Source organism: Methylocystis sp. (genome assembly GCF_050246715.1).
Classification (GTDB): Bacteria; Pseudomonadota; Alphaproteobacteria; order Rhizobiales; family Beijerinckiaceae; genus Methylocystis.
Genome location: NZ_JBFWVN010000010.1, coordinates 1 through 55,400 on the forward strand (window position 1 = coordinate 1; position 55,400 = coordinate 55,400).

At 63.7% G+C, this 55,400-nt stretch carries 59 protein-coding genes (1 of these 59 running past the window's edge); 27 read left to right on the forward strand and 32 right to left on the reverse strand.

All coding sequences use genetic code 11. The features are described 5' to 3' along the window. Positions 1-181: 181 nt before the first annotated feature. A complete protein-coding gene (locus AB7I51_RS05650) occupies positions 182-517 on the reverse strand; it encodes a hypothetical protein (protein ID WP_428403362.1) in 336 nt (111 codons plus the stop codon). Between the two features lie 99 nt (positions 518-616). Between AB7I51_RS05650 and AB7I51_RS05655 the strand changes: the two genes are divergently transcribed. After that, positions 617-877, forward strand: a complete 261-nt coding sequence (locus AB7I51_RS05655; RefSeq protein WP_428403361.1) for a hypothetical protein — start codon at positions 617-619, stop codon at positions 875-877. A gap of 3 nt (positions 878-880) precedes the next feature. On the opposite strand, the gene nusG is transcribed toward AB7I51_RS05655, so the two are convergent. From nusG to AB7I51_RS05670, 3 genes are all read right to left on the reverse strand, one after another. After that, entirely contained in the window at positions 881-1,411 is a 531-nt protein-coding gene (nusG, locus tag AB7I51_RS05660; protein WP_428403360.1) for a transcription termination/antitermination protein NusG, read from the reverse strand. 24 nt (positions 1,412-1,435) lie between these two features. After that, a complete protein-coding gene (gene secE, locus AB7I51_RS05665; RefSeq protein WP_428403365.1) occupies positions 1,436-1,627 on the reverse strand; it encodes a preprotein translocase subunit SecE in 192 nt (63 codons plus the stop codon). 156 nt (positions 1,628-1,783) lie between these two features. Then, positions 1,784-3,007, reverse strand: coding sequence for a phospholipase effector Tle1 domain-containing protein (locus tag AB7I51_RS05670; protein WP_428403359.1), 1,224 nt, complete (start codon positions 3,005-3,007; stop codon positions 1,784-1,786). A gap of 160 nt (positions 3,008-3,167) precedes the next feature. Here AB7I51_RS05670 and AB7I51_RS05675 point away from each other — a divergent pair, with 160 nt between their 5' ends. From AB7I51_RS05675 to AB7I51_RS05685, 3 genes are all read left to right on the forward strand, one after another. After that, the gene (locus tag AB7I51_RS05675) at positions 3,168-3,503 is read left to right on the forward strand and encodes a hypothetical protein (protein ID WP_428403358.1); all 336 of its coding nucleotides are present in this window, start codon (positions 3,168-3,170) and stop codon (positions 3,501-3,503) included. A 110-nt stretch (positions 3,504-3,613) separates the two neighbouring features. Further along, entirely contained in the window at positions 3,614-3,955 is a 342-nt protein-coding gene (locus AB7I51_RS05680) for a cupredoxin domain-containing protein (protein ID WP_428403357.1), read from the forward strand. Positions 3,956-3,958: 3 nt separating this feature from the next. Continuing rightward, positions 3,959-4,792, forward strand: coding sequence for an FTR1 family iron permease (locus tag AB7I51_RS05685; protein ID WP_428403356.1), 834 nt, complete (start codon positions 3,959-3,961; stop codon positions 4,790-4,792). 36 nt (positions 4,793-4,828) lie between these two features. Here AB7I51_RS05685 and AB7I51_RS05690 read toward each other — a convergent pair whose 3' ends face one another. Beyond that, entirely contained in the window at positions 4,829-7,066 is a 2,238-nt protein-coding gene (locus tag AB7I51_RS05690) for a transglycosylase domain-containing protein (protein WP_428403355.1), read from the reverse strand. 96 nt (positions 7,067-7,162) lie between these two features. On the opposite strand from AB7I51_RS05690, the gene AB7I51_RS05695 reads away from it, so the two are divergent. The 8 genes from AB7I51_RS05695 (at position 7,163) to AB7I51_RS05730 (ending at position 14,071) form a co-directional block, all read left to right on the forward strand. Next, positions 7,163-7,495 carry a type II toxin-antitoxin system RelE/ParE family toxin gene (locus AB7I51_RS05695; protein ID WP_428403364.1) on the forward strand — a complete coding sequence of 111 codons (333 nt, stop codon included), beginning with the start codon at positions 7,163-7,165 and terminating at the stop codon, positions 7,493-7,495. 207 nt (positions 7,496-7,702) lie between these two features. Next, positions 7,703-8,821 carry a DNA polymerase III subunit beta gene (dnaN, locus tag AB7I51_RS05700; RefSeq protein ID WP_428403354.1) on the forward strand — a complete coding sequence of 373 codons (1,119 nt, stop codon included), beginning with the start codon at positions 7,703-7,705 and terminating at the stop codon, positions 8,819-8,821. Positions 8,822-8,858: 37 nt separating this feature from the next. Further along, positions 8,859-9,707, forward strand: coding sequence for an OmpA family protein (locus tag AB7I51_RS05705; RefSeq protein ID WP_428403353.1), 849 nt, complete (start codon positions 8,859-8,861; stop codon positions 9,705-9,707). Positions 9,708-9,800: 93 nt separating this feature from the next. Next, the gene (locus tag AB7I51_RS05710) at positions 9,801-11,147 is read left to right on the forward strand and encodes a murein hydrolase activator EnvC family protein (RefSeq protein ID WP_428403352.1); all 1,347 of its coding nucleotides are present in this window, start codon (positions 9,801-9,803) and stop codon (positions 11,145-11,147) included. Continuing rightward, on the forward strand, positions 11,144-12,508 hold the full coding sequence (locus AB7I51_RS05715; protein WP_428403351.1) for a S41 family peptidase: 1,365 nt from the start codon (positions 11,144-11,146) through the stop codon (positions 12,506-12,508). Before AB7I51_RS05710 ends, AB7I51_RS05715 begins: the two co-directional genes overlap by 4 nt. 49 nt (positions 12,509-12,557) lie before the next feature. Next, positions 12,558-13,322 carry a heme ABC transporter permease gene (locus AB7I51_RS05720; protein ID WP_428403350.1) on the forward strand — a complete coding sequence of 255 codons (765 nt, stop codon included), beginning with the start codon at positions 12,558-12,560 and terminating at the stop codon, positions 13,320-13,322. Beyond that, positions 13,319-13,474 carry a heme exporter protein CcmD gene (gene ccmD, locus AB7I51_RS05725; protein WP_428403349.1) on the forward strand — a complete coding sequence of 52 codons (156 nt, stop codon included), beginning with the start codon at positions 13,319-13,321 and terminating at the stop codon, positions 13,472-13,474. Before AB7I51_RS05720 ends, ccmD begins: the two co-directional genes overlap by 4 nt. Beyond that, positions 13,475-14,071 carry a DsbE family thiol:disulfide interchange protein gene (locus tag AB7I51_RS05730; protein WP_428403348.1) on the forward strand — a complete coding sequence of 199 codons (597 nt, stop codon included), beginning with the start codon at positions 13,475-13,477 and terminating at the stop codon, positions 14,069-14,071. Between the two features lie 9 nt (positions 14,072-14,080). Here the strand turns inward: AB7I51_RS05730 and AB7I51_RS05735 are convergent, their stop codons facing one another. Next, the gene (locus AB7I51_RS05735) at positions 14,081-14,821 is read right to left on the reverse strand and encodes a sulfite exporter TauE/SafE family protein (RefSeq protein WP_428403347.1); all 741 of its coding nucleotides are present in this window, start codon (positions 14,819-14,821) and stop codon (positions 14,081-14,083) included. A 25-nt stretch (positions 14,822-14,846) separates the two neighbouring features. Beyond that, positions 14,847-15,473: a TetR/AcrR family transcriptional regulator gene (locus AB7I51_RS05740; protein ID WP_428403346.1), complete on the reverse strand. Its 627-nt coding sequence runs from the start codon at positions 15,471-15,473 to the stop codon at positions 14,847-14,849. A 194-nt stretch (positions 15,474-15,667) separates the two neighbouring features. On the opposite strand from AB7I51_RS05740, the gene AB7I51_RS05745 reads away from it, so the two are divergent. Both AB7I51_RS05745 and AB7I51_RS05750 read left to right on the forward strand, forming a co-directional pair. Further along, entirely contained in the window at positions 15,668-19,126 is a 3,459-nt protein-coding gene (locus AB7I51_RS05745; RefSeq protein ID WP_428403345.1) for an acyl-[ACP]--phospholipid O-acyltransferase, read from the forward strand. A gap of 205 nt (positions 19,127-19,331) precedes the next feature. After that, positions 19,332-20,234: an EamA family transporter gene (locus AB7I51_RS05750; protein WP_428403344.1), complete on the forward strand. Its 903-nt coding sequence runs from the start codon at positions 19,332-19,334 to the stop codon at positions 20,232-20,234. Positions 20,235-20,238: 4 nt separating this feature from the next. Here the strand turns inward: AB7I51_RS05750 and AB7I51_RS05755 are convergent, their stop codons facing one another. From AB7I51_RS05755 to AB7I51_RS05775, 5 genes are all read right to left on the reverse strand, one after another. Next, positions 20,239-20,493, reverse strand: a complete 255-nt coding sequence (locus AB7I51_RS05755; protein ID WP_428403343.1) for a Txe/YoeB family addiction module toxin — start codon at positions 20,491-20,493, stop codon at positions 20,239-20,241. Then, positions 20,490-20,744: a type II toxin-antitoxin system Phd/YefM family antitoxin gene (locus AB7I51_RS05760; protein WP_428403342.1), complete on the reverse strand. Its 255-nt coding sequence runs from the start codon at positions 20,742-20,744 to the stop codon at positions 20,490-20,492. The genes AB7I51_RS05755 and AB7I51_RS05760 overlap by 4 nt, the downstream gene beginning before the upstream one ends. A 145-nt stretch (positions 20,745-20,889) precedes the next feature. After that, complete coding sequence (lepA, locus tag AB7I51_RS05765; RefSeq protein WP_428403341.1) at positions 20,890-22,695, reverse strand: translation elongation factor 4; 1,806 nt, start codon at positions 22,693-22,695, stop codon at positions 20,890-20,892. Between the two features lie 108 nt (positions 22,696-22,803). Continuing rightward, a complete protein-coding gene (locus AB7I51_RS05770) occupies positions 22,804-23,397 on the reverse strand; it encodes a hypothetical protein (protein WP_428403340.1) in 594 nt (197 codons plus the stop codon). A 198-nt stretch (positions 23,398-23,595) separates the two neighbouring features. Further along, complete coding sequence (locus tag AB7I51_RS05775; protein WP_428403339.1) at positions 23,596-23,868, reverse strand: hypothetical protein; 273 nt, start codon at positions 23,866-23,868, stop codon at positions 23,596-23,598. A 212-nt stretch (positions 23,869-24,080) separates the two neighbouring features. On the opposite strand from AB7I51_RS05775, the gene AB7I51_RS05780 reads away from it, so the two are divergent. From AB7I51_RS05780 to AB7I51_RS05790, 3 genes are all read left to right on the forward strand, one after another. After that, positions 24,081-25,928: a sensor histidine kinase gene (locus AB7I51_RS05780; RefSeq protein ID WP_428403338.1), complete on the forward strand. Its 1,848-nt coding sequence runs from the start codon at positions 24,081-24,083 to the stop codon at positions 25,926-25,928. A gap of 124 nt (positions 25,929-26,052) precedes the next feature. After that, the gene (locus tag AB7I51_RS05785) at positions 26,053-26,712 is read left to right on the forward strand and encodes a peptidoglycan-binding domain-containing protein (protein WP_428403337.1); all 660 of its coding nucleotides are present in this window, start codon (positions 26,053-26,055) and stop codon (positions 26,710-26,712) included. Positions 26,713-26,759: 47 nt separating this feature from the next. Then, the gene (locus tag AB7I51_RS05790) at positions 26,760-27,101 is read left to right on the forward strand and encodes a DUF1491 family protein (protein WP_428403336.1); all 342 of its coding nucleotides are present in this window, start codon (positions 26,760-26,762) and stop codon (positions 27,099-27,101) included. A gap of 28 nt (positions 27,102-27,129) precedes the next feature. On the opposite strand, the gene AB7I51_RS05795 is transcribed toward AB7I51_RS05790, so the two are convergent. Beyond that, positions 27,130-28,203, reverse strand: a complete 1,074-nt coding sequence (locus AB7I51_RS05795) for a DUF2336 domain-containing protein (protein ID WP_428403335.1) — start codon at positions 28,201-28,203, stop codon at positions 27,130-27,132. A gap of 139 nt (positions 28,204-28,342) precedes the next feature. Between AB7I51_RS05795 and AB7I51_RS05800 the strand changes: the two genes are divergently transcribed. After that, complete coding sequence (locus AB7I51_RS05800; protein ID WP_428403334.1) at positions 28,343-28,552, forward strand: hypothetical protein; 210 nt, start codon at positions 28,343-28,345, stop codon at positions 28,550-28,552. A 1-nt stretch (position 28,553) separates the two neighbouring features. On the opposite strand, the gene AB7I51_RS05805 is transcribed toward AB7I51_RS05800, so the two are convergent. The 5 genes from AB7I51_RS05805 to AB7I51_RS05825 all read right to left on the reverse strand — a co-directional run bounded on the left by AB7I51_RS05805 (position 28,554) and on the right by AB7I51_RS05825 (position 35,088). Next, complete coding sequence (locus AB7I51_RS05805) at positions 28,554-29,078, reverse strand: CAP domain-containing protein (RefSeq protein WP_428403333.1); 525 nt, start codon at positions 29,076-29,078, stop codon at positions 28,554-28,556. Positions 29,079-29,119: 41 nt separating this feature from the next. Then, on the reverse strand, positions 29,120-31,792 hold the full coding sequence (locus AB7I51_RS05810; protein WP_428403332.1) for a DUF3772 domain-containing protein: 2,673 nt from the start codon (positions 31,790-31,792) through the stop codon (positions 29,120-29,122). Positions 31,793-31,848: 56 nt separating this feature from the next. Further along, entirely contained in the window at positions 31,849-32,937 is a 1,089-nt protein-coding gene (locus tag AB7I51_RS05815) for a lysine-2,3-aminomutase-like protein (protein WP_428403363.1), read from the reverse strand. Between the two features lie 7 nt (positions 32,938-32,944). Then, positions 32,945-33,664 carry a Fic family protein gene (locus tag AB7I51_RS05820; protein ID WP_428403331.1) on the reverse strand — a complete coding sequence of 240 codons (720 nt, stop codon included), beginning with the start codon at positions 33,662-33,664 and terminating at the stop codon, positions 32,945-32,947. Positions 33,665-33,849: 185 nt separating this feature from the next. Further along, positions 33,850-35,088 carry an argininosuccinate synthase gene (locus AB7I51_RS05825; RefSeq protein ID WP_428403330.1) on the reverse strand — a complete coding sequence of 413 codons (1,239 nt, stop codon included), beginning with the start codon at positions 35,086-35,088 and terminating at the stop codon, positions 33,850-33,852. 111 nt (positions 35,089-35,199) lie between these two features. On the opposite strand from AB7I51_RS05825, the gene AB7I51_RS05830 reads away from it, so the two are divergent. From AB7I51_RS05830 to AB7I51_RS05845, 4 genes are read left to right on the forward strand one after another with little or no spacing between them, the layout of a single operon-like run. Next, a complete protein-coding gene (locus tag AB7I51_RS05830) occupies positions 35,200-35,685 on the forward strand; it encodes a hypothetical protein (RefSeq protein ID WP_428403329.1) in 486 nt (161 codons plus the stop codon). A gap of 38 nt (positions 35,686-35,723) precedes the next feature. Beyond that, positions 35,724-36,155, forward strand: coding sequence for a transcriptional repressor (locus tag AB7I51_RS05835; protein WP_428403328.1), 432 nt, complete (start codon positions 35,724-35,726; stop codon positions 36,153-36,155). Positions 36,156-36,157: 2 nt separating this feature from the next. Further along, on the forward strand, positions 36,158-36,964 hold the full coding sequence (locus tag AB7I51_RS05840) for a TPM domain-containing protein (protein WP_428403327.1): 807 nt from the start codon (positions 36,158-36,160) through the stop codon (positions 36,962-36,964). Then, a complete protein-coding gene (locus AB7I51_RS05845; RefSeq protein ID WP_428403326.1) occupies positions 36,964-37,572 on the forward strand; it encodes a TPM domain-containing protein in 609 nt (202 codons plus the stop codon). The genes AB7I51_RS05840 and AB7I51_RS05845 overlap by 1 nt, the downstream gene beginning before the upstream one ends. Here the strand turns inward: AB7I51_RS05845 and purD are convergent. Further along, positions 37,560-38,846: a phosphoribosylamine--glycine ligase gene (gene purD, locus AB7I51_RS05850; protein WP_428403325.1), complete on the reverse strand. Its 1,287-nt coding sequence runs from the start codon at positions 38,844-38,846 to the stop codon at positions 37,560-37,562. The two genes, AB7I51_RS05845 and purD, sit on opposite strands and share 13 nt — an antisense overlap. 144 nt (positions 38,847-38,990) lie before the next feature. On the opposite strand from purD, the gene AB7I51_RS05855 reads away from it, so the two are divergent. Both AB7I51_RS05855 and ettA read left to right on the forward strand, forming a co-directional pair. Further along, entirely contained in the window at positions 38,991-39,674 is a 684-nt protein-coding gene (locus tag AB7I51_RS05855) for a hypothetical protein (protein WP_428403324.1), read from the forward strand. Positions 39,675-39,815: 141 nt separating this feature from the next. Then, a complete protein-coding gene (gene ettA / locus AB7I51_RS05860; protein ID WP_428403323.1) occupies positions 39,816-41,468 on the forward strand; it encodes an energy-dependent translational throttle protein EttA in 1,653 nt (550 codons plus the stop codon). Here ettA and AB7I51_RS05865 read toward each other — a convergent pair. From AB7I51_RS05865 to AB7I51_RS05890, 6 genes are all read right to left on the reverse strand, one after another. Beyond that, positions 41,458-42,075 (reverse strand): hypothetical protein, encoded by a 618-nt coding sequence (locus AB7I51_RS05865; protein WP_428403322.1) that lies wholly within the window; start codon positions 42,073-42,075, stop codon positions 41,458-41,460. The genes ettA and AB7I51_RS05865 overlap by 11 nt on opposite strands. A 56-nt stretch (positions 42,076-42,131) precedes the next feature. Next, positions 42,132-42,554, reverse strand: a complete 423-nt coding sequence (locus tag AB7I51_RS05870; protein WP_428403321.1) for a type II toxin-antitoxin system VapC family toxin — start codon at positions 42,552-42,554, stop codon at positions 42,132-42,134. Further along, complete coding sequence (locus tag AB7I51_RS05875; RefSeq protein WP_428403320.1) at positions 42,551-42,802, reverse strand: type II toxin-antitoxin system Phd/YefM family antitoxin; 252 nt, start codon at positions 42,800-42,802, stop codon at positions 42,551-42,553. The genes AB7I51_RS05870 and AB7I51_RS05875 overlap by 4 nt, the downstream gene beginning before the upstream one ends. 60 nt (positions 42,803-42,862) lie before the next feature. After that, positions 42,863-43,261: a type II toxin-antitoxin system VapC family toxin gene (locus AB7I51_RS05880; protein WP_428403319.1), complete on the reverse strand. Its 399-nt coding sequence runs from the start codon at positions 43,259-43,261 to the stop codon at positions 42,863-42,865. Continuing rightward, a complete protein-coding gene (locus AB7I51_RS05885) occupies positions 43,258-43,530 on the reverse strand; it encodes an AbrB/MazE/SpoVT family DNA-binding domain-containing protein (protein ID WP_428403318.1) in 273 nt (90 codons plus the stop codon). The genes AB7I51_RS05880 and AB7I51_RS05885 overlap by 4 nt, the downstream gene beginning before the upstream one ends. Positions 43,531-43,596: 66 nt before the next feature. Then, positions 43,597-43,926: a DUF3175 domain-containing protein gene (locus AB7I51_RS05890; protein ID WP_428403317.1), complete on the reverse strand. Its 330-nt coding sequence runs from the start codon at positions 43,924-43,926 to the stop codon at positions 43,597-43,599. Positions 43,927-44,069: 143 nt separating this feature from the next. Here AB7I51_RS05890 and AB7I51_RS05895 point away from each other — a divergent pair, with 143 nt between their 5' ends. Next, positions 44,070-44,567 (forward strand): transglycosylase SLT domain-containing protein, encoded by a 498-nt coding sequence (locus AB7I51_RS05895; protein WP_428403316.1) that lies wholly within the window; start codon positions 44,070-44,072, stop codon positions 44,565-44,567. 11 nt (positions 44,568-44,578) lie between these two features. Here AB7I51_RS05895 and lptA read toward each other — a convergent pair whose 3' ends face one another. The 4 genes from lptA to pyrE all read right to left on the reverse strand — a co-directional run bounded on the left by lptA (position 44,579) and on the right by pyrE (position 47,202). Continuing rightward, entirely contained in the window at positions 44,579-45,109 is a 531-nt protein-coding gene (gene lptA, locus AB7I51_RS05900; RefSeq protein ID WP_428403315.1) for a lipopolysaccharide transport periplasmic protein LptA, read from the reverse strand. Continuing rightward, positions 45,110-45,814, reverse strand: coding sequence for an LPS export ABC transporter periplasmic protein LptC (lptC, locus tag AB7I51_RS05905; RefSeq protein WP_428403314.1), 705 nt, complete (start codon positions 45,812-45,814; stop codon positions 45,110-45,112). Positions 45,815-45,864: 50 nt separating this feature from the next. Continuing rightward, positions 45,865-46,479, reverse strand: coding sequence for a ribonuclease D (locus tag AB7I51_RS05910; RefSeq protein ID WP_428403313.1), 615 nt, complete (start codon positions 46,477-46,479; stop codon positions 45,865-45,867). A gap of 117 nt (positions 46,480-46,596) precedes the next feature. Then, positions 46,597-47,202 (reverse strand): orotate phosphoribosyltransferase, encoded by a 606-nt coding sequence (gene pyrE / locus AB7I51_RS05915; RefSeq protein ID WP_428403312.1) that lies wholly within the window; start codon positions 47,200-47,202, stop codon positions 46,597-46,599. A gap of 588 nt (positions 47,203-47,790) precedes the next feature. Here pyrE and AB7I51_RS05920 point away from each other — a divergent pair. Next, positions 47,791-48,936, forward strand: coding sequence for an AI-2E family transporter (locus AB7I51_RS05920; RefSeq protein ID WP_428403311.1), 1,146 nt, complete (start codon positions 47,791-47,793; stop codon positions 48,934-48,936). 99 nt (positions 48,937-49,035) lie between these two features. Here the strand turns inward: AB7I51_RS05920 and AB7I51_RS05925 are convergent, their stop codons facing one another. The 3 genes from AB7I51_RS05925 to AB7I51_RS05935 form a co-directional block, all read right to left on the reverse strand. Next, positions 49,036-50,211: a lytic murein transglycosylase gene (locus AB7I51_RS05925; protein WP_428403310.1), complete on the reverse strand. Its 1,176-nt coding sequence runs from the start codon at positions 50,209-50,211 to the stop codon at positions 49,036-49,038. A 63-nt stretch (positions 50,212-50,274) separates the two neighbouring features. After that, positions 50,275-50,571 (reverse strand): hypothetical protein, encoded by a 297-nt coding sequence (locus tag AB7I51_RS05930; RefSeq protein ID WP_428403309.1) that lies wholly within the window; start codon positions 50,569-50,571, stop codon positions 50,275-50,277. A gap of 91 nt (positions 50,572-50,662) precedes the next feature. Next, on the reverse strand, positions 50,663-54,076 hold the full coding sequence (locus AB7I51_RS05935; protein WP_428403308.1) for a peptidoglycan-binding protein: 3,414 nt from the start codon (positions 54,074-54,076) through the stop codon (positions 50,663-50,665). A gap of 292 nt (positions 54,077-54,368) precedes the next feature. Here AB7I51_RS05935 and AB7I51_RS05940 point away from each other — a divergent pair, with 292 nt between their 5' ends. After that, a protein-coding gene (locus AB7I51_RS05940) for an acyl-CoA dehydrogenase C-terminal domain-containing protein (protein ID WP_428403307.1) crosses the window boundary here: on the forward strand, positions 54,369-55,400 show its 5' portion. The gene runs 762 nt beyond the window's last position; the window shows 1,032 of its 1,794 coding nt (coding positions 1-1,032); its start codon is at positions 54,369-54,371; the stop codon falls past the right edge of the window.

The following is a 55,400-nucleotide window of genomic DNA, read 5'->3' on the forward strand; positions in this document are numbered from 1 at the left end:
CGACTTCGAACGCTACGCCACGACCGTCGCCGCCTTCGTCAAACTCGCTATGATCCGCATCATGCTTAAACGTCTGACCCGTGCAACGTCTTGTTCATGAATCCAAACTTTTCGGATCGGCTCTGAGAGGCGAAGTCCTGCTATTGACGCCAGGCGATTGCGTCGACCTCCGCTGTGAGCCTCAATGCCTCTCGGGCGGAAGGCCGACATGCTCTTCGAGGCGCCGCAGGCGTTCTTCGAATTCTGTGATCAAGACGCCATGACCGATAGCGGATGGGCGATATTCCATCGCCGACCGGCGTAGCCCGGAAATCTGGTCGCTCAGGCGCTTCTCCTGCTCCTTGATCTGCTTTTCCAGATTCATGATGTCCGAGGCGACATCCGCGCGCAGCGAATGGACCTCGGAGCGGACGTCAGCGACGTCGCTCTTCGTCGCCATCTCTTCGCGAAGGCCGTCGACCTTCCCGTCGATCTTGCGCAGCAGCGCCAGGGTGAAATTCTCGGGCTCGTCGCTCATCGCAGCTCCGGCCAACTGCAGAAATAGCTCGACGCAACATACCGCCGCATTGCGTCTTTGTCTCCGGCTTCCCACCTCCATCGAGGAAAGGAGGCCTTGATGTCCGATTATGCAAAAAGCCTCGCCTTCATGGCCGCCGGACTCGCGGCGATGGTCTTCTCCAATTTGTACATCGGAGAGACCCTGCTTGGCTGGGCTGGCCTGCTCGCGGGGATCGGCCTCTATTACTACGGATGGCGCGGCGTTTGCCCTGCGTGCCGTGCGCAGCGTTGCGCCGTGTCGGCCGCCAAGCCGGCAGCTGCGCCTTCGGACGGCGGCGTCACGGGAAAAAGCGGGCCAGACAGCGCGGCCGCGCATTAGTCTTTACATCTTCTCGACCTGGCCGAACTCCAGCTCCACCGGCGTCGGCCGGCCGAAGATCGAGACGGCGACCTTGAGTCGTGAGCGCGCCTCGTCGATCTCCTCGACGAGGCCGTTGAAGGAGGCGAAAGGCCCGTCGGCGACGCGCACCGTCTCGCCGACCTCGAACATGATCGTCGGCTTGGGCCTCTCGACGCCCTCGGCGACCTGGCCCTTGATACGCAGCGCCTCTTCCTCGCTGATCGGCATCGGCTTGTTGTCGGCGCCAAGAAAGCCCGTGACCTTGGGCGTGTTCTTGATCAGCGAGAACACCTGGTCGGTGAGGTCGCATTTCACCAGCACATAGCCGGGGAAGAATTTGCGCTCGGCCGAGACCTTGCGGCCGCGCCGCACTTCGACGACCTGTTCGGTCGGCACGAGGATTTCCTCGAAATTGTCGGCGAGTCCGCGCTGCGCAGCGCCCTCGCGAATCGCGTCGGCGACCTTCTTTTCGAAGTTCGAATAGGCGTGGACGATATACCAGCGCATGCTCATAGCGGCGCCACAAGCTCCAATTATCTAGCGCCCGACGCCGATCATCAGGCCGACGCCGAAACGCAGCGCGTAATCGACGATGACGAAAAACAGGCTCGCAAACAGCACCATCAGGATGACGAGGCCGGTCGTGATGAACGTCTCGCGGCGCGTCGGCCAGGTGACCTTGGCCGCCTCGGCGCGGACCTCCTGAAGGAATTGAAACGGATTGACCATTCGACTACCGGGCTGTGCGGGGACATGCGACGTCATAAGAAGCCGCAAAAGGAAACGCGCCGCAAAACGATCGCGGCGCGGGACCTGCCGGCCACGCGCCACGAATTCGAGCGGTTATAGCCGCTTGGCGCCGCGCCGCCAAGCGAAAAACGAGCGTCAAGACAAAGCCGCGGCGGAATGAAGGACGGCGTGCGCCTCCGCCAAAGCCACGAGATTGGGAGAAAGCAGTCGGGCCTCTTCCGGAGTAATGTAGGCGATCCGGGCCGCGATATCCGGCCCGAGCCGCGCCATCGCCGCCTTCAGGTTTGGGGGATCGTAACGCGTATTATCGACGCCATAGATCTCGCAGCTCCGCCCGAGCTTGGCGAGCACGCTCCAATGAACCTTTTCGTTGACATGTTCCTCGTCAGGACTCCCGCCCCAGAGGAGGCTGTTGGCCGGCGCGCCGGCCGCGAACATTTCGCGGCTGCGCGGAAAGCTCCGATCGATCGGATATTTTTCCGCCGAGTCGGGAATGTCGCCGTCGATGTTGGGCAAGAGCATGCGCCTAATCGCGTCATTGTCGAATGAGAGACCGGTGAGCGCCTGCGTGCGCGCGATCATCCAGATCAGCGCAATGTCGGAAAGGCCCGATTCCGGATAGCCGCCGCCGACATTGCTGTGAACGCCCGGAAACCAGTTCTGCTCGATGTTCCTGGGATGCGCCTCCCCTTTCTTCACCGTCCAGAAGGTCGGAATGAACGGACGTCGCCGTTCGTCGACGCCGATCGCATGCAAAGCGTGATCGACGTGCGCGCCGAGCTGCGTATCCTCGAAGCCGCCGAAAAACAGCAGCGTGAGATAACGGCCGAGCGGCGCAAGCCCGCTGAAGCCGGCTGGCACGCCGTAGGAGCCGACGGTGTCGAACACGCCGAGCAGCGCGATGCGATTATTCGCCTGAATGTCGGGACCGCTCGGCGGCCCGCCGCGGCGCGAAGCCTCTCGCGCGCGCCTGTTGGCGCGCGCGATTTTGAAAATGCTTCTGTCCTTGGTCTTTCTGATTCCGCAGTCGCCGATCAGGCCGGCCAGAGCGCGCGCCGCGTAGGCGCCGCGCGAAAATCCGTAAATATAGAGTTCCTGATCGTCGCGATAATTGTCGACGACCCAGTCGTAGGCGTTCTGCACGATCGTGCGCAGGCCGAAGCCTACCGTGCCACCAACGATCTTAAATCCCTGCGCGCCGACGCCTGAGAAATAGCGGACGTTCTGCTGAACGCCGTCCGCGCCGCATGGCGGAATGAGCCTTTCGGCGACTCTCTCTTCCCACGACTCTTTACAGATGTTGGTGAAGTCGCGGGGCGTATTCCATGTGCCGTCGAGCAGAACAATGTTGCGAATCATTTTGCCTCCAACAGCGCGCAAAACTTAAACAATTGCGACCGAGCGCATGTCGATGGTGACCCGCTTTAACCGCCTCCGCAAGCCAAGAGGAAAGATTTGCCCAGGACGGGCGCTCCCCGCTATGAGAAGCCAAACCTCAATCCGAACATTGGAGAACAGGATGCGCGCACGCTTATTTTTCTTGGCCGCATTCGCTGCTTCGATCGGCGCCGGCTGCAACGCCGCCCGACCGCCGCAAGTCGCGCCGTCTGGACCCGCGGCCCCGGCGCCGATGGCGCAAACGCTGCCGCCCGACGGCCCCGGCTGCGCCGGCGCTGTGGCGCGCTACCGCTCCGTCGTCGACAACGACCTCTCCATGGGCCACGTCAACCAGAGCGTTCACGCCCAGATTTCGAATGAGATCGCCGAGGCGGCCTCAGCCTGCTCCAGCGGCCAGGACGGACGCGCGCTGTCGCTGCTGCGCGCCTCGAAGTCGCGTCACGGCTATCCGGGCTGAACCTTAGCGCTGGCGCCAACCTTGCTACATCAGCTTGGAAGCGGTCCAGATTAGATTGATTGACCTCATGTTTTGGCGTTCCTACTTTGGTTAGGACGCGAACTCGGGAGATGCGGTTTTTGAAACGCCACCATGTGTATGCGGTCCTTACTGCTTCGGCTTTGGGACTTTCCAGCGCCTCTGCGGCCGAAAGCGCCTTCACGCTCACCATCAAGGACCACCGTTTCGAGCCTGCGGAACTTCGCTTGCCGGCCAATCAGCCCGCGACCCTGACCGTGAAGAATCTCGACGCGACCCCGGAAGAATTCGAAAGCAAGCCGCTGCGCATCGAGAAAGTGATCCCGGGCAATGGCGAAGCGACCTTCACGCTTCGGCCCCTCAAAGCCGGCCGCTACAAATTCGTTGGCGAATTCCACGAGGACAACGCCAAGGGCGAGATCGTCGCGGAATAGGCCATGCTCGGCGCGCTCATCATCGTCTTTCGTGAAGCCATCGAGGCGGGGCTAATCGTCGGCATCGTGCTTGCCGTGACTCGCGGCGTCGCCGGCTCGCGCAGCTTCGTCGCGGCAGGCGTCGGCGCAGGCGCGTTTGGCGCGATCATCGTCGCCGCCTTTGCTGACCGTCTTTCGGCGGCCTTCGCCGGCGCCGGCCAGGAACTGTTCAACGCCGCGGTCCTTGCGATCGCCGTGGTGATGCTCGTCTGGCACAACATCTGGATGGCGCAGCACGGGCGCGAATTGGCGCAGAATCTCTCCGACGTCGGCCGGGCTGTCGCGCGCGGCGACGAGACGCTGTTCGCGCTGACCGCCGTCGTCGGCCTCGCGGTGCTGCGCGAGGGCGCCGAAGTGGCGCTGTTTCTCTATGGCATTCTCGCCTCGGGCGAATCCGGCTGGGACGTCTTCGCCGGAGGGCTCGGCGGATTGGCGCTCGGCGCGGCGACAAGCGTCGCGACCTTCTATGGCCTCGTCGCGATTCCGGCGAAACGCCTCTTCGCCGTGACGACATGGCTCATCACGCTGCTCGCCGCCGGACTTGCGGCGCAATGCGTCGCCTTTCTTCAGCAGGCGGGCCTAGTGACGTCGCTGTCCGACACCGCCTGGGACTCGTCATGGCTCTTGTCGGATAAGAGCATCGTCGGCCGGGTGCTGCATACGCTGATCGGCTACGCCGATCAGCCGTCGAGCATGCAGGTAGCCGTCTATCTCGGAACGCTCGCCGCCATCGTCGCAGCGACAAAATTTTTCGCCGCACGGTCGCACCCGGCTGCGGTCCGCGCGCCGGCGGAGTAGCGCCCCGCGCCATCCGGCGCGTAGGATTTCAGCTTCTCATCCGCCGCCAAAAATCTGCTCGAAAACGCTTCTTTCCGATGCGCCGCGCCTTTGTCGCGGCCGCTCGATCGAGCCGACCGTGGGAATGTCTTCGGGCGGCAGAAAATCGTCGATCGCCTGCGGCGCCGACGCGCTCGACTGAGGCAGATCCGGCCGCGCTTCGGCGACGGGCGGCGGCTCGGGCGATCCGCCGGGGATCGCCGCCGGAGGACGCGGCGCGGGCGACATTCTCGAGGGCTGCGGACGCGGCGCCGGTTGGGGCTCTCCGGTAAAGAGGCCGATGAGATCGTCGATCGGCTTGGCGATCTCCTCTGGAATCGCCGCGTTCTCGGATCGCCACGCGCCTGACGGCAGTCCGGCGACCGGCTGGCCCTTCAGCGCGATGTTCATGAAGCGGCTCCAGATTTCGACCGGCAGATTGCCGCCCGAGGCTTTCTTCGTCGGCGAATTGTCGTCATTGCCGAGCCAAACGCCCGCGACCAGCCGGCCCGTATAGCCGACGAACCAGGCGTCGCGGAAATCCTGGCTGGTGCCGGTCTTGCCCGCCGCCTCCCAGCCAGGAAGCTGGGCCTTGCGCGCGGTGCCGGTGAGCAGCGTCTCGCGCATCATGTCGTTCATCATCGCCACATATTGCGGCGCAATCACCCGGCCGAGGGAGACGCTCTTGCGCTGATACAGCGTCTTGCCGCCGGCGGACTTCACCTTGACGATGACATGCGGCTGCACGCCGATTCCGCCATTGGCGAAGGGAGTGTATGCAGCGACGAGTTCGAGCGGCGTGACTTCGGACGTGCCGAGCGCGATCGAGGCGTTGGCCTGCAGGTCGGACTGGACGCCAAGCCGATGCGCGGTCTTCGCCACCGTCTTCGGGCCAACCTCCAGGCCGACCCGAACGGCGACCGTGTTGAGCGACAGCGACAACGCCTTGGTGAGCGTGACCGGTCCCATATAGCGCCGACTGTAATTTTCCGGCCGCCAGCCTTTGATGTCGAGCGGGCCGTCCTCGCGGACGGATTCGGGCGTGAGTCCCTGCTCAAGACCAGCAAGATAGACGAAGGGCTTGAAGGCGGAGCCGGGCTGGCGCTTCGCCGAGACCGCGCGGTTGAACTGGCTTTCCGAATAGTCGCGTCCGCCGACAAGCGCGCGAATTGCGCCCGTCGGGTCGAGCGCGACGAGCGCGCCCTGACCGACGCCGAGCTTCGCGCCCTTTTCGTCGAGCGCCTGTTTGAGCGCTCCTTCCGCCGCCATTTGCATGCGCGCGTCGATGGTGGTGGTGACGACGATGTCCTGATCGATGGCGCCGACGGTGTCGTCGAGCATGTCCATCACATAGTCTGCGGCGTAATTGATCGAGCCGGCGCCGATGTCCTGGCGCGCGCGCGCTGGATGCGCCAGCGCCGCCTTCGCCATCGCCTCGGTGATATGGCCTTCCTGCGCCATCGCGGCGATCACTTGCGCTGCGCGGTCGGCCGCCCCTTCCGGATTGCGGTCGGGCGCGAGCTTGCTCGGCGCCTTCATCAGACCGGCGAGAACGGCGGCCTCGGACAGGGTGATGGTCTTCGCGCCATGGCCGAAGTAGCGTTCGGCGGCGGCTTCGACGCCATAGGCGCCTGAGCCGAAATAGACGCGGTTGAGATAGAGTTCGAGAATCTGGTCCTTGGAATATTTGCGCTCGAGCCAGAGCGCCAGAATCGCTTCCTGAATCTTGCGCGAAATCGTGCGCTCCTGGGTCAGGAACAGATTTTTGGCGAGTTGCTGGGTCAGGGTCGAGCCGCCCTGCATGCCGCCATGGCCAGTGACGTTGCGCACCACGGCGCGGCCGATGCCGAGCGGATCGACGCCCCAATGCGAATAGAAGCGGCGGTCCTCGATGGCGATGAAGGCCTTCGGCACATAGGGCGGGAGATCCGCGAGCCGCACCGCCGCGCCGCCGGTGTCGCCGCGATTGGCGAGAAGCTCGCCATTGTCGTCGAGGATGGCGATGTTGGGCGGGCGCTTGGGGACCGCGAGCTGGTCGATCGGCGGCAGGCGCGAACCGTAATAAACGGCAAGCCCACCCCCTGCGATCGCCCCCCAGAGCGCGAGGGTGAAGCCCCAATAGATGAACGAGCCGAAAAGCGAGCGCGCGCGGCGGCGCGGCTTTTTGCGGGCGCGCGAGCGGGGCGGCGGCCGGCGTTCGGCGCGCAATTCGCCGTCGTCGAACCGCGGTTCGCGACGCTGGTACCTGCGCGCCATCGGATTGCTCGCCTGTCGCCGCCGCACGGCCTCGAATTGCTTGATGAAGCGTAACGACGGCCATTTAAGGGCCGGTTAAGGGCGGGTTGTGCGACGATTGCGGTCGATAACGCCGATGCGGCGGACAAGGTCTTACGCCGCTTTATGAAAAAGGCGCGCCTCGCCACGGAAAACCCTCACATGGGAGCGGCCCGTCCGGAACTCAGCTCCACGGCGCGCATTCTGATCGAAGGCCACTACCTGAGCATCTACGAGCCTCCGCCAAATAGCGTGAGACTCATTGCGATCGTTCACGCCATGCGCGACTCGGCAGGCCGTCTGTGCAGATCTCCGCACTTATGCACAATCATTCGCATAAAGCGCTTAGGACATCTGGCGAAGGGTTTCCTCGTCCTGACGAGGCCTCGAAGAGGCCGTCTCGAAGGGTGAGGAAACCCGCTTTCGCCTATTTTTCCTCACCCTCGTCTTTCGAGACGCTGCCTTCGGCGGCTCCTCAGGATGAGGGTAGGAAAACAATTCTTCGCCCGACAGAACCCTTGGAGCGCCGTCCTGGCCTTGCGATTCCGGTCCCGCCGCGCCAAAGTCTTTGCCCCGGCGCGGCGGCCTGCCGCGCCGCAATAATATTTTGGGCGGCTCATGAAGGTTACAATCGAGAGAGCGGCGCTGTTGCGGGCGCTCGGCCATGTTCACCGCGTGGTGGAGCGGCGCACGACCATCCCGATTCTGGCCAATGTGCTGCTCTCCGCCAAGGACGGCGCGCTGACGCTGAAAGCCACCGACCTCGATCTTGAAATCACCGAAAAGGCGGTCGCCGAGGTCCCGCAGCCCGGCGCGACCACTCTGCCGGCGCATACGCTCTACGACATCGTGCGCAAATTGCCGGAAGGCGCGCAGGTCTCTCTCGAGGCGACCGGCGACGCCGGACAGCTGACGCTGCGCTCGGGACGGTCGCGGTTCAATCTGTCGAGTCTTCCCGAGAGCGACTTCCCCGACGTCACTTCCGGCGATTTCAGCCACACGTTCACGCTCGCGCCGAGCGACCTCAAGCGGCTCATCGAAAAGACGCAATTCGCCATCTCCCAGGAAGAGACGCGCTATTATCTCAACGGCATCTATCTCCACACGCTCGACGTCGAAGGGCGGATGATGCTTCGCGCCGTCGCGACCGACGGCCATCGCCTGGCGCGACTGGAGCTGCCCGCGCCTGAAGGCAGCGCCGGCATGCCGGGGATCATTCTGCCGCGCAAGGCGGTCACCGAAGTGCAGCGTCTCATCGAGGACGCGCAGGGCGACGTTTCGATCGAGCTTTCCGTCAACAAGATGCGTTTCGCCTTCGGCGACGCGCTGCTGACGACGAAGCTGATCGACGGCACCTTTCCCGATTACGCCCGCGTCATTCCCGCCGGCAACGACAAGCGGCTCACCGTCGAGCGCCATGCCTTCGCCGACGCTGTCGACCGCGTCTCGACGATTTCCTCGGAGCGCGGCCGCGCCGTCAAACTCTCGCTTTCCGAGGGCAAGCTGGTGCTGTCCGTCACCAATCCGGACCAGGGCTCGGCGGTCGAGGAGGTCGAAGCCGACTATGACGGGCCGCCGCTCGATGTCGGCTTCAACGCCCGCTATCTCCTGGACATCACCCAGCAGCTCGACAGCGACACGGCGCTGTTCAAACTTGCCGATCCGGGCTCCCCGACGCTGGTGCAGGACCGCGATGGCGCTTCCGCCCTTTACGTCCTGATGCCGATGCGCGTTTAAGCTTGGAGCGACGCCTCCGGCCCGTTAGGCTTGGCGCGTGCTTGCTGAGATCCCTCGTCTGTGGCCCTGGCTTCTCGCCTGTTTCGCGATCGGCGCCGGGGCCGGCGCCGTCACACGGCGCGCCCCTGAAAACGGCGTCGTCGCGCGCTGGCTGATCTGGACCGCGCTCGCCTTCGGGGTGGCCGCGCTGGTCGTCCGCCTGGGGGCGGTCGCCGACGCGACGGCCTTCATCAAGGGCGCGCTCGCCGCCTACGCCGTATTCATCATCGGCGCGGCGCTCGGGGCGCTCGCCCGGCACCGGTCGATGGCGGCGCATGAGGGCTGGGCCGTCGGGCTGATCGCCGCCGCGCTCGTCTGGGTCGGCGCCATGGTGATCGACCGTTCGGGCCGTGACGAAGGGCTGCGCCGCCACTACGCCCAGCCGCTTGTACGACTGAGCCCGGGCGCGCAGCACCCGCCGCCCTCGTCGACGGGAGAAGCGCCGACCGTCGCACCCGCCGCATCGCCCCACGACGTTAAGACGCCTGCCGCGTCGGCTTCCGGCGGCATGACGCACGCCGACTGCCAGGCGGCGCTGGAAGAGGCGTCGGCGGCGAGCGAACTCGTCTTTCGCAGGGGCGAAGCGCGGATAACGCCATCGGCCGCGCTCGCGCTCGACAAGGCGGCCGCGATCATTCGCCGCTGTCCGGAAAGTGCGACGATCGGCGTTCTGGGCCATGTGCGCGGGTCGACCGTGAACGCGAACAATAACGCGCTCGCGCAGCGACGCGCGCAAGCGGCGATCTCCTATCTCGAACGTCGGGGCCTCGGCGGGCGCCGCCTCGCCGAGGCGCGCGGCGAAGCACGGCAATCGGAAGCCCGTGCGATAACTTTTGAGGTTCGCTAGGCGGATCGCCTCAAACGCAGGCGCTCTGCCCCAATATGGACGCTATTTCATTAGCAAATCAGCCTTCTGGCGAAATCGATGCCGCGGATGGACATGAGCGTTTCGGGCAGGGCGCGTAAAGAAGCCACGACGCTTGCGCCGGTGTCTGCCGTGCTCGTTGCGGTCTCCGTCGCATTCTCGGCGCAGGCCGAGTCGCAGCGCCCCGACGAGATTTCCTCGAAGCAGCAGGAATTGCGCGGCGTTGAAGACACGATGGGCGCCGCCCGGGAACGCGCCCGCCAGCTCGAAGAACAGCTGATCGATAACGCCGCCGCCCGCGAGCGGCTGAGCGGCGCGCTCATCGACGCGACGCTGCGACTGCAGGAGACGGAAACGCGCGCCGTCGAGATCGAGGAGCGGCTGGCGACGCTCACCGAGAACGAGCGCAAGATCGTGTCCTCGCTCGACGGCCGGCGGGCGCTGATCATCGAAATTTTGACCGTCCTGCAGCGAATGGGCCGCCGGCCGCCGCCGGCGCTGATGGCGCGCCCGCAGGAAATTCTCGAAGCCGTGCGGGCGTCGCTGGCGCTTGGCGCCGTGCTGCCGCAGATGCGCGCCGAGGCGCGGCAGCTGCAGCACGATTTGACCGAACTGCAGCAGACGCGCGACGGCGTCCGGCGCGAACAAAATCTTCTCAGCGAACAGCGCGCGAGTCTGAAGACGCAGCGCGAAAGGCTCGAGCCCATGATCGCCGAGCGTCAGGAGGCGATTTCGACGTCGCAAAGCGCCTTGCAGGCGGAGACGGAGCGCGCGCGGGCGCTGGCGCAGCGCGCGACGACCCTGAAGGACCTCATCGCGCGCATGGAGGCGGAAAGCGCGGCGGCGCAGCGCGCGGCCGAAGCGGCGCGCAAGGCCGACGAGGAACGAGCAAAGGCGCAGGCGAATCTCTCCGAGCGAGAGCGGCTTAAGGCGCTGTCCGCGCCGTTCAAGGACCCTGCCCGGCTGGCCCCGGCGGTCGCCTTCGTCGATCTCAAAGGTCGGCTGCCGGCGCCGGCCTCGGGACAGATCGTCCGCCGCTTCGGGGCGCCGGACGGGTTCGGCGGCAAGGAAAAAGGCTTGTCGATCGCCGCCCGGGAAAATGGCGTGGTGATCGCCCCCTGCGATGGATGGATAGCCTTTTCAGGGCCTTATCGAAGTTATGGGCAACTCTTGATCATTAACGCCGGCGGCGGCTATTATGTGGTTCTGGCCGGCATGAGTCGCACCAATGTGAACGTGGGACAATTTGTGCTCGCGGGTGAGCCGGTAGCCAGCATGGGAGACGGAGCCGCGCAAACCGCGGCGACCATCGCAATCGGCGCGAAACAACCCATTCTCTATGTTGAGTTCCGCAAAGACGGAGCGTCAATCGACTCGGGCCCATGGTGGGCGAAGTCTGACAGTCGGAAGGTCGGCGGATGATTCGCAAAACAGTCCTTATCGCAACGGGAATCGCTCTTGGAGCGGGATGCGCGACGCTCGGCCAGCAAGCGCGCGCCGTCATCGGCGGCCCGGCTCTGGCGGCTTCCGCCGACACTTACAAGAACCTGAGCCTTTTCGGCGACGTCTTCGACAAGGTGCGCGCCGACTATGTCGAGAAGCCCGACGAGCAGAAGCTCGTCGAAAACGCCATCAATGGCATGCTGACCTCGCTCGACCCCCATTCGAGCTACCTTGACGCCAAGGCGTTTAAGGACATGCGCACCCAGACCGAGGGCAAGTTTGGCGGTCTCGGCATCGAGGTCACGCAGGAAGACGGGCTGGTCAAGGTCGTCGCGCCGATCGACGATACGCCGGCCTCGCGCGCCGGCGTCCTGTCCGGCGACCTCATCGGCGCCATCGACGACGAGACCGTGCAGGGCATGACCCTCAATCAGGCCGTCGACAAAATGCGCGGCGCGATCAACACGCCGGTCAAGCTGACGATCTTCCGCGGCAAGAACAAGGACAAGATCGAAGTCAAACTGGTCCGCGCCGAGATCCACATCAAGTCGGTGCGCTCGCGCAAACAGGGCGACGACGTCGCCTATATCCGCATCTCGCAGTTCAACGAAGAGACTGCGGAAGGCTTGCGCAACGCAATGACCAAGGCGCAGCAGGACATTCCAGCGGACAAGTTCAAGGGCTATATTGTCGATCTGCGCAACAATCCGGGCGGGTTGCTCGATCAGTCGATCCAGGTCGTCAACTCCTTCATCGACAAGGGCGAAATCGTTTCGACCCGCGGCCGCAACGCCGACGAAACCCAACGCTACAACGCCCGCGGCTCCGGCGATCTTTCCAAGGGCAAGCCGGTCGTCGTGCTGATCAACGGCGGTTCGGCCTCGGCGTCGGAAATCGTCGCCGGCGCTCTGCAGGACCATAAGCGCGCGACGCTGATCGGCACGCGGTCCTTCGGCAAGGGCTCGGTGCAGACCATCATTCCGCTTGGCGGCAGCGCCGGCGCGCTGCGCTTGACGACGGCGCGCTATTACACGCCGTCGGGCCGTTCGATTCAGGCCAAGGGCATCGATCCGGACATGGTGATCCTGCAGGACGTGCCGGACGAACTCAAAGGCAAGGACGACACCAAGGGCGAAGCCTCGCTCAAAGGCCATCTCAAGAACGGCGAAGACGAGAAGACCGGCTCGCAGGCCTATGTCCCGCCGGACGAGGCGAAGGACAAGCAGCTCATCGCGGCGGTCCAACTTCTGCACGGCAAGTCGAGGGCGCAGATTCTCTCCGAGCAGACGAAGGAAGTCGCCAAGGATACGACCAAGCCGCCGGCCAAAGCCGCGAATTGACGCGGCGGGCCGCGGGGCTTAGGCAATCGGCGGGAGTCTTCGGCCGCCGATGAGCTTTCTTTCCACTTACGCTAATCCAGCGCGCTTTCTGCGGTTTGCGGAAGGCGCGCTGCCGTGGCTTTCGGGCGCCACGCTGCTTCTGCTCGCGATCGGGCTGTATGGCGCCTTCACCGCGCCGCCCGATTATCAGCAGGGCGAAACGGTCCGGATCATGTACATCCATGTGCCGTCCGCCTGGCTCGCGATCTTTGCTTATGTGGTGATGACCTCGGCGTCGCTCGGCGTTCTGGTCTGGCGCCATCCGCTCGCCGACGCGGCGCAGAAGACCGCGGCTAATCTCGGCGCCGCCTTCACCTTCATCTGTCTTGTCACCGGCTCGCTGTGGGGCAAGCCGATGTGGGGAACGTTCTGGGTATGGGACGCGCGCCTCACCTCCATGCTGGTTCTTTTTCTTCTCTACCTCGGCCTCATCGCCGTCAGACAGACGATGGACGACACGCCGCGCGGCGCGCGCATCGCCGCGATCATGACGATCGTCGGCGCGATCGACATTCCGATCATCAAATATTCGGTCGACTGGTGGAACACGCTGCATCAGCCGGCCTCGGTGTTTCGCATCGGCGGCCCGGCGATCTCGGGCTCGATGCTGTGGCCGCTGATCGTCATGGCGCTCGCCGCGACGTTCTTGTTTTTGACGCTGCATGTGATGGCGATCCGCAATGAAATCCTGCGGCGTCGCCTGGCGCGGCTGTCGATGCAGGCGGTGCGCGCCGGCGAGACCGCCGGCGATGAAAGCTGGGAGGCCGCTGAGTGAGCGATCACTGGTTTTATATCGGCGCCGCCTATGGGGTGACTTTCGTCACGCTCGGCGTCGTGACCTTGCGCATCGTCCTCGACTATCGACGCCTGCGCGCGGCGCTGGCGCGTTTCGGCGCAGCCGGCGCGCGCGATCAGGGAGAAGGCTAGGTGAGCGACGCCGTCGCGCCGCGTTCGGCGCTGCGCTTTCTGCCGCTGGCGCTGTTCGTGCTGCTGGCGCTCGTCTTTCTCGTGCGGCTCTTTGCCGGCGACGCGTCGCGCATTCCTTCTGCGCTGATCGGCAAGCCGGCGCCTGTCTTCGATCTGCCGGCGCTTGAAGGGCTCATTGGCGTTCCCGGTCTCTCGACCGAGGATTTGCACAAAGGCCATGTCAGCCTCGTCAATGTGCTCGCGAGCTGGTGCGGACCCTGCCGGCAGGAACATGCCGTGCTGATGGCGCTCGCCGGCGACGAAGCGCTCAAGGCGAAGGGCGTCGAACTCTATGGCCTGTCCTACAAGGACGAGACGGCGAAGGCGTTGGCCTTTCTGGAGGATGGCGGCAATCCTTTCGCGCGCGTTGGCGTCGATCCCGCCGGCCGCACGGCGATCGACTTCGGCGTCTATGGCGTGCCCGAGACTTTCGTGATCAAGGGCGACGGAACCATCGCCTATAAGTTCGTGGGGCCGCTGACGCCTTCCGCCGCCGCGACGACGCTCATCCCCGAGATCGAAAAGGCAATGGCGAGCGGCGGCGCGGCGGCGCGCTGAACGCATAAGTCAAGGCGCTCTGAGGAAAAGTCCCACAGTCAACGCCGCGCCAATCACGATGACGAAAATGCGCAGCAGCTTTTCGTCGATGTAATGGATGAGCAGCCCGCCGGCGATCCCGCCGATCGTCGCCCCGGCGCTCGCCACCAGCGCCTGCGGCCAGTGCAAATCCGGCGAGAATAGAAAGATGGCGACGGCCGAGGCGTTCATCACGCCGGCCAGAACATTTTTCGTCGCGCTGGCGATGCGCACGCCCTGCCCCCCCATGGTCAGCGCGGCGACCATCAGAAAGCCGATGCCGCCGCCGAAATAGCCGCCGTAGATCGAGATCAGAAATTGCGCGAGCGCCGCGCCCGGCGCGCCGAGATGAGATTGCGCCTCGCTCGGCTTTCGAAAGAAACTGCCCCAGGCGAAGACCACCGTCGCAAAGAGCACCAGCCATGGCACGAGCTGCGCGAAGAGCCCCCGCGGCGTCGCCAGCAACACCGCCGCGCCGACCGCGCCGCCAAGAATGCTGATGACGAACAGCGTGCGCAGCGACAGACCATTGGCGCCCGTCGCAAGTTTGCGGCCGGTCCAGCCGGTCGCGACCTGCGCCGGAAACAGCGCTACGCAGGACGTCACATTGGCGGCGAGCGCATCCATCCCCGTCAGCATCAATGTGGGAAGGGTAAGGAACGAGCCGCCGCCGGCAAGCGCATTCTGCGCGCCCGCCCAGATCGCAACGGCAAACAGCAGAATAAAAGCCATGCGCGCCTATGTCAGGTCGCACCGTTCAAATCAAGCGGGCCGACTCCATCATCAGCCCGTCCGCGATAATGCGCACCAGCATTTCCAGCTGGTCGTCGAGAAGCTTCGGCGGCGTGTCGGCGATCTTCTCTTCAAGTCCGAGCGCCACGACGCCATGCACCGCAGAGAACAATGTCCGCGCGAAAGCGGCGCGGGCGACGTGGCCTGCGCCGGGCAAGAGTCGCGAAAGCGGCGCGTCCAGCCGATTGAACAGGCGATTGCGCGCGTCGACATACCATTGCGGCGGCGCGACGCCCGGCGGCAGGCGATGTTGAAAAAGCGCGCGCCAACTCGGCTCTTCCGCTCTCGCGAAGTTCAAATAGGTCCGCGCCATGACCTGCAGCGCCTGTTCAGCCTCGGCGTCTCCCAAAGCGAGATCGAGCGCGGTCTCCAGCCGCGCCAATGTGCGCGCGTTGACGCTCAGAATCAGCTCGTCGAGGTCGTCGAAGGCGGTGTAGATGGCGCCGAGCGCGCAGCCGGCCGCCGTGGCGAGGTCGCGCGCCTTGAGCCCGGCAAGGCCCTGCGAGGCGATCGCCTCCTGCGCCGCTTCGATCAGCCGTTCGCGCAACTGGGTTCGGCGGTCGGCTCCCGCCTCGGTCGTTTTCTCGTTCAATTGGCCGTCTCCCAGCTCGATTATGAACGCAGTTCATTTTTTGATTGACGGCGGAGCATAACCGCTGCTATCTCCAGTATGAACGCAGTTCATGGCAAAAAACTGGCCTTCGACGCTCATTGCAACGCGCCGGATTTGACCGATCCTTAAGGATCATCGGAGAAAATCTCGGCGCCTTTCCCGGAAGTTCCGACATGACGCAATCGCTTCTCGCTTCGCGGCGTTTCGCGCCTTTGTTCTGGCGTCAGTTCTTTGCGGCCTTCAACGACAATTTCCTCAAGAACGCCCTGGTGCTCTTGATCCTGGCGCATATGGCGGACAGCGGCGCGTCGCTCGTCACGCTCGCCGGCGCGGCCTTCATCGCCCCTTATTTTCTTCTATCGGCGATCGGCGGCGAATTCGCCGACAAATATGACAAGGCGCGCATCGTGCGCTGGCTGAGCATCGCCGAGGTCGCCATCGCCGGCCTGTCGGCGGCCGGCTTCCTCTTCGCCAATCTTCCGACGCTGTTTGGCGCGCTCATTCTGTTTGGCGTCACCGGCGCGCTGTTTGGGCCGATCAAATACGGCATTCTGCCCGACCATTTGACGCGCGAGGAGCTTCCGGCCGGCAATGCGCTCGTCGAGAGCGCGACTTTCTTTGCAATTCTGAGCGGCACGATCGCCGGCGGCGCGGCGCTGCATGCAGGCGACGGCGTGATACTCGCCGCTGGCGTGATGGGCGTCGCGTTTCTGGCGCTCGGCGCGGCCTGGCTCATTCCGCCAACCGGACGCGCCGATCCGAATCTGGCGATCGACGTCAATGTCCTGCGCTCGACCTACAGGCTGCTGCTTCATCTGCGCGCCCAACCTGAATTGAGGCGCCTCGCGGTCGTCACGAGCCTGTTCTGGCTTTTCGGGTCGATCGCCATGTCGCTCGCGCCCTCGCTGATCACTCAGACCCTGCATGGCGCCGAAATCGTCGTCAGCGTCCATCTGGCGCTGTTCGCCGTCGGCATCGCCGTGGGGTCGGGACTCGCGGCCTTCCTGCTCAAGGGCAAGATCGTGCTGCTGCCTTCCGCCGTCGGCGCCGCGCTCGTCGCCTTGGGATCGGCTGATCTCGGCATAGCCTTGCTGCTCTCGCCGACGCCTGCGGCGGCGACGGCGCTGGCGCCGGAAGCCTATTTCGCTCAGCCGCTCGCCTGGCGCACGGCGATCGATTTTCTGATCCTCGCTGTCGCCGGCGGTCTGATGATCGTGCCGTCCTTCGCCGCCATTCAGGCGCGGAGCGCGCCGCAGGAGCGCGCCCGCACCATCGCCGCGGTCAATGTGCAGAACGCCGCCTTCATGGCGCTCGGCGGCGTCGGCGTGGCGGCGCTGCAGAGCCTCGGCGTTTCCTTCTCGGCGATTCTGATTGGCGTCGCGGTTGTCGCGCTCGCCGCTTCGATCTGGATGCTCAAGACGGTCGTCGTTTCGCCGTTCCAGGATCTGCTGTCGATCATCTTTCGCGCCTTCTATCGTCTCGAAGCAAAGGGGTTAGAGAATTTCGACAAGGCCGGACCCAATCCGATCGTCGCGCTCAATCATGTGAGCTTTCTCGACGCCGCGGCGATTCTCGCGGTCATGCCGAAGGCGCCGGTTTTCGCCATCGACCTCGAAATTTCGCAGAAATGGTGGGTGAAGCCGTTTCTGAGATTCGTACGCGCCATTCCGCTCGATCCTTCAAATCCGTTCGGGACGCGCGCGCTCATCAACTCGGTCAGGGACGGCCATCCGCTCGTCATTTTTCCCGAGGGCCGGCTGACGGTCACCGGCAGCCTGATGAAAGTCTACGACGGCGCCGGACTGATCGCGGAAAAATCCGGCGCGATGATCGTGCCTGTTCGCATCGACGGCGCCGAAGCGACGATGTTCTCCCGGCTGACGCGCGAACAGGCGCGCCGGCGCTGGTTTCCGAAATTCACGCTCACCGCGCTCGAACCGGTCCGTCTTGCCGTTGACGAAGGGCTGAAAGGCAAGGCGCGGCGTATGGCGGCAGGCGCCGCGCTCTATCAGATCATGTCGGACCTCGTCTTCCGCACCACCAATATCGATCGCACGCTTTTCGACGCCGTGGTCGAAGCGGCGCGCGAACACGGACTGTCGCGCGGCGCGCTTGAAGATCCGGTCGCCGGCAAGGTCAGCTATCGCAGACTCTTGATCGGAACGCGGGCGCTCGCCGGCAAGATTGCGATGATCGGCAATCCGGGCGACGCGATTGGACTGATGCTGCCGAACGCCAATGGCGCGGGCATCGCTTTCCTTGCGGTCATTTCGGCCGGCAGAACGCCGGCGATGATCAATTTCACCGCCGGCACCGCGAATATTCTTTCGGGCTGCGAGGCGGCACAGGCGCGGACGATTCTGACGTCGCGCGGCTTCATCGAGAAAGCCAAACTCGAAAAGCTCGTCGCCGCGCTCGAAGAGAAAGTCGCGATCGTCTATCTGGAAGATGTCCGCGCGCGCCTCTCGCTTGCCGACAAATACGACGCCTTTCGCCGATTCCGTCGCGCCGTCGTCGCCCGCAAGCCCGCCGACATGGCGGCGATACTCTTCACTTCCGGTTCGGAAGGCGCGCCGAAAGGCGTGGCGCTGTCGCATAGAAACATGCTCGCCAATGCGGCGCAGGCGACGGCGCGCATCGACTTCGGACGCAAGGACAAGGTCTTTAACGTGCTGCCGATGTTTCATTCCTTCGGACTGACGGTCGGCTTTACGCTGCCGCTCATCTCCGGCGTGCCGATCTATCTCTATCCGTCGCCCTTGCATTATCGCATCGTGCCGGAGCTGGTGTACGGCTCAAACGCCACGATCCTTTTCGGCGCCGACACGTTTCTCGTCGGCTACGCTCGCGCGGCGCACGCCTATGATTTTCGCTCGATCCGCTATGTCGTCGCCGGCGCGGAGCCGGTGAAGCAGTCCACCCGCGATACGTGGTTGGAAAAATTCGGCATCCGCATTCTCGAAGGTTACGGCGTGACTGAAGCCGCGCCGGTGCTCGCGCTCAACACGCCGATGTTCAACAAATTCGGCACGGTCGGACGGCTGATGCCGGGCGTCGAACATCGGCTCGAACCCGTGCCCGGAGTCGCTGATGGCGGACGTCTGCTGGTGCGCGGTCCCAACATCATGATGGGTTATCTCAAGATCGATGAGCCCGGCGTGGCGCAGCCGCCGGAGAACGGGTGGCACGACACCGGCGACATCGTCACGATCGACGCCGAGGGCTATGTGACGATCAAGGGACGAGCCAAGCGCTTCGCTAAGATCGGCGGCGAGATGGTGTCGCTCGCCGCGATCGAACAACTCGCGGCGGAACTCTGGCCCGACGCGCTGTCCGCGGCGGGGACCGAGATCGACTCGCGCAAGGGCGAGCGAATCATTCTCGTCACGCAGCAGAAGGACGCGACGCGCGCCGATTTTCAGACCTATGCCAGATCGAAAGGCGCATCCGATCTGATGGCGCCGGCGGAAATCATGGTTGTCGAGCAGGTGCCGCTGCTGGGCTCGGGCAAGATCGACTTCGCCGCCGTAACCAAGCTGGTGCGCGAGCGCGGGCGCTATATTTTGTCCAATCCGAGACTGCCGAACGGCCTGCACGGGCGCATCGACGGGAACGCCGCGATTTCGGCGTGAACGAACAATGTCTCGGTTGTGAACGTCAAGCACGGGGCGCTCTGCACCCAGGAAGATCGGGTGAAGGGCTTCCTCATCCTGAGGAGCGTGCGCAGCACGCGTCTCGAAGGACGAGGAAGCCCGCTTTCGAGTATTTTTCCTCACCCGATTCCTATGGCTCTCCGCCAACTCCCGTTTTTGCGCGCCATGCGCTATAGCGCGCGCCATGGACCTCGCGCTTCTTGCTCTTCTGGCCGCGCTCGTCACCGCCCTTTGCCAGTCCGTCACCGATCTCGGCACCAAGGCGGCGACGCGGACGGCGGATGATCGCGCCATTCTCGCGACGCAATGGTGCGCGGGCGCGCTGCTGCTGATCTTCGCTTGCTTCGTCTCCTATCCGGCGCTCCTAAATGCGCCGCGCGAGACGCTGGCGTCGCTGACGAAGCCCGACTTCTGGACGCTGCTCATCTGGTCGGGCGCGCTCAATGTCGTCGCCTATGTGTTTTACATTCGCGCCTTTCGACTGTCGGACGCTTCGCTGGTCGCGCCGCTGGTGCTGCTCACGCCGGTGCTGATGCTATTCACCTCGCCGATCATGACCGGCGAACATGCGCCGCCGATGGGCGTCTTCGGCGTGCTGTTCACCGTTCTCGGCGTTGGCCTGCTCGACGTTGACCAGGAAAGCGGACGCCGCTTCAACTTCCATGTTTTTGCGCGCGACAAGGGCGCGCGGATGATGATGGGCACCGCGGTGATCTGGAGCGTCACCGCCAATATCGACAAGCTTGGCGTCAGGGCGTCGACGCCGCTCGTGTGGATCACGGCGTTGACGATCGTCATTTCGCTGTGCGCGCTGCTCTACTGGTTCGCCGGGCGGCGCGCCGCGCCGCGCGTATTCGCCCTGCGCCACGCGATCGCCGCGGGCTCGGCGATGGCTTTCGGCAACACCTTGCAGATGTGGGCGCTGACCGTGCTGTTCACCCCTTACGTCATCGCCATCAAACGCCTCTCGGCGCTCTTCACCGTGCTCGCCAGCGGACATGTGCTGAAGGAGGAAACGGGCGGCCGGCTGCTCGGCTCGGCGGTGATGCTCGCCGGCGCGGTGATGATCGCGCTGGCGCGGGGGTGACAAGTCAATAATGGTAGCGACACTGAGCAATCTGTAGCACGCCGTCTTCGACGCGATAAGCGAGGCGATGCTCGCGATCGATGCGGCGCGACCACCAGCCGCGCAGGTCGCCACGCAATGGTTCAGGCTTGCCCAGACCCTCGAATGGCGTCCGAGAACATTCTTTGGTCAACGCGTTGATGCGTTCGAGAGTTTTTTTGTCCTGCGTCTGCCAATAGAGATAATCGGCCCAAGCCCGTTCAGAGAAGACAAGCTTCATTCAACGAGCTTGCGCTCTTTGCCGCGCCCCGCGTCGAGTTCCTCGACCGCTGCGCGAAGGCGCTCGGCATTGCGCGGACTCTGCAGGAGATAGCTGGTTTCTTCGTAAGAAGCGAAATCTTCGAGAGGGATCAGCACGGCCGGCGGCTTGCCCTTATCGCGGGAGATGACGACGGGCTCGTGGTCTTCCGTGACACGATCGAGCGTCGCGGCGAGGTTTTTGTATAGGTCGCTCTGGGAAATCTTGCGCATCGAGTCATTTTACCCGTCATGGCCGGGCTTGTCCCGGCCATCCACGCCGGGACGTTGCGCTCCCTTCGCAGGAGTGGCGGCGGCCCAGTCGCGTGGATGCCCGCGACAAGCGCGGGCATGACGCGCGAAAGGCTCGGAAAAGTCCCTACTCCTCCATCTTCAGCGCGGCGATAAAGGCTTCCTGCGGAATCTCGACGCGGCCGAATTGGCGCATCTTCTTCTTGCCTTCCTTCTGCTTCTCTAAAAGCTTGCGCTTGCGGGTCACGTCGCCGCCGTAGCATTTGGCGGTCACGTCCTTGCGGAAGGCGCGCACCGTCTCGCGCGCGATGATCTTGCCGCCGAGCGCGGCCTGGATCGGCACCTGAAACATATGCGGCGGGATCAGCTCCTTTAATTTCTCGCACATCTGCCGGCCGCGCCCTTCGGCGCGGGTGCGATGCACCAGCATGGAGAGCGCGTCGACCGGCTCGCTGTTGACCAGAATGCTCATCTTGACGAGATCGCCGGCGCGATAATCGGTGAGCTGATAGTCGAAGCTCGCATAGCCCTTCGAGATCGATTTCAGCCGGTCGTAGAAATCGAACACGACTTCGTTGAGCGGCAGATCATAGACCGCCATCGCGCGCTTGCCGACATAGTTCAAATCAACCTGCACGCCGCGCCGATCCTGACAGAGTTTTAGGACCGAGCCGAGATAATCATCCGGCGTCAAAATCGTCGCCCTGATCCAGGGCTCCTTGATTTCCTCGATCTTCACCACATCCGGCATGTCGGCCGGATTATGCAGCTCGATCTCGTCGCCATTGGTGAGCGTGATCTTGTAGATCACCGATGGCGCCGTCGCGATCAGATCGAGATCGAATTCGCGCTGCAGCCGCTCCTGAATGATTTCGAGATGCAGCAGGCCGAGAAAGCCGCAGCGGAAACCGAAGCCAAGCGCCGCGGAGGTCTCCATCTCATAGGAGAAGCTCGCGTCGTTCAAACGCAGTTTGGCGATGGCGGCGCGCAAATCCTCGAAATCCGCGGCGTCGACCGGAAAAAGCCCGCAGAACACGACGGGCTGCGCCGGCTTGAAGCCCGGCAACGGCTCGGCAGTCGGCTTCTTGTCATCGGTGATCGTGTCGCCGACGCGCGTATCGGCGACCTGCTTAATCTGTGCGGTGATGAAGCCAACCTCGCCCGGCCCGAGCGCGGCGACATCCTGCATTTTGGGACGAAAGACGCCGATCTTGTCGATCTCATAATGGGCGTCCGTCGCCATCATTTTTATCTTCTGCCCTTTTTTGAAGGTTCCATCGAAGATGCGCACCAGCACGACGACGCCAAGATAGGCGTCGTACCAGCTGTCGACGAGAAGCGCCTTTAGAGGCGCCTTTTCGTCGCCGGCAGGCGGCGGCAGGCGCGTGACGATCGCTTCGAGAACGTCGGGAACGCCGATGCCGGTCTTGGCGGAGATGAGCACGGCGTCCGAGGCGTCGAGCCCGATCACCTCCTCGATCTGCTCCTTGATGCGGTCAGGCTCGGCCGCCGGCAGGTCGATCTTGTTGAGCACCGGCACGATCTCATGGCCGGCGTCGATCGCCTGATAGACATTGGCGAGCGTCTGCGCCTCGACGCCCTGCGACGCGTCGACGACGAGGAGCGAACCCTCGCAGGCCTTGAGCGAACGGGACACTTCATAGGCGAAGTCGACATGGCCAGGCGTGTCCATCAGATTGAGGACATAATCCTTGCCGTCCTTGGCCCGGTAATTGAGGCGCACGGTCTGCGCCTTGATGGTGATGCCACGCTCGCGCTCGATATCCATCGAATCGAGCACCTGCTCGACCATCTCGCGCGCGGCGAGCGTTCCGGTCTCCTGAATGAGCCTGTCGGCGAGCGTCGACTTGCCGTGGTCGATATGCGCGACGATGGAGAAATTGCGGATGTTTTCGATTTTATGGGCGGTCATGGGCGCGGGATAGCAGCGCCCGCCCCGGAAGGAAAGGGCGCGCCAAGCCGGGTCAGCGCGATTGCCTGCCCCCGGCTGCTGGAGCCGGCGCCGGAACTCGAAAGAAGCCTATTTTTTCTCCATCCGCGCCTCGAGCTCCGCCTTGCCGCGGTTGAACAGTTCGATCGCCTTGGGGACGGCCCAGCGCATGAAGGCGTCCGCCGCCTTCACCGCGATGCAGCCGACCTGGGTCGCGACGTCGACCGTCTTGTCGTACCAGGGCAAAGCCGGGCTATCGGCGGGAATCTTGCTTCTCACCCAGGCGACGCCCTTCTTGGTCTGTTGCGAGACCAGATTCCACAGCACGATCGCGGGATCGGACGAGGGCGCGGTGGCGATCGCATGGCGCAGCCGGTCGATCTCGGCCTCGGCCTCGTCTGCGCGGCGATTGGCGGCTTCGAGCTGCTTTGACGCCTGCAGCGTCTGCGCCGAGGCCTCGGTCTTCTCCGCCGCGAGACGGTCGCGCTCGGCGGTCATCGCGGCAAGACTGTCACGAAGGTCGTCGCGCTCCTTGGCGTAGGCGTTGGCTTTCGCGACGATTTCAGATTTTTCGAAAATCTGTCGATCGCGCTCCATGCGCGTCGCCTTCAACTGTTCCTGCAGATTGTTCACTACGGTGCGGGAAACCGTATCTTCAGGTTGCGACGAAGGTTCTTCGGACATGGCCGCCTCCTTTGGAGAGACATGGCTCGCGACGGGCGACCGGGTCGCACGCGAGCACGACGAAAATGGCCTCGGTGGCGGTTCGGCCTCAAAATCGCGCGCCAAGCGCGACCATGTTTAGTGTCAAAAAGCCGATTCGGCAAAATCGGATGCGGCGTCGCCGATTATTGCACAGCGCGTCGGCGTGGATTGACCGGCTCACTGCGCGCGACCGGCGGCCGATTGCAGTTTCTGGACGGCCGAAAGGCAGTCGCGCGGCGCCGCCAGACATTTGTCGCGCGCGGCGCCGGCGAGCGCATCGCCGCCGGCATGGATGAGCGACGCGACGTCCTCGACAATTCCGCCTGCCTTCCGCTGCTTCTCATGGCGCGCGACCGCGCTCTTTTTCGCGACCGGCGCATCGTCGGCGCGCCACTGCAACGCGACGAACACAAGAAGGATGCAGATGGCGCATTTGATCAGAAAAACCAAAATCGTCCTCTTCTCCGATGACGGCTTTCCGAAAGGATGTCGCTGTAGGGTTGCGCCTTGGTAAACGCCTGTCCGATTTTTGCATCATCAGATCGGCAATAAAATGCAAACCATGTCGACGCGTCGCCGAATGACTCGTGAGGTTTTTGCGCCGGCTTAGCGGCTGCTTAAGGACGCTCCTTTATCTCTTCCGGCGATGAGGAGCCTGCGTCTTGAGTAGCTTTGCCGACGACAGCCGATATGAGTCTCGCTTGAGCGCCGCAGTGCATGAGCGGGTCGCCGGACGACCGGTCGAGGAAGCGCGTCATCGCGCGTTCATCGTCGCGCGACTTGTCCTCGCCGGCTGCATCCTGCTCGCGGCGACGTTGTTTGTAATCTTCCACGGCGCGCCGACGGCGCGCGAGTCCGCGATCTTCGTCTTCGCTCAAATCCCGCTGATCTCGGTTGTCGTTCTGTCGCAGACGAGAGATTTGCGCATCGCTCGGAGCCTCTCGATCGGCGGCTGGCTTGCGACGGCGATTGCCGTCCGCGCGCTCATGCCGGGCTATGACGCAATTTCGGTGGCGCTGCTGCTCGTCGCGCTCATCGAGTCCGCGCTCACGCCGGAAATCGGCGTGGTAATCGTCATCGAAGTCGTCGCCATCGCCGTTCTCGCGCTGATCGCCGGCCAGAATTTGCGGGCGTCTCACGCACTGCTGACGGAACATGCAGCGGCGGCCGGCTTCCTCGCGGCGACGCTGCTGCTCTATGTCGCCGCGCTCGTCTACGGCGCCGTCCGCGTGGAGACGATCCGCGCTCGGACCGAAGCGCGCAGCGACCGGGATCTCATGCTTCTGACCGGGGCGGTCGGCGATATTCTGCTGCATCTCGATCGGGCCGGCGTCGTCAACGCGGTCATGGGCGAGAGGCATCGCGCCTTTGATCTCAATCGCCGAGATCTGATCGGGCGCGAGTTCATTCAGCGCATTCATGTCGCGGATCGGCCGGCTTTTCTGCAGCTCGTCTCCGATGCGTTTGACGGCAGGCCGACGGCGATTTTAGCCGTTCGCGTTCAGCTTGGAGTCGCGTGCAATCCTAGCGGCGGATTCGTCGAGCCCGTGTTCGCCTATTTCGAGGCGCGCATGCGCCGCGCCCCATCCGAGGCAGGCAATGGCGGGCCGGACGCCGTCCTCTGCGCCCTGCGCGACGCGAACGCCGGAATAGAAGCCGACATCGCCCTTGCCGCGGCTCACGCCGCCGCCGAGCGCGCACGCCCGAGCAATGTGCGCCTCCTCGCCGACGTGAGCCACGAATTGCGCACGCCGCTCAACGCCATCATCGGCTTCTCCCAAATGCTGGCGACCAACGAGATTTCGCCGCCCGAGCCCGCCAAACAGCGCGAATATGCGTCGATCATCAGCGACTCGGGGCGCCATTTGCTCGAGATCGTCAATTCGATCATGGACATGTCCAAGATCGAATCCGGCGTCATGGAAATCGAGCCAGAGTCCTTCGCCCTGCAGACGCTCGCCGATCAGTGCTGCGACATGATGCAGCTGCAGGCCGACCACTCGGGCGTGAGACTCGCGCGCGACTATGACGAGGCCCTTGGCGAAATCGTCGCCGACAGGCGCGCCTGCAGGCAAATCCTGATCAATCTGCTCTCCAACGCGGTGAAATTCACGCCCCGCGGCGGCGCCGTGAAACTGCGGCTGCAGGCCGACGGAGATCAGGCGATCATCGCCGTCGCCGACGATGGCGTTGGCGTCGCCCCGTGCGATCTCGCCCGTCTTGGCGATCCCTTCTTCCAGGCGCGCGCATCATCCGACCGCCGCCACGAGGGGACAGGCCTCGGCCTTTCCATGGTGCGCGGACTCGTGGGTCTGCACGACGGTTCGATCACCGTCGAAAGCGGACCTCAAGCCGGCACGACGGTTTCCGTACGCCTACCGCTCGACTGTCGCCAGCGTCGCGGCACCGCCGGCAGTCCGGCGAGAATTGAAGCGATTGCGCGTCCTGGCGGCGCGCCTGCGGCGGGCGCCCTCGTCGCAGAACCAGCAACGGTGAAGAAAATTGCCTGACGCTTCGCTCTACGCCTCGCGCTTTCAGTCTTCGCCCAGCGATCGCGCCCCGCCGCGCGACGCAAGGCGCAAGGGCCGCCGCTCCCTCCTCGCGCGCATGTTCGGGGCGAAACGGATCGGCGTCATGCTTATCCTCAGCATCGCCGCTGTGGCGGCGATCGGCGTGCCAATGAACGCGCTGTTTCTCCAGGACGGAAGACATCCGGCGCCGCTCTTTTCCGATCATCCCTCGAAGGCCGTCATGGTCGCGCCGAGGCCGCCAACGCGGCCCGCCGCGATCGAAGCTGCGCGAACTGAACGAGAGACTGGCGCTCAGCCGCGGCCCGCGCCCAAAGATTTGATCGCCAGCAAGCTCGACAATCTCAGCGCCAAAACCCTCGAAACCGGCAGAACCGAGCCGGCGAAGGCCGACTTGACGCGTAAAGCGGCCAAGACGCGCGACGCCATCGGCCAGTTGATACTCAGCAAGGCGCTGCCGGCCGCAGGCGCCGACAAGGCTGGAAAGGCGCCAAGTCCCGAGAAAGCCGATAAGGCGCCGAGCCCCGAGAAGGTAGAGAGGCCGACAAGCCCGGAAAATACCGCGTCGGTCGACAGAAGCGTTCTTTATGCGCAGCGCGCGCTCTTGAGGCTCGGCTATGTGGTGCGCGCCGACGGCGTTCTCAACGCCGCGACGCGTCGCACTTTGGCAAAATTCGAACGCGACGCCGGCCTTCCGGCCAAAGGCAAAATTACGCCTCAGCTTCTCAAACAGCTTGCGACGCTTTCCGGTTTGCCGCGCCCCTAATCGCCCGGGTTCGACAATGGCGCCGCTCAAGCGCTAATTTGCACGCTATGCGCCTGAGGTCCGACATATTCGTCGCCGCGCTGATCCGTCGCGCGGAGACGCAAGGCGCCGTCGCCATGCTGCGCCGGCGCGGCGCCGCCGAAGCGGGCGCGATCTTCGTCAAGCTCGATCGGCTGGACGGACGCGCCGCGGTCTATGGCCCCGCCCCGCAAACGGAAGAACTGCCGATCGGAGTCGATCGGCTATTCGCGCGGGTCCATGCGGACGACTGGCTTGATCCGATGGCAGCCGAGGAGCGGCTCAAGCGCGAGATCATGTTCGACCCCGACCTCTGGATCGTCGAAATCGAGGATCGCGAAGGGCGCGTCTTCGTCGACCTCGCCGCATAGTGCGCTTTATACTCGTGAGATTGCGTATTTAAGCGGACTGATCGAGTTTGCGCGATGGCCGCGGCAAGGATGGAGTCGTCGTTGCGCGTCGCCACGTCGGCCCGCCGAATTCATCCCGCATCGGGCGGCGAGAACTCTCCCCTTCCGATCGCGCGGCGCCGGTCATTGCGCCGACGATCCGCGCCGCCGCACGCTGCGGCGTCGACCGAATCAAGCCGATCAAGGCGCGCACGACGTCGCTATTGCGCCCGCCGTCTGGAAAGACGGAAAAAAGGATGCGCGTCGCGGATTCAAGCGGAACGCCGATCGCATTGAGTGAGAGCGCGAACGCTTCGCCGAGATGGTCGGAGACGATCGCGCGGGCGCGATCCTTGCGACATTCGAGCGCTTCGGAAAGGAGAGCGGCAAGGGCGCCGCGATCATGGCGTTGCGCGGCCTCTTCCATTTTCGCGACGACGTCGGCGTCGGCGCGAAGCGGCGCCTCATTCGCGCCGCTCGCCAATATCTGGCGACAGGTGCCGAGCGTGATGGCGATGCGCTCGAGGCGACTCGCTGCGAGAAAAAGCGGCTCCGGATCAAGATCGAGATCATCGCGGTCGAGCAGCATGCGCGCGAGCGCCCAATCGTCTCGCGCCGCCACGACCAGCGCGCGCCTCGACGCCGAGTCAAAATGCGCGGACAGATTGCCAGCGAGCGCGCGTCGCACTTGACCCTCGCTGTGCGAGGCGAGCGCCAGCATCGTCTCGCGATCGAGATCGCGTCGGCGGGCGATAGCCGCCGCGAATGGCGCAGGCCCGCGCTCGGCGATCGTGATCATGTCACGACGCGGCAGGTCAGGCGCGAATTGAAAGGCGAGCGCGGCCGCGGCGCCGCCCTTGTCGAACAGACGGCTGAAAATCGAAGCGGGCGTTTCGCGATGGAAGCAGAGCGGCAGCGCCGCGCGCGCCGCCGTTTCAGAGTCGACAATGTCAATAAGGCCGAGCGCGAGCTTTTCGAACTGCTGGATGTCTGCGGCCGGATGCATCGATCGCTCGACAAACTGGTCCACGGTCGCGCGAAGCAGCGACGCATCAACGATCTGACGCTGTTTATCGGCGTCCATTACACCATCACCGCTTGAACCCGCACGCTACTTGCAGAAATTTAGCATCCGGTCGTTGACGGAACATTAACCCTCGCCAATTCCTAATCGTCTGGACGGTTGATTCATCGTCGGCGGAAGAAACTTTGGAGGGTTCGCCATGGGGAAGGTCATCGCCTTCCAGCCCGGCGCCAGAGCGGCGCCGACGCGCGAAGGCGCGTTGCGGCGCGACGCCGAGATCCTATTCTTTCTGGGCGTGCGTTACGAGCGAATGGACGACGCGTGCTACGACCAAAAGCGGGCGTCGGGACCAGACTCCTGCGGCGCGCCCCCGACCCGCGGCAAGCGCCGGCGCCGAGCCCGCGCCTGACTCAGTCGGCAAGAACCAGCGCCCAATAGACCTTATATTTCGCGCGGGGCGCGTAAGCCGTTGCGATGCCCATGCGTTTCACCCGCCTATCCAGCATGCGCGCATTATGCGGCGCGGAATCGCGCCAGCCGGAAAAGGCTTCCGCCAGCGTGCGATAGCCCGCGGAAACATTTTCCACCGCCGCCGGCGTTTGCACGCCCACGCCGGCAAGACGGTCGCCGAGTTCGCCGCGCGCCGCAAGATCGCCGCTTTGCGCCATGTCCCGCGCCTGCGCCTCGGCGACTCGCTGAAGATTCTCGTCGAGCGTCAGGACGCCAAGCCCGCTGTTGCGCCGATAGAGCGAGATCATGTCGCGCGCCACAACAGGGTCAACGCGCGCGCCGGCGGCCGCCAGTGAGCGATACATCGTCGGCTCCGGCCCTGCCGCCGGGCGCGCCGGCTCGGGCGCGGCGTTGCAGCCGGCGAACATGCCGAGCGCCAAAAGAATTGCGACGCGAGGAGGTGGCGGCAGAGACATCATGCGCATCTCGCTCCCCATTCTTTGAGAAACAATGAACGCTTAAAAAATTACTTCGCCGGCGCGTTTTCGGAGCCGCTGGCGGTCTCCTTATTGGCGACGGATTGTTCTGGCTGCTCGCCTTTGCTCATGGCGCTCGCCAGATCAGCTTCGACCGCAAGGCCGGTCGCTGCGGCCGCTGCGGCGAGCTCCTCGAATTGCGGCATATGGACGATCGTCTGCGCCGCCGCCGCAGCCAGGCCAATCGAAATTCCGGCCTCGTTGAGGCGCTGGTAAAGATCGAAGTGCAGATCGCTGCGCACGCGGGCGGACCGCTCGACATCCTCGACATAGCACCACAGTTCGAATTTAAAGGCGTTCGCCTCCATGCCTAGGAACATCACCTGCGGCGCGGGAATCCGCAAAACGCCTTCCTGCGCGCGCGCGGTCGCAAGCAGAATGTCGCGCAATTTTTCCGGATCGACGCCGGCATGGGGCGAGATGGCGATCTTGATGCGGCCGACCTTATCGCCGCGCAGCCAATTCTTCACGACGCCAGTGACGAGATTCGAATTTGGCACGATCATCGTCGCGCGATCGAAGGTCTCGATCTCGGTTGAACGGACATTGATGCGTTTGACATAGCCCTGCTCGTCGCCGATCACGACCCAGTCGCCGACCCGGATGGCGCGCTCCCAGAGCAAGATCAGCCCGGAGACGAAATTGTTGACGATCGACTGAAGGCCGAAGCCGATGCCGACCGAAAGTGCGCCGGCGACGATCGCGAGCTTTTCGAAACCGAGCCCGACATATGACAGGGCGAGCGCCGCCGCGAGAATGAATCCGGCGTAACCAAGCGTCGCGCTGATCGAATTGCGCAACCCGAGATCGAGTCGGGTCAGCGGCAAGAACCGCGTGTCGAGCCAGCGCCGAAACCCCTGAATTGCAGCGAGCGCTGCGGCGAAAAGCAGCATCGCCACGAGCGCGCCCGATGGCGAAATTGTGACGTCGCCGATCTTGAAGGAAAAGAACGCCGAACGAATATTTCCCAGGAAATCGCCTGACTCGAAGCCGAGCGGCGCGATCGCCGCCAGCGCCGCCGCCAGGAAACAGAGCAGCACGCCAACGCCGGACAGCAGCACGGCAAGCGGCGCGAGTTGCCCGCGGCGAACGCCAAGACTGCTCATTAGATTGCGGCCGAGGAAACTTGTCGGCGCGAGCGCGGCCTCGACGCCGCCGCGCAAGAGCGTGACGACGACATAGAGAATCGCCAGAACCGCCGCAGTCCATCCGATCTGCAGAATGACGAAATTGGCGAAGGTGACGTAGCCGGCGCCGCAGGCGCCGACGAGCACAAGCGCCAGAAGAGCCCCAAAGAAGCGCGCGGCGCTCATCCAGTCGCGGCCCTCGGCGGTCGTAACAACGGCGCCGTCTTTGACTTCGGCGCGGCGCGGCAGATCAAAAAGCGCGATGACGATGAGTCCCGCAACGATCATCACGCCGAGCCCGCGCGTCACGATGACGAGAGGAAGTCCGGCCTGCACGGATTCTTCCAATTGCTCCAGGAAGCGCGTTGCGGAAAGAGTCAGCGCGGCCAGCAAGGCGAGTTGCGTGAGATGTCTGGCAAGCCGATCGCCAGGATCAATGAGCCGCCATTTGGGATGCGATGGAGCAAGAACCGCCCGCGCGATGGCATAGGTGAAGGCGACGCGCGCAACGCCTTCGACAAAGCGCCGCCAGATCGGTTCGAGCGCGGCGTCGATAAGATCGAAGGCGTCGAAGGCGAGGCTCAGAGCGCCGACCGCCGCGATCGGCGCCGCCACGATGACGAGCGCGGCCCATGCGGCGGCGGCCGCCTTTCGCAAGGGAGTGGGATGAGGCTCGTCGTCCGACCGCCGGGCGACGCGACGCGATGCGAAAAGCGCCAGGGCGACGCCGGCCGCGATCAGAAAAAGAACGGCGAAAAACTGCGTGCGCTTGCCGTTGTTGATGCGATCCAGGACATTGGCCGCTCGGCCGGAAAGAAAGCTCGCCGAGTCGCTAATGATTTCCGGCGCGCCGTCCAGCGCGGCGCGCCACAGCGACGGAGAGAACAGGCCGCTCGTCTGCAGAAACAGATTCTTCGCGAAGAGATCTCGCTGGCGGGCGACAATCGTCGCAGCAACCTGCCGCGCCTCGAGCAACATCGCGCGCGCCCGTTTCAAAGTCGCATCGATCGCGTCATAGAGGCGACGCTGATCGTCGAGTTCCTCATTGGCGCTGACGCGCGCCGCGGCGTCAGGAGATTCGGGTTCGCTCGACGTTGTCCCCGGCGCCGTGGCCGGCGGACCTCGTCCTGGCTGCGGCTTCTCGGCGCCGTGCTTTGCGGCGGGCTTTGCCGGTCTCTTGGGCTCCACGGGCTTTTCAGGCGCTTTCGGAGCCTCCTTTGGCGGCTCCTGTGGCTTCGCGGCTGCGGGCGCAAGTTCCTTCAAACGCGCGTCGACCGCCGCCAGATGCGGCGTCAGCTTGTCGATCGTGTCTTCCAGCTCATGCGGCAATGGATCGATACGCGCACGCAGATTGCGTAGCGCGACGTCGGAAAGATTGGGCTGCTCTAACGCCTTCTGAACTTCGTCCAGCGTCTCGCGCGCATGATCGAGGCGCGCGTTGAAATGTTCAATCGAGGCCGGCGCTTCATCGGCGCGCGGTCCCGGCACGGCGAATGTCGCAAGCAGAATGGCGATCAGGAGCGTCAGTTTGCGCACATGTTCTCCTTAAGTGGCGAGCCGATCGAATCGGTTTCGTGCACGCGAGCGAAAAATCAGTCTTTGGGCGGCGCGAGTTCGTCGCGATAGGACCGTTTCTCGCCGTGTCTATCGACGATGGTCCATCCTCCCTGCCCGTTCGGCTCGGCGGCGCCGTCGGCGATCCGCGCCTTGCCGAAGCCGCCGGGGATATCGAGCACATAGGCCGGCAGCGCGACGCCGGTCACGCGGCGCGCCAATTCCGCGTAAATTCGCCGCCCGGCCGCAAGGCTGAGACGAAAATGCGCTGTTCCCGGCGCGAGATCGGGATGATGCAGATAATAGGGCCTGACCCCCAGGCTTGCCAAATCGCGCATCAGGCGCTCCAGCGCCTCGACATTGTCATTGACGCCTTTAAGCAGCACTGTCTGCGACAGAAGTATCGCTCCCGCCTGGCGTAGTTGAGCGATCGCCGCGCGAGCCGGCTCGGTCAGTTCGCGGGCGTGATTGACATGTAAGGCGACAAAAAGGGTCTTGCCGCTTTCTCGAAGCGCCGCGAGGCGATCGCGCGTGACAAGATCGGGCGCGGCCGTCGGCGCCCGCGTATGGACCCTCAGCAAAGCGACATGCGGGATATCGGCGAGACGGCGCGACACGGTTTCCAGCCGGCGCGCCGATAGGATTAAAGGATCGCCGCCCGTGAGGATCACTTCAAAAATCTGCGGCCGGCCCGCGATGTAATCGATCGCAGCCGCGACGTGGCGCTCGGGCAACAGATCGCCCTTGCCGCGTCCGACCGTCTCGCGGCGAAAACAGAAGCGGCAATAGACCGGGCAAACCGAAAGGAGCTTTAAAAGCACGCGATCGGGATAGCGATGCACGAGTCCGGGCAGCGGCGAATGGACGTCGTCGCCGATCGGATCGGCCATTTCGCCGGGCAGAGTCACGGCCTCGCGAATGTCGGGAAGGAACTGTCGGGCGATCGGATCATTCGGATCGTCGCGGTCGATCAGCGCCGCGATTTCCGGCGTGACCGCGATGCTGTAGCGCTGTGCGACATCGCCCAGGGCGCTCGCGCTCGTCGCGGCAAGAAGGCCGTGGCCAACGAGGTCGTCGAGCGTAGTGAGAGTCCGAGCGAAAACTCTCCTTCTCGACAATTCTTTCATCTGGAATTCAGTCAAGCGAACGCGCGCCTATCGCTTTATCGAATACGCCCGTCAATTGAACCGCAAGCAGCCGCTTCAGCAGCGCCTCCATCGCCGACACATCGATTAGCCCACGTTTGCACGTGGCGTCTGCCTGCTCTAGAGCCTCAAAATAAGGCTGACGATTAGCAACGATCTGGTCCGGTATCGTGGTCGACCCACGCAGAGCGAAACCTAATCCGACGCACAGAACGACATATGAGAAAATCCGCGAGGTTCTGCCGTTCCCATCAGAAAAGGGGTGAATCCAATTAAGTCGCCACATGGCGTAGGCGGCTCGGTGAATGGGCGTCGTATCGTCGTGATGCTCGTTGAGATAATCGCAGAGTTCCTCAATAAACTCTGGAACAAGATGCGCGCCGACCGGCTGATGCGCGCTGCCTTCAATGCCGACGCCTGCCGGTCGCCAATTGCCGGCAAACTCGCTAATCCCCATTAGCGCTTCCCGATGCAGCGCCTGAATCATCGAGGGGCGCCAGCGAAAGGCAGAGCCCTTCGCCAATGCGTCTTCGACGATTTCCAGGCCGAGATCGAATTGCTTTAGGCCGTTACGGGCCTCAGCTTCAGCCCGGTCTGTCGGATCGCTGACCAGACTCGGCTGGTCCGCAACGCTGTGCCGCCGAAGCTTATCGCTTTCCCGATTCGCCATTGGCGACGGCGGCAGCGAGTTTTTCGGCTTCCCGATCAATCATATCCCTGGTGATCATGGGATTTTCGAACGCAGTGTTCCCGTAAGCGAAGCTCCGGCGCTGCGCTTCTTTTTCATTCGCATCCATGGGCGGCCCGTTTCGCGCCGCCTCGATAAGCTTTGAAAGTTCTTCCTGCATCCGAGCAATATAGCGAACTTGTCGCCGTAAGGGAATTCCTGACCAGCTATGATTTCATCCCGCGCGCGGCGCGTTTCGCCAGGGTGCGCAGCCGCAGGGCGTTGAGCTTGATGAAGCCTTCGGCGTCGCGCTGATCATAGGCGCCGCCCTCCTCGAAGGTGACCAGGTCCTGATCGTAAAGCGACCAGGGACTCTCGCGGCCGACCAGCGTCGCCGAGCCCTTATAGAGCTTGAGTCGCACCCGGCCGGTCACATGCTCCTGGCTCTTGTCGATCGCCGCCTGCAGCATTTCGCGCTCCGGCGAAAACCAGAAGCCGTTATAGATCAACTCGGCGTAGCGCGGCATCAGCTCGTCCTTAAGATGCGCGGCGCCGCGATCGAGCGTCAGGCTCTCGATCCCGCGATGCGCGACGATGAGAATCGCGCCGCCCGGCGTCTCATACATGCCGCGCGACTTCAGGCCGACGAAGCGGTTTTCGACGAGATCAAGTCGCCCAATGCCGTGCAGGCGTCCGAGATCATTAAGCTTGGCAAGCAGCGCCGCCGGCGAGAGCCTGATGTCATCGACGGCGACCGCATCGCCCTTCTCGAAGTCGATCGAGACATATTGCGGCGCGTCCGGCGCATCTTCGGGATTGCCGGTCCGCGAATAGACGTAATCGGGCGTCTCCTGGCTCGGGTCTTCGAGCACCTTGCCTTCCGACGAGGTGTGCAGAAGATTGGCGTCGGTCGAAAACGGCGCTTCGCCGCGCTTGTCCTTGGCGATGGGTATCTGATTCTTTTCGGCGAAGGCGAGAAGATCGCCCCGCGACGCGAATTCCCATTCGCGCCAGGGCGCGATCACGTGGATGTCGGGTTCGAGCGCATAATAAGCGAGTTCGTAACGGACCTGGTCGTTGCCCTTGCCGGTCGAGCCATGGCTCACGGCGTCGGCGCCGACCTTGCGGGCGATCTCGATCTGCTTCTTAGCGATGAGGGGGCGCGCGATCGAGGTGCCGAGCAGATAGAGCCCCTCATATTGGGCGTTGGCGCGAAACATCGGAAAGACGTAGTCGCGCACAAATTCTTCGCGCAAATCTTCAATGAAAATGTTTTCAGGTTTCACGCCCAGGAGCAGCGCCTTCTCGCGCGCGGGCTCAAGCTCCTCGCCCTGGCCGAGATCGGCGGTGAAGGTAATGACTTCCGCGCCATAGGTCGTCTGCAGCCACTTTAGAATGATGGAAGTGTCGAGCCCTCCGGAATAGGCGAGGACGACGCGTTTGATTTCTTTTTTCGGGCGGGTCATTTTGGGGCTCGGGGGTAGCGACTGCGCGCGGGACTATAGGCGCCAGGCGCGCGAGCGCAAGGCGGCGTGAAGACGGCGCGACGGTCCGCGCGTTGGCGCAGGGAGGGACTCGTGCATCGAACATTCGCCCTGGCGGGCGTCCTTTCTATCCTCGCCCTGTCAGGTCTCGGCGCGCAAACCAGTCAGCGCGTCTGGACGCTCGGCGGTCTGGAGGAAAAGGACTCCGACAGCATCTATCTTGGCTATGGCGTCCCGGAGAGCGACGACAGCCTGGGAAGCTTCACCTGCGCGCCGGGGAGCGGCGTCGTCAAAATCTGGATCGCCGAAACGAGCGACAAGCTAAAGGCCGGCGACAAGGCGACGGCGATAATTTCGGTCGGGGACAAGAAGTCGAAGGTCGCCGGCAAGCTCATCCCCAATGAGGAGGCGGGCGTGCCGAGCTTCGAGGGCTCCCTTCCGGCCAAAGACCCGATCTTCGCGGCGATGAGCAACGGAGAAACGCTCAACATCGCCATCGGCGGGGCGCAAAGAACGGCGCCCCTCGCCGATGCGACAGAGAAATTCAAGAAATTCGCAGCAGCCTGCGCCAAACGCTAAAGCTCGTCTTTTGCGCCCGCGCCGCCTAAATTGACGCAATGATCAGCCGCACGACGAAAAATCCCGCACGGCCCAAGGTCGCCGGCCTGACGCCGGCGCGCCGCCGGGCGCTCGACATTCTCACCGAAGCGAACCGCCCCGTCGGCGCTTATGAAATGATTGATTTGATGGCGGACGAAGACGGCAAGCGCCCCGCGCCGGTGTCGGTCTATCGCGCGCTCGGCTATCTCATGGACAATGGTCTCGCGCACCGGCTGGCATCGAAAAACGCCTATATCGTCTGCGGTCATGCGCATGAGGCCGAGGAGCCGGTGGTGTTCATCATTTGCGAGCAATGCGGCGAGGTGAAAGAGGCGACGTCTCCGGGATTTGCCCGCGAACTCGCGGCGCTCGTCGGCGCGGCGAATTTCAGCGCCCGGACGCGCGTCGTCGAAATCGCCGGGCGCTGCGCCCGGTGCGAAGGCAAATAAGGATGCGCGGCGCCGCGCGCTGGTTCGCGCCGCTCTTCTTTTTTCTCATAGCCTCGCTCATCGCCTCGCTCGCTTTTGCGGCCGTGAACTATCCGCCGCTCACCGGTCGAATCGTCGACCAGGCCAATATCATTCCGCCGTCGACAAGAAGCGCGATCGAGACGAATCTGAAGGATCTTGAGGATAAGTCCGGCATTCAGCTCGTCGTCGCCTCGGTCAATACGCTTGACGGCCTCGATATCGAAAGCTACGCCAACGGCCTGTTTCGCGCCTGGAAGCTCGGAGAAGCAAAAAAGAACAATGGCGTTCTGTTTCTCGTTGCTCCGAACCAGCGCAAGATGCGCATCGAAGTCGGCTACGGCCTGGAGGGGACGCTCACCGACGCGCTGTCGAAGATCATTCTGGCGACCACAGTGGCGCCCAGATTCAAAGCGGGCGACTATGGCGTGGGGGTCGAGCGCGGCGTCGAGGGCATCATCGAGGTGCTCTCCGGCGATTCCGCCGAATGGACGAAACGGGCGCGAGGCCCACAACCCACGACCTTCGATGAGCTTGCGCCGCTCATTTTTTTCGCTCTGTTTCTGTTCATCGTCGTCTGGATGGCGCGCAGCGCGCGCGGTCGGCCGGGCGCATATCAGCGCTACCGACGCGGCGGTCCGATGATCATTTTGCCCCCGAGCGGCGGCAATTGGAGCGACGATTCCTGGGGCGGCGGGGGCTGGAGCGGCGGCGGCGGGTGGAGCGACGGCGGCGGATTTTCCGGCGGCGGCGGCTCGTCCGGGGGCGGCGGCGCGTCGGGGGATTGGTGATGCAGCTCACCGCGCAAGACGTCGAACGGATCGCGCAAACCATCCGCCGCGCCGAAGAGACAACGTCCGGCGAGATCATCTGCGTGCTGGCGCGCCGCTCGTCCGATTACGCTTACGTGCCGCCGCTCTGGGGCGCCTTCGCGGCGCTGGCGTCGCCTTGGCCCATGCTGTTGTTCACCGATCTCTCGACTCGCGAAATATTTTCGGCGCAGATCATCATCTTCGTCGTCGCCACGCTCTTCGTCACATGGGGACCGGTGCGGTTTTTCCTGACGCCGCGCGCGGTCAAGCGCGCCCGCGCCGCGCGCGAGGCGATCGAACAGTTCTTCTCGCGCGGCGTCGCCGCCACCAAGTCGCGCACCGGCGTGCTGATTTTCGTCTCCTGCGCCGAACGCTATGCGCGCATCGTCGCCGACGACGCCATCGCCGCAAAAATCGCCAATGACGAATGGCGGACCGCGCTGGATATGCTGCTGGAAGAAATACGAAACGAAAGAATTGCTGACGGCTTTGTCGCGGCGATCGAGGAATGTGCGCGGCTCCTCGCGAAACACGCGCCGCCCGGCGCGGGCGGCGACGAACTGCCCGACAAGATTTATCTCATGTAGCTGCGTTCGCGCGCGACCTCGCGCCAGCCGATGTCGCGGCGGCAAAAGCCGCCGGGCCAATCAATCAGATCGACGGCGGCATAGGCGCGCGCCTTTGCCTCAGCGACGCTCTCGCCGAGCGCCGTGACATTGAGCGCGCGCCCGCCCGCGGCAAGGAGCCGCCCGCCTTCCTCGCGCGTGCCGGCGTGGGTGATGGCGACGCCTTCAACGGCTTCCGCGCTTGTCACATTGTGGATTTCGGAACCGACGATCGGCGTTCCCGGATAGTTTTTGGCCGCGAGAACCACCGTCAAGGCCGCAAGCGGCGAGAACCGCGGCCGCGCTTGCGGCAATGCCCCACGCGCGGCGGCAAGCATCAGTTCGAGGAGATCGTCTTCGAGGCGGGGCAGAATGGCCTGAGTCTCGGGATCGCCGAAGCGGCAGTTATATTCGATGAGCTTCGGCCCATCCTTGGTGAGCATCAGTCCAGCATAGAGCACGCCCTTGAACGGCGCGCCTTTTTCGCGCATCGCGCGCATCGTCGGTTCGATGATGTCGCTCATCACGCGCGCCTCGATCTCCGCCGTCACGACCGACGCCGGCGAATAGGCGCCCATGCCGCCGGTGTTCGGCCCAGTATCGCCGTCGCCGACCCGCTTATGATCCTGCGCCGTCGCGAAGGGCAGCGCGCGCACGCCGTCGCAAAGGGCAAAGAATGACGCCTCTTCGCCCTCGAGAAATTCCTCGATGACCACTTCCGCGCCCGACCGGCCGAAGGCGCCGGCGAACATCGCCTGTACGGCGCGCTCCGCTTCATCGAGCGTCTGCGCGACGACGACGCCCTTGCCGGCGGCGAGCCCATCCGCCTTGACGACGATCGGCGCGCCATTCTCGCGCAAATAGCGTAGCGCCGGTTCAGGCGCGGCGAAGCGGGCGTAGCGCGCGGTCGGAATATGATAGTCGCGACACAAATCCTTGGTGAAGCCCTTCGAGCCTTCCAACTGAGCCGCCGCCCGCGTCGGGCCGAAGGCAAGAACGCCGTGCGTCTCCAACGCGTCGACGAGACCGCCGATCAGCGGCTGTTCGGGGCCGACGACGACAAGCGCGATTTCGGCCTCTCGACAAAAGTCGATCACGGCGGCGTTGTCGGCGACATTGAGATCGACATTGTCGCCGATGCGCGCCGTTCCCGGATTGCCGGGCGCGATATAGAGCCGCTCAAGCATCGGGCTTCTCTTGAGCGCGAGAGCAATCGCATGTTCCCGGCCGCCCGATCCGATCAAAAGAATATTCATAGCGCTACGCTCGTCCGATTGCCTCGTTTCTGCTTGTAGGGCGCGCCGGCGGCAAAAGGCAATTTGCCCCGAAAATGCTATGCTTGCCCACAGCATAAACGCCGCTAGCTAGCGCACGGGGGGCGAGCGGCTGGAGTGTCCCAAATGTCGATCACCCGAGACATCGCATCACATGATAATGCGGTCGCCTATGGCGGCCTCATCGACGCCATTGGCGGCGTCGCCACCATCGTCCTAGTCATTTGCGGCCTAGTTGGAATATTGCCGCCCATGATGGTCGCGATTGCGACAATCGTCTTCGGCGTCGCTCTCTTGATTCAGGGCGGAGCCATGCTGTCGGACTATGCGCAGGTCGTATTTCCCGGCGGCGCTCGAGGCGCGACCGCAGAGCAGATGGGCGGCAATAGTCTTGCGCTCGTCTTTCTGGTCGGCGCGGGCGGCATCGTCCTTGGCGTGTTGTCGCTTCTTGGAATCAGCGCCGCAATCCTGTCGCCGATCGCGGTGATCGGCTTTGGCACTGCTTTGCTTCTGAGCAGCAACGCGGTATGGCGTCTCTATGTGCTCCGCCGCGCCTCAGTCGCCATGGAGGCGACCGTCACGCAATCGCAGCACGTCGGCGCTGAAATGCTCGCGAGCGAAATGGCTTCTGGTTCAGCTGGCATTCAGGCGCTCGCCGGACTGGCGGCGATCGTGCTCGGCATTCTGGCGCTCGCCGGACATTCCGCCGATCTGACCCTGAATCTCGTCGCGCTGCTCGCGCTCGGCGCAACGCTTGTGCTGACCGGGAGCACCCTTAGCGCCACGGTCCTGAGCTTTATGCGAACTTAAAGTTCAGAGCGCTACGCGCCAAAAAATACCCCCGGCTCCCGCCGGGGGTATTTTTTTGGCGTCGCCGATCGCGCAAACGGCTTCCCTCGCGCAGTAAAAATGCTCTAAAGACAGCGCCAATCTTACCCATTGCGAGGCGATATGGCGCGCCAGTTCATCTATCACATGCAGGGCCTGACCAAGACCTACCCGGGCGGCAAGAAGGTCCTGGAGAATATCAATCTTTCCTTTTATCCCGACGCCAAAATCGGCGTGCTCGGCGTCAATGGCGCCGGCAAATCGACGCTGCTGCGGATCATGGCCGGCATCGACAAGGAATACACCGGCGACGGCTTCGTCGCCGAGGGCGCGCGGGTCGGCTATCTCCCCCAGGAGCCGCATCTCGACCCCGCGCTCGACGTGCGCGCCAATGTCATGCTCGGCGTCGAGGATAAAAAGGCGATCCTCGACCGCTACAATGATCTCGCGATGAATTATTCCGACGAGACCGCCGACGAAATGACCCGGCTGCAGGACGAGATTGAAGCCAAGGGTCTTTGGGATCTGGATAGCCAGGTCGATCAGGCGATGGACGCGCTCGGTTGTCCGCCCGATGACGCCGACGTCACCAAGCTTTCGGGCGGCGAGCGGCGCCGCATCGCGCTGTGCAAACTGCTGCTGGAACAGCCCGAACTACTGCTCCTTGACGAACCGACGAACCATCTCGACGCCGAGACGGTGAACTGGCTCGAAGGACATCTGCGCCAATATCCCGGCGCGATCCTGATCGTCACCCATGACCGCTACTTCCTTGACAATGTCACGGGCTGGATTCTCGAACTCGATCGCGGACGCGGCATTCCCTATGAGGGCAATTACACGAGCTGGCTGAAGCAGAAGCAGAAGCGGCTCGCTCAGGAATCATCCGAAGACAAGGCGCGCCAGCGCGCGCTCGAAGCGGAGAGCGAGTGGATCGCCGCTTCGCCGAAGGCGCGGCAGGCGAAGAGCAAGGCGCGCATTCAGCGTTACGAGGAGCTTGTCGCCAAGCAGGGCGAGAAGGCGCCGACCACCGCGCAGATCATCATTCCGGTGGCCGAGCGCCTCGGCGCCAATGTCATCGACTTCGACCATATTTCGAAAGGCTTCGGCGACACGCTGCTGATCGACGATCTTTCCTTCAAGCTTCCGCCCGGCGGCATCGTCGGCGTGATCGGGCCGAACGGCGCCGGTAAGACGACGTTGTTTCGCATGATCACCGGACAGGAGAAGCCGGACAATGGAAAGATCGAGATCGGCGACAGCGTGCAGCTCGGCTATGTCGACCAGTCGCGCGACGCGCTGCACGCCAACAAGACCGTCTGGGAGGAAATCTCGGAAGGCAATGACGTGATCTATCTCGGCAAGCGCGAAATCAACTCGCGCGCCTATTGCTCGGCGTTCAACTTCAAGGGCGCCGATCAGCAAAAAAAGGTGGGGCAGCTCTCAGGCGGCGAGCGCAATCGCGTGCATCTCGCCAAAATGCTCAAGAGCGGCGCCAATGTGCTGCTGCTCGACGAACCGACCAACGATCTCGATGTCGAGACGCTGCGCGCGCTCGAAGAGGCGCTCGTCGATTTCGCCGGCTGCGCGGTCATCATCTCGCACGACCGCTTCTTCCTCGACCGTATCGCCACCCATATTCTCGCCTATGAAGGCGACAGCCATGTCGAATGGTTTGAAGGAAACTTCGCCGATTACGAAGAGGACAAGAAGCGGCGGCTGGGGCTCGATTCCATTATTCCGCATCGGCTGAAGTATAAGAAGTTTACGAGGTGAGAGGACGCGAATGGGCCACGGCGACTAGCCGTGACCCATTCGCATCCATCTGGCGCGCGAGGTCGAGAATGCTGCACGTCTCAATCTGAATGGACCGAAACTCGAATTTCCGCCCCAATATTGCACAAATTCTACTTTCGGGATCGACCAATTTGAATATGTGTCCCTGGCAATCGTCGGCTAAATCATGCTTGCCCACTATAGGCATTGGCAAAAAATATCCTACTTCATCCTGGACAAGGTAGTCGTCCAACCTCTCATCAAAATGTTCGAGAGCGTTCCGCAACTCGCGATCTGCAAGAGCGGATTTGTCGTCGAGCGCAAACGCCTCACGCAATCGCTTTCCACGGGCAGCAGTAACTTTGTTCTTCGATTTCATTGGCCAGAAAAAGCGCGCAAGCGCTGCTGCGTGCGTCAACGCCTCTTGTAACGCTGCCATAGCTTGTGAAGAATTTTCGCAGTTTTGGTACGCCCGCCCGAACCGCTGAAATGCTGCGTCGGCACGTTCGGCAGCATAAATGATAGACAAAATGTAAAACGCTTCATGATAGGGGAGAATTCCACCGAAATCATTGGCTATTAGAACTTGCCTATCTTCATCTTGCATCTCACGTCTCCAGATTAAAAAATCAGCAATGTCGCGTTGGCGCACTGGCGACCAACTCACCCCAAACCCTCCACCCTCACGCCCCTCATCTCCGCCGCTTCCTTAAGCCGCGCATCGAATGTCAGGAGGCTCGCCTCCAGATTGATCGCCGATGCGAGATGTAGCGCGTCCGGCGTGGCCAATTTGGTGGAAAAATCGCGCACGAGCCGCAAAGCGAGTTCGAAATCGGCCCCGCTCAGCGCATACGACCCGCAGCTCGCGCAAATCAGATCGAAATCATCTAGAGCCGTTCGTGCGCCATCATTCGTCAGCGCCTTCGTCCGAACGCCGCGCGAGACGACGGCGCTGAATTCAATCGACGCCAAATTGCTGACGACGGCGCCTGTCGATATCGAGCCCCAGCGGCGTCTCGCATTTTCCGAATGCGCGTCATCGATAACGACGGCAAGGATGAACGACGTGTCGAGATAGAGCTTCACAACTCTTCGTCGCGCATCTCACGAAGGAGGTCCACGGCGCTCTTGCCAAGCCATGGCCGCAGCTTCGCCCGCGCCGCGATTTCGTCGATCAGGTGCGCCGACGACTGCTGTTTCGGCGCGACCTCGAAGGCGCGCAGTTCGACGACGGGCTTGCCGTGACGGGTGATGGTCACCGTCTCGCCCGCCAACGCCTCGTCGATCAGCCGGGACAATTGTTCTTTCGCCTTGGCGATGGGGTAGGACGACATGGCCGCCTCGAAAATGGTCTTTTGCGAAAAATAGGACACTATTATCAGCGGCGCAAAACGCTATGGCCCCACCAATTCGACCTCCGGAAAATAAGTCTGATACCGCCCCAAATCTCGCGTCAAAATCGGCGCGCCGAGCACGCTCGCATGCGCGCCAATGAAGAAATCGGCCAACACATTCGTCTTGGCGCCGCCACGCATCCGATAGTCGCGAAAGGCGCGCCCAGCGCGCCAGAGCGCTTGCCGCGACATCGCGGAATGTTCAACCTCGAGCGCGCCGAGAAAATCAGAGCAATCGGCCTCGCTCTCAAAACCGGCGGCAAGTTCGGCGAACACCGCATCGACGATCACAATCGCCCCGAGCGCCATTCTACGTTCGAACGCGAGGCGCGACGCTTCAAACCACTCGGGATTGCGGGTCAGCAAGTCGATGAAGATATTCGTGTCGACAAGCGTCAATCGTCGCCTCTCAAGAGGCGCATCCACTCGTCCGTCGTCATCTCGAATTTCACGCCTTTGCGATCCAGCGTCGCTAGCGCCCGTTCGATTTTGTCTCTTGCCGCCCGCACCGCAGCGGCGTCCGGCTGCTGCGCCTCGCTGCGCTCCACCAATACCCCGCCTTCCGGGCGCGCGCGCACGCTCACCCTGTCGCCCGGCCGAATGCCGGCCGCTTCACGCACGGCCTTTGGCAGGGTGACCTGGCCTTTAACGGTGACTTTCGTGCTCATGCTCTTCATTGGTAATACCCGACGCCAAAAAGTAATACCTGCTCGTGAAAGCGTCAATCTCATCGGTCAATCTGGCGTCCGTCCAAACGCCTTTCGCAATTCGACCTTCGCCTGCTCCAGAACCTTCCGGCGCTCGTTCGACAAATCCTTGCCCGCCCTGTTGATATAGAAGGTCAGCATCGACATTGCGGAGCGGAACGGCGACGATTTGCGCCGCTCGCTTTGCTCGGCCGACCGCTTGAGCGAGCGAGCGATCTTGGCCGGGTTATCCCAGGTGAAGACGCCGGCTTCGAGATCGAGCGCGTTGCTGTGGCGCGTGACGTCACCCGACCAGTATTCGGTTGGGGCCTTCGAGCCGTTTGCCGCTTCGCGGGCTTTGGATCGCCTTCGCGCCATGCCTGACTCGCGCCGAGAACAGGCGGGCAGCTAGTAGATCCCCCCAAGAAATCAATGCCGCCAAGCTCGGCCGCCACGATTTCGCCACATGCGCATGGCGCAGTTCTCGGCTGGGCCTGGGCGGTCAACGAGGGGATTTTGGGATGCGATTATTCCGCGAGGCCGCCGCCCTTGCCGCTTTAGGCGCGCTGTCGCTCGCGGGCTGCGCGCCGCAGGAATCTCCCGTCGCTTCGGCCCCCGCCGCCTATGAGGAGAACGCGGAAGCCAAGGAGCTCACCGGCCAGGATGCGCTCCACGCCCGGATCGCCCATTACGCCCGCATCTATGAAATTCCCGAATCGCTCATCCACCGCTCGATCCGTCGCGAGAGCAATTACAATCCCAAAGCCCGGCACGGACCCTATTGGGGGCTGATGCAGATCCGTCACGACACGGCCCGGCACATGGGTTACGATGGCCCGGCGAGCGGTCTCCTCGACGCCGACACCAATCTGGCTTTCGCGGTGCCTTATCTCGCCAACGCCTATAAGGTCAGCGGCGGCAATGAAGCGCGGGCGATCAAGCTTTACGCCGGCGGCTATTACTATGAGGCCAAGCGCAAGCACTTGCTCGACCAGCTGGTGACCTCAGTCTCCCAGTAACTTTCACAAAACTACTGGTTCTTGGGCATGAAGGTGCTGCGCACCCGGCCGCCCTGCGCCGCGCCGCCCTGAACGGTCGCCATGCTGGTCGCGACGTCATAGACGAGCTTGTCGCCCTTCACGATGTTCTCGCCCTGGGTGAGCGTGACATTGCCGTTGAGATAGACCTTGTTTTCGGCCTTGTCGTAGCTGCCGCGATCGCCGGTGCCGATCTGGTCTTTCGAAACGAGCGTCACCGGCCCTTCGACGTCGATATGTTTGACCCGATCATTGGTCGTCTCGGCGGGTTGGCCGGCGCCCTTTCCTTCGAGAAAAATGATGAGGCGCGAGGCCTTGAGCGTCGAAGGCCCCTGCGTTACGATCACGCTGCCGGAATAGATGAGCTTCTGCTCCTTCTCGAAATAATCGAGCTTGCCGGCGTCGATGTTGAGCGGATCCTTGGCGGAGGCGCCTGGCAGGATGCCGCCTGAGCGGCCGGCCGCGACGGCGGGCGCCGCGGCGGCGAGCGCTGCAAAGAGAAGAACGACGGAGCAGAGGCGCATTTAGTCCTTGATCGCACCGCCCGAAGACTGCGCGGGCGCGTCGCCCTCGCCGTATAGCACCGAATGGACGCCGCCGGCGAAGCTGGCGCGCCGCTCTTTTTGCGAAAATTCGACCGAATGCGCGGTCACCTCGCCGCCGTCGATCTTCAACAGCACCTTCTTGTCGGAAGTCATCATGCTGGCTTTCAAATCCATCACTGCCGATTCCAGCTGCATGTCGAAATTCTTGTTGTCACGGATATTGACGCCGCCGGACATGTCGGCGCGATCGGCCTTCCTGTTGTAGACCCCCTTCTCCGCGGACATGACGATCGAATTGTCCTTGGTGTTTTCGACCCGAACCTTAAGCTGTTCGAGTTCAAAGACGTCCGGCTTCGCAAGATCCTGAACGCCGACGACCGCGCGCACCTCATAGGGGCGCCCATCCTTGCGATAGCCGACGAGTTTGGGGCTTTCGATGACGATGCGGGAGCCCTTGAGCGCAACGCGCGCCAGGCTCAGATCGGCCGGCAGGAAGCGCAGCGAGCTGATCAGCAGGCCGAGGCCGACAATTCCGACGACGCCGCCGGCCCCCCAAAGGATCCAGCGCCGAAGGCGCGTGACCCGCGAGGTATGGCGCAGCGCCTCCGGAAAGGCGCTCTGGCGCGGCAAGACAAGCGCGCCAAGACGATCGCGGGCGCTGGGCGTCGGGAAAACGTCGGTCATTCTGAAATGATGAGGCACGCAGGTGGCGAATTCGAGGCGAAGCCAAAGCCTTATTCGTGAGAGAAAATATCAGTGTCGGGCCAGCCGGCGAGGTCGAGCCGGGCCCGCGCCGGCAGAAAGTCGAAACAGGCCTGCGCCAGCTCGGCGCGGCCCTCACGGGCGAGCATCGCGTCGAGCCTGTCCTTGAGCTGATGCAGATAGAGAACGTCGGAGGCCGCATAGGCCTGCTGCGCGTCGGAAAGAATCGGCGCGCCCCAGTCGGACGACTGCTGCTGCTTCGAAATCTCTACGCCCACAAGCTCGCGAACGAGGTCCTTGAGCCCGTGCCGGTCGGTATAGGTGCGGGTGAGCTTTGAGGCGATTTTCGTACAGTAGACCGGCGCGGGGATGAAGCCGAAAGTCTTGGCCAAGATGGCGATGTCGAATCGCGCGAAGTGGAAGAGCTTGAGAACGGCCGGATCGGCGAGCAGGCGCTCCAGATTGGGCGCGCGCGTCTGACCTTTCGCGAACTGGACAAGCTCGGCGTTGCCGTCGCCAAAGGAGAGCTGCGCCAGGCACAGCCGGTCGCGGTGCGGATTGAGGCCCAATGTCTCGGTGTCGATTGCGACGATGGGGCCAGCGCCGATCCCCTCCGGGAGATCGCCCTGGTGCAGGCGGATGGTCATGCGGCTCGAATCATTCGATGTGGACGAAAAAAGCCTATCGCAGAATGTGCAGGGCTTGTCGAAGCGAGTCGCGCGTTCGCACGTTTGGTCGGCGCGAGCCGCTTGGCCGAAGAGCGATCAAATATCGAAGTCTTCCTTCTTGAAAATTGAAACCAGCTCAATGCCTGCTTTCGCAAGATTCTCAGAAGCGCCCTCTTGCCGATCCACGATGACAAGCGCCTTAGATATGGGGCAATGTATGTTTTCTTCTTTCAAACCATCGATCGCTTTCAGGATCGAGCCGCCCGACGTCGCCACGTCATCGACGATCAGAGCTTCCGCGCCGGCTGGTACATACCCGTCTATACGCTCGCGCGCGCCATGTTCCTTGGCCGCCTTGCGGACGAAAAACGCATTTTTTGGCGCGCCTTTCACGAAGCTCATGACGGAAGCCGCGCACACCACGGGGACGGCGCCCATCTCCAATCCGCCGACGCAGTCAAGACCAACCCGGTTCATGTAATCGACGATGATGTCGCCGATGAGCGTCGCCCCCTCCGGCATCATGGTGGTTTGGCGGAGCTGGAAGAGATATTTGCTGCTTCGGCCGGAGGACAGAATAAAGTCGCCCCGCTTAAGCGACTGAGATTCAATGATCTCGTGCAGGCGCGCCCATCTCGGATCGGTCTTGTCGATGACCCTCTCGACGCGCGTTGGCGTCGGCGTTGCGGCGAGATTCGTCATTGCTTTCCCTCGGGCGTCAGCGACAGGTTAACATAACGACCGCCATCGCGAACGGCGGGCGCGCCCAACTGCAGCGAATTGCGGGAGCAATTCGCCTTCTGCGCTAGACGGGCGCATCCACCTACCGTCCATGGTTCATGCCATCAAGCAAAAAGCGGCGCCAAGTCTCGCGCTCGCCGCGCGCTTGTGGCGCATGAATGTAGCGCGCCGCGCCGGTCTCGCTTCGTTACTGATCCGAATTATGTAACTGTTGGTCGCCGCCTTGGCGCAAGCGCCTCTCGGGGAGTGATCACATGCGTTACTTGCTGGCTGTAATTCTTGCCTGCGCAATCGCTGCGCCCCCCGCATATGCTGCGTCGTCAAAGAGCAGCGCCAAAGCCGTTTCCGCCTCAAAGTCCGAACGGGGAGCCAAAACCAGCAAACGCGCTCGGCAGAGTTCCGATTCCAAGCGGCTTGGCGGCATCCATCCTTTAGTCGGCAGCGGCGATTATTAGCTCGCCCGGCGACGGCGCAAAGCGCTCTTGTCAGACGCCCGCCAAATCGTCACTCTATCGCAACGCAATGCCGCTGAATGACTAGAGAACGCCGGTGATCGATCTGCCTAACGGCGCTAACGGGTCCGACCGCCGATTCAACGCGCTGGTCATCGAGCTCGCGATCCGCCTGATGGCGATCGGCGTCCTGATCTACTGGACCTTCATCATAGTACTGCCCTTCGCGGCGATCATCCTCTGGAGCGTCGTGCTCGCGGTGGCGCTCTATCCGATCTTCCGGGTGCTGGCCGAACTATTGGGCGGCCGGCCGACGGCCGCCGCCGTGTTGATGACGATCGCCGGCCTGGTGCTGATCATCGGTCCAGTCACCTGGATGGCGGTCGGCGCGATCGATCCCATCAAGACGGTGATGGCGGGGATTGAGACCGGCAATATCGCCGTTCCACGGCCGCCGGCGTCGATCAAGGAATGGCCGTTCATCGGCGAGCAGCTCTATTCCTTCTGGCTGCTCGCTTCGACCAATCTGCGCAGCGCCTTTACGCAAATCCTTCCACAGTTGAAGCCGGCCGGGGAATTCCTTCTCGACATGGCGAAGAGCGCTGGCGCGGGCACGCTCAAATTCCTGGTCTCCGTTCTGCTGATGGGCTTCATTCTCGCCGCCGCGCCGCAAATGCTCGCAGGGGCGCGGGCGCTGTCGCGGCGGATCGATCCATCGAGCGGCGAGAAATTCGTCGATCTCGCCGGCGCCACGATCAACGCCGTGTCGCGCGGCGTGATGGGCCTGTCGCTGATGCAGGCGGTGGTCGGCGGCGCCGGCATGTATCTCGCTAACGTTCCCGGCGCGAGTCTGCTGACGATCGCTATCCTGGTGCTCGGCATCATCCAGATCGGACCGCTGCTCGTCGTCGCGCCGGTCATTTTCTGGGCCTGGACGACCCTTTCGTCGGGTCCCGCCCTGGCGCTGACGGTCTGCATGCTCAGCGTCAATTACATGGACAATGTGCTGAAGCCCTTCATCTTCGCGCATGGGCTGTCAACGCCGATTCCGGTGATTTTCGTCGGCGTGATTGGCGGCGTCCTCGCGCATGGAATCGCGGGCCTGTTCGCGGGGCCAGTCGTGCTTGCCGTCGTTTGGGAGCTGACCAAGGCCTGGATCGCCGACGATCTCAAGGAGATCAACGAAAAGGGCGGCGAGCCGGACTTCGTGGTCGAGGCGCCGACTAGATCACGCTGCGTTTAGGCGGTATCGCCTCAACGCAGATGACGTGATCGATTTCAAAACCTTGGAGCGCGCTTTGCGCGAAAAACCGGCATCCACTTTTTCGCAGCGCGCTCCAGCCTACCGTCCACGCAAGGCTTTAAGAACCTTTAGGCTGGCGCGGCCGTTGCGCTCGAGGCCGGCGCGCGACTGAAAGTCGGCGATCGCCTCTTTGGTTTTCGTACCGATCACCCCGTCGGCATCGCCGACGTCATAGCCACTGCGGGTCAAGAGCGCCTGCAATTCCCGGCGCTCGGCGCGCGACAGGCCGGGATCGTCGGTCGGCCACGGCGTCTGGATGCCCGGCCTGCCGCGCAGCATGTCGGACAGGACACAGATCGCCAGGGCGTAAGACTCGGCGGCGTTATAGGCGTAGACCGCGTCGAAATTCTTCGTCACGAGAAAGGCCGGTCCGTTGCGCCCGGCCGGCAGCAGCAGCGCCGCGGATCCTTCGCCCAACCCCGAGCCGTCGAGCCGCCGCACGCCATGGGCCTGCCAGAAGCTCATCGATTGGCGGCCCCTGCGTCCGGAAGGTCCCGAATAGCCCTCCGGCAGCCGCACCTCGAATCCCCAGGGCATGCCGGAACGCCAGCCGCTCTTGCGCAGATAATTGGCCGTCGAGCCAAGCGCGTCGGCCGCCGAACTGGCGATATTGCGCCTGCCGTCGCCGTCGAGATCGACGGCCTTGGCAAGAAAGGTCGTCGGCATGAATTGCGTATGGCCGAAGGCGCCGGCCCAGGAGCCGTAGAATTCCTCCGGCGCGATGTCGCCGTGGTCGAGAATTTTGAGCGCGGCGATGAATTCATTGCGCCAATAATCGTTGCGGCGCGGCGCTTCACAGGCGAGCGTGGCGAGACTCTGCACCACCGGGCGCTTGCCGAAGCTCCTGCCGAAGTCGGACTCGACGCCCCACACGGCGACGATCGTCGCCGCATCGACGCCATAGCGGCTTTCCGCGGCGTGCAGCGCGCGCGCATGCTGGCGCAGCATCACGCGCCCCTCGTCGACGCGGTCTTCGTCGACCAGACCGGCGATATAGTCCCAGATCGGCGTCGTGAATTCTGGCTGCTTGCCCATGAAGCTGACGGCGTCATTGGGCGTCAGCCCATCCGTCGCGGAGGCGATGGTCTGTTGCCTGACGCCGGCGCCGGCCGCCGCCGAGCGCAGGCTGGAGAGGCAGCCGGCCCATTCGGCCCGCGCCGGCGCTGCAGTGAGCAGGAGGGCGGCCAACGCCGCAAAAACGTGATTCGCCGTCATGCCGCAAAATCTAGCCGAAAGAGGCGGCTTTTTCATGGGCCGCATCTACCGTGCGGCGCCACGTCACTGGCAGATGCGGCGCGGCTGGGAGCCGACCACCACGCCGAATTCATCGAACACCGGCCGGCGCTCGACCCAGCAAGCGGGCGGCGGCGCGACATAGACGGGCGGCGGCGCATAGACGACAGGCGGCGCGGAATTGGCGAGCGCCCCGCCGGCGATCGCCCCAAGCGCGAAGCCGCCAATGCCCGCCGCGATGGCGGGGCCGGCGGAATCGGCGTGCGCCGGCGCGACCGGCGCCAACGCTGCGGCGCCAAGAGCCAAGGCTGCTGCAAGCGTCGCAATAGTTCTGCGCATCATAATCTCCCATGACGGACGAGCCGCAATCCGCGCGGTCGGCGCCAGCGAACTCGCTCGATCGGACAATAGGAGCGATCCCGTACACGAACCGTTAAAGACCCGAAGCCAAGCTTACAGATTGCGAGACCCGGGGCTTGCTGGAAGACGACTTGGGCGTGGCCTTGACGGGCGCCCGCTCAGGCGGCCGCTCTCTTGCGCCCTCCCCGCCGCCCGGCCTCAGCGCCGGCGCGTCATTGGCCTCCGGCGCCGGCGGTTTCGAGCGGAACGCCGAGGCGAGCGCCTTGGCGGCGGCGAGTTCTTTTGAATCGAGACGGGCGCCGATTTCGTCGCGCTTCCTGGCCGCATCCTCATCGCCCTGCTCTGCGGCGGCGGCGAACCAGGCGTAGGATTGCTGCAGATCGCGGCTGACGCCGAGACCGCGCGCATAGAGGATGGCGAGATTGAATTGGCTGTCGCGGACGCCATAGTCGGCCGCCCGCCGGAACCACTCCGCCGCTGCGGCGTAATCCGGCTTGCCGTCGCCGCCCTCGGCGAGCAGCACCGCGTAATTATGCATGGCGCGCGCGTTTCCGGCTTCAGCGGCGCGCTCGTACCAGCGTCGAGCGCGCGTATAATCGCGGTCGACGCCGACTCCCTTTTCATACAGGGAGCCAAGCCGATATTGCGCCGGCGCCAGCCCCGCCTCCGCGGCCTTCTCAAACCATTGCGCGGCGGCCTCGGCGTCGCGCGGAGCCCCGCGGCCTTCCGCGAGACGCGCGGCGAGATCATATTGAGCGGCCGGCTGGCCCTCTTCGGCGAGGCGCTTGATCGCCGCGAAGGCGTCGCCAGGCGAGGGCGACGGGCTCTCGATCGTTCCGGTCGGCGTCGGATCGATGTTGGGCTGGGTAGCGACGACAGCGGACCCGGGACCAAAAGCGGGCGCAGGCGCGGGCGTGCGGGCGGCGAGCGACGGCGGCCGAGCGCTGTTCTGGACGACCGCCTTTTCTGGCGACGCTGCGGGCCGAGCGGCCTTGGCGGGAGCCTTCGCCTCCTGCCGGCTCGGCGACGGCCCCAACGTCAGTCCGTCCTGCCCCCCCATGCGCGCGACTCGGTAGGCGCCGACCGCCAGCATCACCGCGGCTAGGCCCAAGAGTAGCGGCCGCTTGCGGTCCTGAAGGGCTGAGCTGAGCCTGACCACCGGATCGCCTGACGGCTTTTCTTGATCCTGAACCGAGCCGGCGTCGCGCGCCGGCTCGGCGTCTGTTGGGTTGTGTTGCGCAGCGCGGCGCGCGGCGGCGATGAATTCGGACTGAACCGAGGCGCGACGTCCGGCCTGATCCGACCCTGATCCCGGTGGGGCAAAGAAAGGCTCGCGCCGGGCGCCAGCGCTCGTCTCGGCCGGAAGCAGGAACTCCAACGGATCGATCGGCGCGAGTTCCTCGCCTCCAGCGCCATAGCCGTCACGCTCGCCCATAATGTCACCGCTCGGCCTGTCGGCGGGGCGCGGCGCGGCATTTGAGGCGACGGGGCTCGCCTCGCCCGATCCACCGTCAGACATATCGAGGCGATTGACGATGCGTTCGAGCGTTTGGTGGACCGCGGTCAGCGCTTCATTCATACGCTCGTCGCGCGCGCCGCCTGCATCGATCCATTCGAGCCGCTGCGACAAGACCCCAATCTGGGTTTCAAGCGATTTGAGAGCTTCTGCGCCATCAGCCGAACCCATCGGCTGACTCATGCGCTCGGCGAGCGAACCGATGAGGGCCGCCAGCTCGCTCTCCCGTTTTTCGGCGCGCGCGCCGTCTTCGACGCGCTGTGCGAAAGCGGCCTGCATTCGATCCAGCCGCTCGGTGATCTCATCGAGCGCCGGAACTTGCGCACTCATCCTCGGCGCGAAGAACGGATCGTCGAAGCGATCAATCTTGAATGAGAGCTGCGCGAGTTCTCGTTCGACCGCCTGCAGATCGAGATGGCGCGCATCGGAAGCAAGCGCTGAGTCGATTTTCCTATCCAGGCCGCGCAGCAAATCCTCGATCGCGGCGAGAGGCGCGACGGCGCCGGCGCCGCTTTCCATCCGCTCGGCGATCGTCTGGCGAAGCTCATCGACGCGCTGCGCGAGTTCGGCGAACCGCCCGTCGCGGTTTGATTCGGCGATCATCGCTTCGATGCGCGCAAGCGAGTTCGTCGGCGCGTTTTCGGCAATGCGGGAGTCAAGAAGATCGAACCTGCGGCCGATCTCCTCGAAGGCCGAGGCGCGACCGCCGCCCTCCAAGGCGGAATCGATCTTCTTCGCAAGCGATGCGATCAGCCCTTCGAGAGGCGCAAGATTCGCCGCGCCGCGATCGATGCGCCGCGTCAGCGTCTCGCCGAGCGCGTCAATGCGTCCGCCAATTTCATCGAACCGCGCCGCAGCCGATTGTTCGACGACGGCGTCAAGCTTCTGCGCAAGGCGATCAAGCCGGCCGTTGAAGCTCTCGAACCCCTTCCCGGTTTCCGCGCTGACGACGGAACGGATCGCTTTGACCACTTCGCCGATATCGGCCCCGGACGCGTCGCTTGACCGCGTCAAGGCGTCGACTCGCTGCGCCACGTCGATGATGCGCGTTTCGATCTTTTCGAGCGGCAGCGGCCGCGCCGTCAGTGCGGTCAGCTGTTCCTTGATGTCGCGAGCGTCACGGGCGAGATCGCGCACCGCTGAAGCGTTCGCGGCGTTCCCGGTCTGCAGTTTCTCAAGCCTCATGCCGATCGTTTCGACATCGGCGCGCAGATTGCGCACGATCGGGGTCGGATCGAGGTCTTCGATCACCGGACGCAATTCGCAGATGATTCTTTCGGCAGGCGCGAGTAGCTCGTCGGGCGCGCCCCGTTCGCGCTGCGAGTCGATGCGCTGGCCGAGATCGTCGATCGCCGTCTCGATAGCGACGACCGAAGCGCGTGGCGCGAGTTCTCCGAGCGCTTGCGTCATATCGCGGATTTCACGGCGAATGTTTTCGATCTGACGCATCATCACAAGCTGCTGGTCGCCGCGCTCTGCGGCGTCCTCGCGAAAACTGTCCAGGCTTCGCGTGACCGCGCCGATGGCGCGCTCCAGATCCTCGATGCGCGATCCGGAATCGGGCTCCAACTCCGCCGGAGTGAAATCGTCCGTCAACGACTCCGCCTCCGCTTCTCGCCGCCCTGCGACATTTTCATTCAGGCATCGCGCAATGTCGGCGAAATGCCGATCGAGGCCGCTCAGCGCCTTCTTAAAACCTGCGTCGCGATCTTCGCCCGACAGCCGCGCAAGCCGGCTTTCCAGCTCCGCCAGCGCGCTGCGGATCGGCCTCGCGTTCGAGGACCGTCGTTCGCCGAGCTGGCCTTCAATACGGCTCTTGGAAAGCGCGGCGATCGATCGCCAGATCGAATCTTCATCATCTTTGTTTTCGTTCGGGCCTTCATTGACGGCGAGCTTCTGCGCCTTCTCGCGCGCAGCTTGGCGCGGCTCGGAGTCCGAACGACCCTCCTCGGGGATTTGCGCCTTGCTCATGTGGCTGTCCGCCAGGACCGACTCGAGGAAATTGGAACAAATGCGGTGGAACCGACGCGGACGCGCGAATCGCGCGAGACTCTCGGCGCGCCGCGCCGTCCGGCCGTGACTTTCTGTCGATTGAAGTAAAGAAGCCGTTAAGAAAAGCGGCTCTAACGGCGCCGTCGGAGTTCACGATTGTCACAGAACGGTTCGCTTGCACGCTGGGCGGCGCCTCTCTACCTATGACGCAGCCCGAGCGAATCGCGGCGCGACGGCGCATCCTCAAGCGCCGGCCCGCAAGGAGGCGTTGATGCCGAGTTACAAGGCGCCTGTGGACGACACCCTCTTCCTGTTAAACGACGTCTTGAATTTTCAGCGTTTCGGCAATCTTCCCGGCTTCGCGGACGTGACCCCGGACGTAATGTCGCAAATCCTCATCGAGGCGGGAAAGCTTTGCGAAGAGGCGCTTGCGCCGCTGAACCAGATTGGCGACGAAAAGGGCTGCGTGCGCCACGACGACGCCTCCGTCTCCACCCCGCCGGGCTTTAAGGACGCGCATGAGGCTTTCGCTCAAGGCGGCTGGATCAGCCTCGCCGTGCCCGAGGAATATGGCGGCCAGGGCCTGCCTTACACCCTGTCGATGGCGATGAATGAATTCGCCTCCTCGGCCAATATGGCCTTCGCCATGTATCCAGGCCTAACGCAAGGCGCGCTCGCCGCTCTCCTGCGCCACGGCAATGACGAGCAGAAGAAGCTCTATGTGCCCAAGATGGCCGAAGGCCGTTGGTCCGGCACGATGAATCTGACCGAGCCGCAATGCGGCACCGATCTTGGCCTGCTGACCACCAAGGCGACGCCGCGCGAGGACGGCTCCTATTCGATCACCGGCCAAAAGATTTTCATTTCCGCCGGCGAGCATGATCTGACCGAGAATATCGTGCATCTGGTGCTCGCGCGCATCGAGGGCGCGCCAGCCGGCGTGAAGGGCATTTCGCTGTTCATCGTGCCGAAGTTTCTCGTCAATGGCGACGGCGCGCTTGGGCCGCACAATGGCGTCTCCTGCGGCTCCATCGAAGAGAAGATGGGCATCCACGGAAATTCCACCTGCGTGATGAATTACGATGGCGCGCAGGGTTTTCTCGTCGGCGAAGCCAATCGCGGGCTGAACGCGATGTTCGTGATGATGAATGAGGCGCGGCTCGGCGTCGCCATGCAAGGCCTCGCGCTCTCGGAGGTCGCCTATCAGAACGCGGCGCAATACGCCAAGGAACGCTTGCAGGGCCGCGCGCTTTCGGGCCCGAAGAATCCCGGCAAGTCCGCCGACCCGATCATCGTTCATCCC

Bases quoted from the DNA above. Each gene is read 5' to 3' on its own strand.
- ettA (WP_428403323.1), top strand. From the start codon at position 39,816: ATGGCGCGCCAGTTCATCTATCACATGCAGGGCCTGACCAAGACCTAC.
- AB7I51_RS05845 (WP_428403326.1), top strand. From the start codon at position 36,964: ATGCAGCTCACCGCGCAAGACGTCGAACGGATCGCGCAAACCATCCGC.
- AB7I51_RS05680 (WP_428403357.1), top strand. From the start codon at position 3,614: ATGCGGTTTTTGAAACGCCACCATGTGTATGCGGTCCTTACTGCTTCG.
- AB7I51_RS05935 (WP_428403308.1), bottom strand. From the start codon at position 54,076: ATGAGCAAGGCGCAAATCCCCGAGGAGGGTCGTTCGGACTCCGAGCCG.
- AB7I51_RS05690 (WP_428403355.1), bottom strand. From the start codon at position 7,066: ATGGCGCGCAGGTACCAGCGTCGCGAACCGCGGTTCGACGACGGCGAA.
- AB7I51_RS05670 (WP_428403359.1), bottom strand. From the start codon at position 3,007: ATGATTCGCAACATTGTTCTGCTCGACGGCACATGGAATACGCCCCGC.
- AB7I51_RS05855 (WP_428403324.1), top strand. From the start codon at position 38,991: ATGTCGATCACCCGAGACATCGCATCACATGATAATGCGGTCGCCTAT.
- AB7I51_RS05865 (WP_428403322.1), bottom strand. From the start codon at position 42,075: ATGCAAGATGAAGATAGGCAAGTTCTAATAGCCAATGATTTCGGTGGA.
- AB7I51_RS05930 (WP_428403309.1), bottom strand. From the start codon at position 50,571: ATGATGCGCAGAACTATTGCGACGCTTGCAGCAGCCTTGGCTCTTGGC.
- AB7I51_RS05895 (WP_428403316.1), top strand. From the start codon at position 44,070: ATGCGATTATTCCGCGAGGCCGCCGCCCTTGCCGCTTTAGGCGCGCTG.
- pyrE (WP_428403312.1), bottom strand. From the start codon at position 47,202: ATGACGAATCTCGCCGCAACGCCGACGCCAACGCGCGTCGAGAGGGTC.
- AB7I51_RS05720 (WP_428403350.1), top strand. From the start codon at position 12,558: ATGAGCTTTCTTTCCACTTACGCTAATCCAGCGCGCTTTCTGCGGTTT.
- AB7I51_RS05805 (WP_428403333.1), bottom strand. From the start codon at position 29,078: ATGCGCATGATGTCTCTGCCGCCACCTCCTCGCGTCGCAATTCTTTTG.
- AB7I51_RS05885 (WP_428403318.1), bottom strand. From the start codon at position 43,530: ATGAGCACGAAAGTCACCGTTAAAGGCCAGGTCACCCTGCCAAAGGCC.
- AB7I51_RS05840 (WP_428403327.1), top strand. From the start codon at position 36,158: ATGCGCGGCGCCGCGCGCTGGTTCGCGCCGCTCTTCTTTTTTCTCATA.
- secE (WP_428403365.1), bottom strand. From the start codon at position 1,627: ATGGTCAATCCGTTTCAATTCCTTCAGGAGGTCCGCGCCGAGGCGGCC.
- AB7I51_RS05770 (WP_428403340.1), bottom strand. From the start codon at position 23,397: ATGTCCGAAGAACCTTCGTCGCAACCTGAAGATACGGTTTCCCGCACC.
- AB7I51_RS05675 (WP_428403358.1), top strand. From the start codon at position 3,168: ATGCGCGCACGCTTATTTTTCTTGGCCGCATTCGCTGCTTCGATCGGC.
- purD (WP_428403325.1), bottom strand. From the start codon at position 38,846: ATGAATATTCTTTTGATCGGATCGGGCGGCCGGGAACATGCGATTGCT.
- AB7I51_RS05650 (WP_428403362.1), bottom strand. From the start codon at position 517: ATGAGCGACGAGCCCGAGAATTTCACCCTGGCGCTGCTGCGCAAGATC.
- AB7I51_RS05745 (WP_428403345.1), top strand. From the start codon at position 15,668: ATGACGCAATCGCTTCTCGCTTCGCGGCGTTTCGCGCCTTTGTTCTGG.
- AB7I51_RS05925 (WP_428403310.1), bottom strand. From the start codon at position 50,211: ATGACGGCGAATCACGTTTTTGCGGCGTTGGCCGCCCTCCTGCTCACT.
- AB7I51_RS05710 (WP_428403352.1), top strand. From the start codon at position 9,801: ATGAGCGTTTCGGGCAGGGCGCGTAAAGAAGCCACGACGCTTGCGCCG.
- AB7I51_RS05910 (WP_428403313.1), bottom strand. From the start codon at position 46,479: ATGACCATCCGCCTGCACCAGGGCGATCTCCCGGAGGGGATCGGCGCT.
- dnaN (WP_428403354.1), top strand. From the start codon at position 7,703: ATGAAGGTTACAATCGAGAGAGCGGCGCTGTTGCGGGCGCTCGGCCAT.
- AB7I51_RS05835 (WP_428403328.1), top strand. From the start codon at position 35,724: ATGATCAGCCGCACGACGAAAAATCCCGCACGGCCCAAGGTCGCCGGC.
- AB7I51_RS05800 (WP_428403334.1), top strand. From the start codon at position 28,343: ATGGGGAAGGTCATCGCCTTCCAGCCCGGCGCCAGAGCGGCGCCGACG.
- AB7I51_RS05715 (WP_428403351.1), top strand. From the start codon at position 11,144: ATGATTCGCAAAACAGTCCTTATCGCAACGGGAATCGCTCTTGGAGCG.
- AB7I51_RS05755 (WP_428403343.1), bottom strand. From the start codon at position 20,493: ATGAAGCTTGTCTTCTCTGAACGGGCTTGGGCCGATTATCTCTATTGG.
- AB7I51_RS05790 (WP_428403336.1), top strand. From the start codon at position 26,760: ATGCGCCTGAGGTCCGACATATTCGTCGCCGCGCTGATCCGTCGCGCG.
- AB7I51_RS05795 (WP_428403335.1), bottom strand. From the start codon at position 28,203: ATGGACGCCGATAAACAGCGTCAGATCGTTGATGCGTCGCTGCTTCGC.
- AB7I51_RS05815 (WP_428403363.1), bottom strand. From the start codon at position 32,937: ATGAAAGAATTGTCGAGAAGGAGAGTTTTCGCTCGGACTCTCACTACG.
- nusG (WP_428403360.1), bottom strand. From the start codon at position 1,411: ATGAGCATGCGCTGGTATATCGTCCACGCCTATTCGAACTTCGAAAAG.
- AB7I51_RS05785 (WP_428403337.1), top strand. From the start codon at position 26,053: ATGCTTATCCTCAGCATCGCCGCTGTGGCGGCGATCGGCGTGCCAATG.
- AB7I51_RS05760 (WP_428403342.1), bottom strand. From the start codon at position 20,744: ATGCGCAAGATTTCCCAGAGCGACCTATACAAAAACCTCGCCGCGACG.
- lptC (WP_428403314.1), bottom strand. From the start codon at position 45,814: ATGACCGACGTTTTCCCGACGCCCAGCGCCCGCGATCGTCTTGGCGCG.
- AB7I51_RS05875 (WP_428403320.1), bottom strand. From the start codon at position 42,802: ATGTCGTCCTACCCCATCGCCAAGGCGAAAGAACAATTGTCCCGGCTG.
- AB7I51_RS05735 (WP_428403347.1), bottom strand. From the start codon at position 14,821: ATGGCTTTTATTCTGCTGTTTGCCGTTGCGATCTGGGCGGGCGCGCAG.
- AB7I51_RS05825 (WP_428403330.1), bottom strand. From the start codon at position 35,088: ATGACCCGCCCGAAAAAAGAAATCAAACGCGTCGTCCTCGCCTATTCC.
- AB7I51_RS05750 (WP_428403344.1), top strand. From the start codon at position 19,332: ATGGACCTCGCGCTTCTTGCTCTTCTGGCCGCGCTCGTCACCGCCCTT.
- AB7I51_RS05890 (WP_428403317.1), bottom strand. From the start codon at position 43,926: ATGGCGCGAAGGCGATCCAAAGCCCGCGAAGCGGCAAACGGCTCGAAG.
- lptA (WP_428403315.1), bottom strand. From the start codon at position 45,109: ATGCGCCTCTGCTCCGTCGTTCTTCTCTTTGCAGCGCTCGCCGCCGCG.
- AB7I51_RS05655 (WP_428403361.1), top strand. From the start codon at position 617: ATGTCCGATTATGCAAAAAGCCTCGCCTTCATGGCCGCCGGACTCGCG.
- lepA (WP_428403341.1), bottom strand. From the start codon at position 22,695: ATGACCGCCCATAAAATCGAAAACATCCGCAATTTCTCCATCGTCGCG.
- AB7I51_RS05685 (WP_428403356.1), top strand. From the start codon at position 3,959: ATGCTCGGCGCGCTCATCATCGTCTTTCGTGAAGCCATCGAGGCGGGG.